The 40,806-nt window shown below is 68.8% G+C and carries 37 protein-coding genes and 1 pseudogene; 16 read left to right on the top strand and 22 right to left on the bottom strand.

The features are described from left to right. The 3 genes from FV242_RS18245 to FV242_RS18235 all read left to right on the top strand — a co-directional run. Positions 1–164: sugar transferase (locus FV242_RS18245; protein WP_147939906.1), on the top strand; the 164-nt coding region annotated here is incomplete at its 5' end. A 105-nt stretch (positions 165–269) separates the two neighbouring features. Further along, a complete protein-coding gene (locus tag FV242_RS18240; RefSeq protein ID WP_147939905.1) occupies positions 270–503 on the top strand; it encodes a hypothetical protein in 234 nt (77 codons plus the stop codon). A gap of 128 nt (positions 504–631) precedes the next feature. Next, the gene (locus tag FV242_RS18235; protein ID WP_147939904.1) at positions 632–1,327 is read left to right on the top strand and encodes a hypothetical protein; all 696 of its coding nucleotides are present in this window, start codon (positions 632–634) and stop codon (positions 1,325–1,327) included. Between the two features lie 112 nt (positions 1,328–1,439). On the opposite strand, the gene FV242_RS18230 is transcribed toward FV242_RS18235, so the two are convergent. Together FV242_RS18230 and FV242_RS34650 are read right to left on the bottom strand one after the other, a co-directional pair. Next, a complete protein-coding gene (locus FV242_RS18230; protein WP_147939903.1) occupies positions 1,440–1,694 on the bottom strand; it encodes a hypothetical protein in 255 nt (84 codons plus the stop codon). 342 nt (positions 1,695–2,036) lie between these two features. After that, positions 2,037–2,291: a hypothetical protein gene (locus FV242_RS34650; RefSeq protein WP_187278474.1), complete on the bottom strand. Its 255-nt coding sequence runs from the start codon at positions 2,289–2,291 to the stop codon at positions 2,037–2,039. Between FV242_RS34650 and FV242_RS18225 the strand changes: the two genes are divergently transcribed. The 3 genes and pseudogenes from FV242_RS18225 to FV242_RS18215 all read left to right on the top strand — a co-directional run bounded on the left by FV242_RS18225 (position 2,281) and on the right by FV242_RS18215 (position 5,044). Then, positions 2,281–2,991, top strand: coding sequence for a hypothetical protein (locus FV242_RS18225; protein WP_246692767.1), 711 nt, complete (start codon positions 2,281–2,283; stop codon positions 2,989–2,991). The genes FV242_RS34650 and FV242_RS18225 overlap by 11 nt on opposite strands. Positions 2,992–3,247: 256 nt before the next feature. Beyond that, complete coding sequence (locus FV242_RS18220; RefSeq protein WP_147939902.1) at positions 3,248–3,613, top strand: DUF1622 domain-containing protein; 366 nt, start codon at positions 3,248–3,250, stop codon at positions 3,611–3,613. 127 nt (positions 3,614–3,740) lie between these two features. Beyond that, positions 3,741–5,044, top strand: a pseudogene (locus tag FV242_RS18215) (IS66 family transposase). A 298-nt stretch (positions 5,045–5,342) separates the two neighbouring features. Here FV242_RS18215 and FV242_RS18210 read toward each other — a convergent pair. The 5 genes from FV242_RS18210 to FV242_RS18195 all read right to left on the bottom strand — a co-directional run bounded on the left by FV242_RS18210 (position 5,343) and on the right by FV242_RS18195 (position 9,462). Continuing rightward, positions 5,343–6,257 carry a ferritin-like domain-containing protein gene (locus FV242_RS18210; protein ID WP_147939901.1) on the bottom strand — a complete coding sequence of 305 codons (915 nt, stop codon included), beginning with the start codon at positions 6,255–6,257 and terminating at the stop codon, positions 5,343–5,345. 195 nt (positions 6,258–6,452) lie between these two features. Next, a complete protein-coding gene (locus FV242_RS18205) occupies positions 6,453–6,872 on the bottom strand; it encodes a tetratricopeptide repeat protein (RefSeq protein ID WP_210248941.1) in 420 nt (139 codons plus the stop codon). Between the two features lie 363 nt (positions 6,873–7,235). Then, positions 7,236–7,610, bottom strand: a complete 375-nt coding sequence (locus FV242_RS18200) for a hypothetical protein (RefSeq protein ID WP_147939899.1) — start codon at positions 7,608–7,610, stop codon at positions 7,236–7,238. Between the two features lie 6 nt (positions 7,611–7,616). Then, a complete protein-coding gene (locus FV242_RS34645) occupies positions 7,617–7,757 on the bottom strand; it encodes a hypothetical protein (RefSeq protein ID WP_187278472.1) in 141 nt (46 codons plus the stop codon). Positions 7,758–8,157: 400 nt separating this feature from the next. Then, complete coding sequence (locus tag FV242_RS18195; protein ID WP_147939898.1) at positions 8,158–9,462, bottom strand: class I SAM-dependent methyltransferase; 1,305 nt, start codon at positions 9,460–9,462, stop codon at positions 8,158–8,160. A 769-nt stretch (positions 9,463–10,231) separates the two neighbouring features. Between FV242_RS18195 and FV242_RS18190 the strand changes: the two genes are divergently transcribed. Together FV242_RS18190 and mqo are read left to right on the top strand one after the other, a co-directional pair. Next, positions 10,232–10,753, top strand: a complete 522-nt coding sequence (locus tag FV242_RS18190; RefSeq protein ID WP_147905803.1) for a lipocalin-like domain-containing protein — start codon at positions 10,232–10,234, stop codon at positions 10,751–10,753. Positions 10,754–11,228: 475 nt separating this feature from the next. Beyond that, complete coding sequence (mqo, locus tag FV242_RS18185) at positions 11,229–12,950, top strand: malate dehydrogenase (quinone) (RefSeq protein WP_147939897.1); 1,722 nt, start codon at positions 11,229–11,231, stop codon at positions 12,948–12,950. Between the two features lie 92 nt (positions 12,951–13,042). Here mqo and FV242_RS18180 read toward each other — a convergent pair whose 3' ends face one another. Then, positions 13,043–13,300, bottom strand: coding sequence for a hypothetical protein (locus FV242_RS18180; RefSeq protein WP_147905805.1), 258 nt, complete (start codon positions 13,298–13,300; stop codon positions 13,043–13,045). Positions 13,301–13,554: 254 nt separating this feature from the next. After that, positions 13,555–13,767 carry a hypothetical protein gene (locus tag FV242_RS18175; protein WP_147905806.1) on the bottom strand — a complete coding sequence of 71 codons (213 nt, stop codon included), beginning with the start codon at positions 13,765–13,767 and terminating at the stop codon, positions 13,555–13,557. Between the two features lie 395 nt (positions 13,768–14,162). Between FV242_RS18175 and FV242_RS34640 the strand changes: the two genes are divergently transcribed. Further along, a complete protein-coding gene (locus FV242_RS34640) occupies positions 14,163–14,327 on the top strand; it encodes a hypothetical protein (protein WP_187193582.1) in 165 nt (54 codons plus the stop codon). 232 nt (positions 14,328–14,559) lie between these two features. Here FV242_RS34640 and murI read toward each other — a convergent pair whose 3' ends face one another. Beyond that, the gene (gene murI, locus FV242_RS18170; protein WP_147905807.1) at positions 14,560–15,435 is read right to left on the bottom strand and encodes a glutamate racemase; all 876 of its coding nucleotides are present in this window, start codon (positions 15,433–15,435) and stop codon (positions 14,560–14,562) included. A 261-nt stretch (positions 15,436–15,696) separates the two neighbouring features. Between murI and egtB the strand changes: the two genes are divergently transcribed. From egtB to FV242_RS18155, 3 genes are all read left to right on the top strand, one after another. Then, positions 15,697–16,965, top strand: coding sequence for an ergothioneine biosynthesis protein EgtB (gene egtB, locus FV242_RS18165; RefSeq protein WP_147939896.1), 1,269 nt, complete (start codon positions 15,697–15,699; stop codon positions 16,963–16,965). A gap of 107 nt (positions 16,966–17,072) precedes the next feature. Beyond that, positions 17,073–18,047, top strand: a complete 975-nt coding sequence (gene egtD, locus FV242_RS18160) for an L-histidine N(alpha)-methyltransferase (protein ID WP_147939895.1) — start codon at positions 17,073–17,075, stop codon at positions 18,045–18,047. 43 nt (positions 18,048–18,090) lie between these two features. Continuing rightward, positions 18,091–19,107 (top strand): adenylate/guanylate cyclase domain-containing protein, encoded by a 1,017-nt coding sequence (locus FV242_RS18155; RefSeq protein ID WP_147939894.1) that lies wholly within the window; start codon positions 18,091–18,093, stop codon positions 19,105–19,107. A gap of 101 nt (positions 19,108–19,208) precedes the next feature. Here the strand turns inward: FV242_RS18155 and FV242_RS18150 are convergent, their stop codons facing one another. The 4 genes from FV242_RS18150 to clpS form a co-directional block, all read right to left on the bottom strand. Continuing rightward, on the bottom strand, positions 19,209–20,507 hold the full coding sequence (locus FV242_RS18150; protein WP_147939893.1) for an NAD(P)/FAD-dependent oxidoreductase: 1,299 nt from the start codon (positions 20,505–20,507) through the stop codon (positions 19,209–19,211). A 260-nt stretch (positions 20,508–20,767) separates the two neighbouring features. Continuing rightward, complete coding sequence (locus FV242_RS18145) at positions 20,768–21,049, bottom strand: hypothetical protein (protein ID WP_147909963.1); 282 nt, start codon at positions 21,047–21,049, stop codon at positions 20,768–20,770. A 91-nt stretch (positions 21,050–21,140) separates the two neighbouring features. Continuing rightward, positions 21,141–23,639: an ATP-dependent Clp protease ATP-binding subunit ClpA gene (clpA, locus tag FV242_RS18140; RefSeq protein ID WP_147909962.1), complete on the bottom strand. Its 2,499-nt coding sequence runs from the start codon at positions 23,637–23,639 to the stop codon at positions 21,141–21,143. 37 nt (positions 23,640–23,676) lie between these two features. Next, entirely contained in the window at positions 23,677–24,078 is a 402-nt protein-coding gene (gene clpS, locus FV242_RS18135; RefSeq protein ID WP_187278473.1) for an ATP-dependent Clp protease adapter ClpS, read from the bottom strand. A 604-nt stretch (positions 24,079–24,682) separates the two neighbouring features. Here clpS and FV242_RS18130 point away from each other — a divergent pair. After that, positions 24,683–26,164, top strand: a complete 1,482-nt coding sequence (locus FV242_RS18130) for a D-alanyl-D-alanine carboxypeptidase (RefSeq protein ID WP_147939892.1) — start codon at positions 24,683–24,685, stop codon at positions 26,162–26,164. 212 nt (positions 26,165–26,376) lie between these two features. Here the strand turns inward: FV242_RS18130 and FV242_RS18125 are convergent, their stop codons facing one another. From FV242_RS18125 to FV242_RS18115, 3 genes are read right to left on the bottom strand one after another with little or no spacing between them, the layout of a single operon-like run. Next, positions 26,377–27,123: a molecular chaperone DnaJ gene (locus FV242_RS18125; protein ID WP_147939891.1), complete on the bottom strand. Its 747-nt coding sequence runs from the start codon at positions 27,121–27,123 to the stop codon at positions 26,377–26,379. A 15-nt stretch (positions 27,124–27,138) separates the two neighbouring features. Then, positions 27,139–27,390 (bottom strand): hypothetical protein, encoded by a 252-nt coding sequence (locus FV242_RS18120; RefSeq protein WP_147909959.1) that lies wholly within the window; start codon positions 27,388–27,390, stop codon positions 27,139–27,141. After that, a complete protein-coding gene (locus FV242_RS18115) occupies positions 27,387–28,517 on the bottom strand; it encodes a S1C family serine protease (protein WP_147939890.1) in 1,131 nt (376 codons plus the stop codon). Before FV242_RS18115 ends, FV242_RS18120 begins: the two co-directional genes overlap by 4 nt. Before the next feature lie 443 nt (positions 28,518–28,960). Between FV242_RS18115 and FV242_RS18110 the strand changes: the two genes are divergently transcribed. Then, positions 28,961–29,176, top strand: coding sequence for a hypothetical protein (locus tag FV242_RS18110; protein ID WP_147909957.1), 216 nt, complete (start codon positions 28,961–28,963; stop codon positions 29,174–29,176). 319 nt (positions 29,177–29,495) lie between these two features. Further along, positions 29,496–29,768 (top strand): DUF1640 domain-containing protein, encoded by a 273-nt coding sequence (locus FV242_RS18105; protein WP_147939889.1) that lies wholly within the window; start codon positions 29,496–29,498, stop codon positions 29,766–29,768. Positions 29,769–29,832: 64 nt separating this feature from the next. Here FV242_RS18105 and FV242_RS18100 read toward each other — a convergent pair whose 3' ends face one another. Continuing rightward, the gene (locus FV242_RS18100; protein ID WP_147939907.1) at positions 29,833–33,270 is read right to left on the bottom strand and encodes an SbcC/MukB-like Walker B domain-containing protein; all 3,438 of its coding nucleotides are present in this window, start codon (positions 33,268–33,270) and stop codon (positions 29,833–29,835) included. 172 nt (positions 33,271–33,442) lie between these two features. Here FV242_RS18100 and FV242_RS18095 point away from each other — a divergent pair, with 172 nt between their 5' ends. After that, positions 33,443–35,119 carry a methyl-accepting chemotaxis protein gene (locus FV242_RS18095; RefSeq protein WP_147939888.1) on the top strand — a complete coding sequence of 559 codons (1,677 nt, stop codon included), beginning with the start codon at positions 33,443–33,445 and terminating at the stop codon, positions 35,117–35,119. A 171-nt stretch (positions 35,120–35,290) separates the two neighbouring features. On the opposite strand, the gene FV242_RS18090 is transcribed toward FV242_RS18095, so the two are convergent. The 4 genes from FV242_RS18090 to FV242_RS18075 form a co-directional block, all read right to left on the bottom strand. Further along, the gene (locus tag FV242_RS18090) at positions 35,291–35,917 is read right to left on the bottom strand and encodes a DUF4194 domain-containing protein (RefSeq protein WP_147909955.1); all 627 of its coding nucleotides are present in this window, start codon (positions 35,915–35,917) and stop codon (positions 35,291–35,293) included. Further along, positions 35,910–37,280 carry a Wadjet anti-phage system protein JetA family protein gene (locus FV242_RS18085; RefSeq protein WP_147909954.1) on the bottom strand — a complete coding sequence of 457 codons (1,371 nt, stop codon included), beginning with the start codon at positions 37,278–37,280 and terminating at the stop codon, positions 35,910–35,912. The genes FV242_RS18090 and FV242_RS18085 overlap by 8 nt, the downstream gene beginning before the upstream one ends. A 34-nt stretch (positions 37,281–37,314) precedes the next feature. Then, positions 37,315–37,731 carry an FKBP-type peptidyl-prolyl cis-trans isomerase gene (locus FV242_RS18080; RefSeq protein WP_007569323.1) on the bottom strand — a complete coding sequence of 139 codons (417 nt, stop codon included), beginning with the start codon at positions 37,729–37,731 and terminating at the stop codon, positions 37,315–37,317. 183 nt (positions 37,732–37,914) lie between these two features. Beyond that, a complete protein-coding gene (locus FV242_RS18075; RefSeq protein WP_246692766.1) occupies positions 37,915–40,398 on the bottom strand; it encodes a methyl-accepting chemotaxis protein in 2,484 nt (827 codons plus the stop codon). Positions 40,399–40,806 lie beyond the last annotated feature (408 nt).

Below are 40,806 nucleotides of genomic sequence, written 5' to 3'. Positions count from 1 at the left end.
CGGGGGTGACCGGCCTGTGGCAGGTCTCGGGCCGCTCCGACACCAGCTACGCCGAGCGCGTGGCGCTGGACCTGGACTACGCCAGCCGCTGGAGCCTGCGTCGGGACATCGCGATCATGCTGCGCACCATCCCGGCCGTGCTCGCTCAGCGCGGCAGCAAGTAACACTCGTGGCTGGGGCGCCTACCTGCAACTCCAGCACCGATGGCATAGGGCCTCGGATGAGCCTACCACCTCGACTCGGCCCACGCGGGTGCGAAGCGGGGTGCGATGACGGGACTTCTGCTGAATGCGCTGCTCGGGCTCGGGCTCGGTCGTTTTGCTTCGGTATGGGGGCTACTGACGTTCCTGCCGGTCGTGGCCATCGAGCTCACCTATGATGCTTGCGTTCACCACCTCGGCATGAGTGGGGGCATACGGCGCGCCGCGGCGCTGCTGGTGTGCGGTCAACTCACCTTCCTGCTCGGCGCCTTGATGCGCCCAATGCGCGGCGAGACGTCGTGAGAGCTCGGACGCCGCCGGCTTCAACCAACCTGATAATCGGGTGCGCAGCGATCCTGGCAATTAAAAAACTGAACTTGGATCGCTGAACTTCGCGTCATTAGAGCGATTGAACAGTCATGGAGGTGGCCATGTCAGCACTTCGCGCGCCAACTGTCGGGTTGGTACTTTATATGCTGTCCATAGGACTGGTGTCCGCGCAACCGGACACCAGCGGCACGGGAGGCGGCTCACCTTCGACCGAGCGGGTGCCCAACATACCCGATGTTGGACACACCAAGCCGTCGAGCCGCGACGCCAGCCCGACGTCGGTCAAGGCCATTGAACGCCCGACCTCACGTCAGGCCGTTGACGACGCGATCAGTGCCAAAGTTTGCCGTGGATGCGGGGTTGATCCCAACACCACAGGCTCCATCCCCGTGACAGCCTCGACCGCTGGCGCGCCGGAGAGGCGCGACATCCAGCTCGATGAGCTTCGGACCGCGACCGAGCCCAGACAACAATCGGGACTCGACACGTTCGCCTTGGCATCCGCGCATCGCGAGCAAGCGAAATCGGCGGCTGAGAAGACAGATGGCCTCTGGCAGTCGTGGGTCGTGTCGGTGTGCAAAGGCTGCGGGGATCAGAAGCCGGCCAAGGCCTTCAAGCTGGAGGATTGGCCGAACAGAGATGTTCCAATGATCACTGGCTCGGTCGACCGCAATCTGCCGCTCGGAAAGGCACGTTCCATTGAGGCCAAACGAGCCGAGATTCCGCGTCGGGGCAGTCTTGAGGCGGACCTCTCGCCGGGGAACCTCGCGTCGATTAAGGGCATGCCACGGGAGTGACGAGGCCAACTCTTCTCTCATTCGCCACTGCCGGCGCCATCGGTCGGCCCGGTTTCATACCACGTCCCTGAACAGAATGCGGAGCGAGGCGCGCCCCCAATCGCTCACCAACTCAAGTCCGTGAGAAGGGGCCGTCGATGGGCTCGACGGTCTCTCGATCACCCAGAACTCGACGGCCCGAGGCGATGATCTGGATCGCCTCCCGGCTGCCGCATTCGCGGCGGGCCAGAGCTTCCAAGTCACGCAGGTAGGCGATCACCGGCTCCCGGGCGCGCTGTTTTTGCCGCAAAGCCGGCTCGACCTTGGCGGTGACGTGCTCGGCGACCGTGTCCCAGAAGTCCGGCGGCCGTGCTGAGCTTGTCGGCATCCGTGCGGCTCCACCGGGAAAAAGCGGTCCCGTCGACATTGAATCGGGGGGGATGATCGCAGGCGACAGGACCGGCCGGAATACTTCCGCCTCCGCATCATACCTGCGAACAGCGGCGTCTGGAACCGCATGTTTGAAGGCCACGACATCATCGGCATCGCGCTCGGCGGATCGCACGGTGAGGATGGCACACGGTCCAGCTGGAGGATGCGATGGGGTACGTCGCCATGCCGGTGTTTGTTTGCTGTTGCTGGCGGTAATCGGCGGCACCTTTGCCGCGAAGCTGTTTTCCTTCGCGAGAGCCTTTGCGGCTACGCACCTTTGGCCCGGCGCGGATCGCGCTCAGTCCCGGTCGTCTTCGGGCACGGTGTCGCTGAACGGCACCGTGAGCACGAGCTGGCCCGCCTCATCCATGATCTCGAACGCGCAGTCCATCCAATCGCGGATGAACGTATGGCGCTCCCACGCAATCATCACCCGCGCCTGCGACAGAACATCCTCACGCGCGGCGTTCAGGTCAGCTATCAAGGTCTTCGGCGTCGAGGGCGAGAAGCTCTCTGGACACGATGCCCCGACCCAGGACTTCGTGTTTGCCACCGGGCCGGTCTTCCCGAACCCGGATGCCAAGGGTTTCCTCGGCAGCATGAAGCAGTTGGAGGCCGGCACGAGCGCACCGGAGGCCGTCAAAGCCGCGGTCTCGGGGGCGGCCCGGGCCCTCGACAGCGTGGTCAAGGCGGTGAAGGGCGAGAGTTCGCCGTTGCTCGACTTCTTCGGGCACCAGCCGCTGCATCCGCTCGCCGAGCCGTACTATTCTCAAGCCGCCCTCCGATATGGCGAGCACATCGCCAAGATCGCGGCCTTCCCGGCTTCTCCGGCACAGTCCGCCCTGGCCGGTGAGGAGCTCCATCCCGGCGAGGACCCGGATGCGTTCCGGCATGCCGTCCTCGCTTACCTGAAGGGCGAGGCGGCGGTGTTCGAGATCAGGGTGCAGCTCTGCCTCGACCTCAACGAGATGCCTGTCGAGGATGCCTCGAAGCGCTGGGACGAGGAGGCGAGCCCCTACCGCACCGTCGCGCGGCTCGTCCTTCCGCCGCAGGACGGGAACTCGGAGGCGCGCCGCAAGTACGCCGACGACGTGCTCTCCTTCCGTCCGGCCCATAGCTTGGCCGCACATCGTCCCATGGGGTCGCTGATGCGCGCGCGGCTGAAGACGTACCAGGCTCTGTCGCGCTTCCGGCACGAGCGCAACCACGTGTCAGAGGTAGAGCCTATCTCCATCGACCAGGTCCCGGCCTGACATCTCTATCCACGACCCGATGGAATTTCTCGAAGCCTGGCCGACGCATCGAGATGCGCGCGTCATCCTCTTGAAGAACAGGCAGGACGATTCGATGGCATCTGATCCAAAGCCGATGAGGCTCTGGGACCGCGACAGGTGAAAGGCGGTCGAGGACCAGCAGGAGATCGACAAGGCAGGGGAGCGGTCGCGCCAGATCCCTGGCTTAGCCCGGACGAAGGGCGGCCATATCCAAGAACTCACGGAGGCATGAGCGATGCCTTTGCTCTACGAGTGGATACGTGCCATCGCCGCGCTCATCGAGATCGGGGGTAGCCTCCTCGTCGTGTTCCGTTGCGGTCGGGGCTTGCACGAACTCGCGCCAGGGCGCGGTAGCCATCACAGCATCGTCGCGGGGCGTCTCGCTGTCGCCGAGGGCATCGTGGCCCCGCTCGGCATCAAGATGGCAGCGACGCTGCTGAAGACCATCGAGCCCCGAAGCTGGAACGCCATCCAGATGTTCGCAGCGGTGTTCGTCCTGCGTACCTTCGTCAAGCAGGCGCTCGCCTATGAGGAGGAGTGCCTTAAGGGTGTATACGAGCTGAAGGATAGCTCCGATATCGTAGTGCAACGACACCCGTAGACTTACGTATGTTATTTTAATCCCAACTTAAGATCAAATTTTTATTACTCGCGCTGGGCGTCCCCTCAACCCCGGGTAAATTACCCAGGCCCTTGCGCGGGTCGGGTTTCGCTGATTCTTTCGTAGGATAGGGCGCAGCGATCTTGAGCGGTTGAGCCGCGAGGAACTGATCGATCCTTCGACAAGCTCAGGATGAGGTGGTGCTGCGTCTGCAGCGTCCGGACAAGACCTCTCGCACGTCCTCGAAGCCGCCCGCTACAGACCGCAAAGAGTGGCGCGAGCAATCCAAACCTGGCGGGGCCAAGCCCGGCCACGAGGGCCATAGCCGTGTGATGAGCGACGATCCCGACGCGGTCGTCGATCATCGGCCCGACCGCTGCGCGTGCTGCGGCGGCGGCCTGCACGGAGATCTTCCTGTCGAACTCGTGAGCGCGTCCGAGCGGATCGAGTTGCCGGAGGTGACACCGGTCGTGACGCAGCATCGACGGTTGGCCGTGCACTGCCCGACCTGCGGGGTGCGGGTCGTCGCGCCGGTGCCGGAGGCGGCGCAGGGCACGCCGTTCGGCCCACGGCTGCATGCGGTGGCGACGTATCTCAAGACCTTCCAGGCGCTGCCCTACGAGCGACTGCAGGCAGCCTTGTCGGACCTGTTCGGTCTGACGCTCAGCCAGGGCGGGCTGATGAACCTGCTCCAGCGCGTGCAGAGGCACTTCCGCTCCGGTCGCGAGGAGGCCGTCTCGACGCTACGCCGGGCCGCTGTGATCGCCTCGGACGAGACCGGAGTCCGGATCGAGGGCAGCAACGCTTATCATTGGGTGTTCCACGCGGCCGACGCCGTGGTGCACACCGCCTCGCCGACGCGGGGCGCCATCGTGATACGGGAGATGATGGACGGCCACCGGCCCGCGGTGTGGATCTCGGACCGCTACACCGCCCGAGCCTGGTCATGCCGCCGCGCACCAGACCTGCCTCGCCCATCTCGCCCGCGACGTCGCTTACGTCGTCGAGGTCAGCGACGATCCCGTGCCCTGGCGATTGCAGCTCTAATTGCGATCCGTATTCGCCCTGGCCGAGCGCGTCATCGATCTGGCCGCCTCGACGCTCGCTGCCAAGCGCCGGACCTTGGATCGACAGCTCGGCGCCATCCTCGCCACACCGAGCCGCTGCGACCTGACCCGCGACCTGCAGGCCAAGATCGGACGGGCGCGTGATCAGCTCCTCGTCTTCCTCGCCCATCCCGGCGCGGTCGAACCGACCAACAACGGCTCAGAGCGACTGCTGCGCCCAGCGGTCGTCCAGCGGAAGGTGACCAACGGCTACCGCGCCATGTGGGCCGCCGAGGGCGAGGCCGCCATCCGCACCGTCGTCGATACCGCACGCCTCGCAGGCCACAGCCCATTCGGCATCATCCTCAAGACCGTCGGTGCCTGATCCCAGCCGTCACAGGCCTGGGTAATTACGCCATGGCAGCCTGCGGGAGTTGCGCGCGTTCCCGGTGCCACACTGGAGAAGCGCATCGCCCAGCCTGGACATGCCGATGTCCCTTTGTCTTGCCCCGCCTCGCCCGGGTTGGACTGATTGAAGTCCTGGCGACGCTACCTATTGCCGAACCGGAGCCAAGACGGGCATGAGGACATTGCCCTGAACAAGAAAGCGCGGAACCCCGTCCTCATCGCGAACGGTGAGGGCGGTCGGCGACTGTACAAGCGCCGACCGCCCCTTCATGCCTTCATCGCAGGTTGCCGTTGAGGCCGTTCGGGAAGAAACCCGTCCGGTTCCCGTTCGGGTTCAGGTATACAATGTTGAGCACCTGCTGCGGCGTACGTGCGAACACGAGGCCACGTTGATCCACCGGCGAGAGGTTCGAGGATCCGGCTGAACCGATACCCTGGTCATCATCACTTGAACCGTCGAGCGAATCGCGCGCGTCAGAGATCGCCTGTGCCTGAGTGTACAGGCCACGGCTGTACAGCAGCGTGCGGATGATGCCGGCGTGATAGGCTTCGACCGCGAGGATACTGGCAGCGCCCGCGAGGTTGGCCGGATCTTTGATCAGCGGAGCGGCGCCGTTGTAGGCAGTGACCCCGACATCCTCGAAGATGAAGGCGGCGAGCAGGAAGTTCGTGTCGTTTGCGAAGGCGTCGAAGGTGTCGTTTGGCCCGGCCAAGCCGGCAGCGCGAGCCGCGATAGTGAATGAGAGGTTCAGGTCGATGGTCGGGCGCGCTACCGCGTTGCTCCCCAACGCCTGCCGCAGCGTGTTGACGTGAGCGCGCTCGTTGCGGGCGATCTCGTTGGCGTAGTTGGCGATGGCTTGCGTCTGAAACTGGACGGCGCGACCGCCTGAGACGGCGCCGACGGTGCCCGCTCCTGAGACCTCGGCATCGGACAAGCCCTGTCCGACCGAGGCCCGCAGGTAGAACTCAGCCTCGAGATATTCGAGGTTGAGCGCGAAATTGAAGATGTCGGCATCCGTGATGGACTGAGCGAGAGCCGGCTTCACGCTACCTGGACTGAACAACGCGGCGCCGACGACGCCGAGACCGACCGCGCCGAGAAACGCGCGACGCCCTGCCTCAAGATCAATTTTGCGCGGTGCCTCGGCGGATTCAGCGCGCTTTGTTCTCACAGCGGTTTCCTCGATCATTTTGATCTCCGTCGATTGGTTCAGGCACCCAGCTTGGCGCCATCGCGCTTACGAGCGACGCACCATCGAAGTTTCACAGGTTTAAAGAATTTTTAAGTTTTTTCGGCTTTTCGAACCGAGCGTCTCTCCGCCGCCGTGTTTTACGACCTGGCGGCTCGGCATCCCCTCACCGATCTCGCCCGAGCTTGGCCGCGATTAGATCGGCACGTCGCGCGTCGGCCGTTCACCGGAGCGTAGAAGGTGCAGATTGTTTTGGACCACGGGATTGCTCGGGTCGAGGGACAGAGCGCGCTCAAACTGCTTAAAGGCTCGGCGTTTGTCGCCGCGCAGGAGATACGAGTAACCACGATTGTTGATGATCTCAAAAGTCTCGCCCTGGATCTCGACAGCCTCTCGGTAGGCGCGGTCGGCGAGGTCGAAGCGACTAAGATTGTCGTAGGCAGCGGCGAGCCCAATCCACGACGCGACATCGGTCCTGTTCTTTTCGACAGCGGTGCGAAAATGGCGCTCGGCATTGCCGTAGTTGCCTGCGGCGAGATCGGCGCGGCCGAACCTGTTGGCCTCGTTCGAGGTCAGGATGCCGGTGGAGAAGGCAGGGGGATCGGCCGCTGCCACCGGATCGCCCGCCGGCGTTTGGCAAGCGGCCGCGGCAAATGTCAGACAGCTGCTGGCGAGGGCACGGCCAAGCCTTGCCAAACAGCGCGTTAAAGGCTCACCGGATTTTAGAAGACGCAATACGCCGTCCGCTCATGATCACGACTGGGTTGCCGCCTTCGCCCGTATCTACCACAAGGCTGGGCGCAAGCGACCATTCAAACGGATCTGCGCACATTTTCATCGAGCGGCTCCGACGAATTGGGCTATCGCGAGGTTACGGGTGCGAGGGGGGTGAACCGCGCCGGGGTCCCCGCGGCCATGCACACGACTGTCGCTGGTCGCGAGCGGTATGGTCTCGGGGCCGCCGAACCGGGAACCCGGTCAAATCTTTCTGCTGGGCGCCACGAACGAATTGGTCTCGGTAGAAGACAAGTTCTTCATGTAGCAGTTCTCAAGTCGTTCCAGTCCTGCTACGCTCTTATCCAGCGCCACTTGGATGGTCGAGCCCTCGCCCTTCACGGCGAGGCTATCGGCCAGCTTCAGCGATTTGTGTAACCGGTCGTCCTGGATTGGCACCGACACACCGTTGCCCGAGGCGGCGACGTCAGCTGAAAGGACCGAGGTGCCAGCCGTTAGCTCGACTGGATAGCTCCTGTTGCGCCCGAGCTTCCACTTCGGCGAACTCATGCTCAGGTCGAGGCCCTCGGAATCGCGCGTGAAGCGCGCATTCACACCTTCCTCGGTCTCGCGGCGCATCACGCATCACTCGATTTTTGGGTTTTTGTAGGCGGCCTCGACCTGCCAGGGGCCGATAGCGACCGCCTCGCCCTTGGATCGCGCGGCGGCGAGGGCAGCGGGCGTTAGGAGCGCAAAAGCGAGCGAAGTCATGAGGGCCAGATGCATGAATCTTCTAAGTTCGGGTCGGCAGTACAGATTTTGAAAAAGCGCGCCGGCGGTTTCACGGTTCCCATCGGCCGTATATCGAAGAACTTACCGACCGTCGTTGCGCGACGTCGGAACGGGGTGAACACAGCGACCCGCTCGCTCGCGAACATTGCCTTGCTGGTCTGAACCGTCGCGATAGCCGAGACAGCGGACAAGGCTTCCCGCTCAGCCACGCCGCGCACCAGCCAAGACTCGTGGGGGGGGGGCAGGTTGCCGACCCTCAATCTGAGCGCGTTTATGTCGGTACAGTATGAAGACTTGGCAGGGCTGAACACTATGCGGATCCGAAGCGGGTTGCTCCGCACCAGAAGCGAGTCATAAGCAAATTGTCTATTATATGCGCTGGACGACCTACAGCTTAAAATAGCACGACCTTCCTGAAGCTCAGCGTCGTGCCGTCGAGGGCATGCGTACCCTGCACCTTCAACGTCGCGCGCACCAAACCATTATATGCAGGAAGGCCTTCAAGCATGAAAAAAGTATAGGCTTGGTCGATCAAGGTCCACTCGGTCCGGCCCGGAAGCGGCGCCGTCCATGTGGCGATCAGGCCCTCGCTGCCGTCGAGAGCGTGAAGCGTCACCTGTATGGTCGCTGGGTAATGAAGATTCTCTAAATTGATCAATGCACTCAAATTAGCTTGCTCATTAAAGTCTAGCTCGAAGCTATGCTCCGAAATCTGGCCCGACAGATCGAAACTAGCGCAAAAATCGATGAATTGAAGCGAACGATCTGTTTTCGGCACAAACACATAGGTGTCGTGAATACCCATGAGACCATAGCGCGGTCGTTGGAGGCGAACGTCGAAGGGTGAAAATATATGCGCGAACATATTCTGCGTTAGGACATTTCCGGACGCGTTCGAGCCTGCAGAATTCTCTAAACAAATGAACGCCTCTTGGTCGATAAGGGTGGTGCGCACCCGTCCTCCCGCCGCAGAGGTCGGCGCAGCGCCTGCCAGGACCTGCGGGAACATCGTGGGTCCGTGACCTGTCATCACGGCGATGCCGCCAGGCACGAGCAGACGATAGAGTTCCTGCATCCAGCGGTAGTGCTCCTCAAACGTTAGGTGCGTCAGGACGGAGATCCCATAAATCAGATCGAAGGACCCGTCCGCATAGGCGAGAGGTGGGTCGAAAGGCGAGACGGCGAACTGGCCAAACGGCAAGCTCGCGGCACACCAGTCGACGAGTTCGGGATTGATATCGCAGCCATGCAGGCGAACGCTGTCGGCCTCGCTGGCCCAATGGCGTGCCAAGCGGCCGCAACCGCATCCCCAGTCCAGCACTCTTAGGTCCGGCTTCGATAGGACTAATCCTGCTTCCTCGACCGCCCGCCGGACGGCGCGTAGGTCCGCCTCGCCCGCTGCCTGGAAACGGGCAGGATCACGACCGTTTGTGACAAGAAACATCAGGTCGCTAGGCGGGATGGGAAGACCGTCGTTGCCGATCAGAAGCTCGGTATCCTCGAACGGCGGGGCGCGACGGATTGCACGGCCTTCCTTGTGTCCAAAGTATCGGAAATGGTCCGCGCCAGACCCGAGATCGCCAGCGGCAACTGCCGCCCGAACATCCGGATGTGCCTCTAGATATGCAGCCTCGTCGAACCCCTCTGGCAGCGTTGACACGTCAGCCGATTCCAAGTCTGCAGCGTGCTCAGATCCCATGAGTTCCGACTCCCAAGCCCACCCGGCGAAGCGCCGGTGACCGTGGCTTGATAAGGCTTTGACTGCCGATGGGGCAATCCGGGGACCCTGAACTTCCTGATACGTCCATCACTGCGGCGCTACGAGCACACGCTCAACATTCGAACATGTCGCTGCTGTATAGCTGCGCTTGATCCGGGATATGACACGCCTCTTTTGTGCACGGCTACCAACTTGGAAGAAATGGAGGAAAAGCCAGATTTAATGCGCAGGCGTGGGGTGCCCCACCTCGATTTAGGAAGACCGTTGCCCGCGTGCGAACAGGATGCGGGCGGCATCCGACAATGAGCCACCATCATCCGTCGATAGGAACTTGGGCGAGCGAAGCTGCATTATCGGCAGAATGGTCTTTTCACTGGTACGGAGGGGTGGTACAAACCACGCTCAATACGGAAGTGTAAGCGTTTGATTTTGCAGCATTTCGTTTGGAAAGTGTACAATCCTTTCCTGGGCACCATCAGCCGCCTAAAGCGCTGATCCGCACAACACTCTCTCCCCAGACCATGACACGGGACCGGCCATCGCTGCCGGTCGGTGCCGCTTCGGATCCCTGTCGATCGAAGCCGTGCGCCATCATCCGAACCCAGCCCCGCGCGACCGACACCTGTCACGACAGGGCCGCACGCCGTATCCCGGTGTCGCCCGATTCGCGCGGACTGCATGGCCACCCGTCGGAACGGCTCCGGTTCCCGGGGCTGCAGGCGAAGCGGGCCGGAAGGAGAATCACCGGATGACGAAGTTCTCCGCGACGCTCGCGGCCGCGTTGCTCATGGCCGCGTCGCCCGGCCAGGCCGCCGACGCCCAGCCGCAGATCCAGGCGGACGAGGGCGATCTCGCCGAGAAGATCGTCGGAACCTGGGAACTCGTCTCCTACCAGGTCGAGGACAAGGCGACCGGGTCGCTCATCGACGCGATGGGCAGCGCGCCGCGGGGCCGGGTGATCTTTACCCCGGATGGCTGGGTCGCGTTCAACCTCGAGGGCACCGACCGCAAGCCGGCCGAGACCGATGCCGATCGCGCGGCGCTGATGAAGACGCTGGTCGCCTATATCGGCCGCTACCGGATCGAGGGCGACCAATGGATCACGACGGTCCAGACCGCCTGGGCGCCGGAATGGGTCAACACCGAGCAGCGGCGGACGATCAAGATCCATGGCGACGAGGCCGACGTGACGACGCCCTGGCGGATCATGCCCAACTGGGATGCCGGCCGACTCTCGCGCAGCATCATCCGATTCCGGCGCAGCCGATAAGGGCGGCTCCCGCCATGCCGCCCGCGCGCACCCCGCATGTTCCGCACAGGACAGGCGGAGGCGTTTGTCCTACACCACAGATTGTCCTTTCAGACCTCATCCTCTAAGACGCGGTGAACACGCCGCCGCGCCAGATCGGCCGGCGTCTTTTCACCGTCGAGACTCGCCGATCACCGCGCGACCTCCGGATCGGGTCTTGGCTCTATTCGGCGCTGCCACGTCGAACCCGGCCATCGACTGGGAAAAGACGCTTCTATCCGGCCCTGCACTTCCGGAAGCTGTCTTCGGAAGCATCGACGGCGCACAAGACAAGAAACGATCGCACACGATCGATCACGCGCTGCGTGCCGCATCATCCGCGGGGGAACGTTCCGGAAGGCTGGATGCGCGGGGCTCCCGTCGCATCGATCCGACGCCTTCTGTGCCGGGACGTGCCAGCCGTGCATGCCCGGCCCTCAACCGATGAGATGTGGCGATGCGTGCCGACGACACCAACAAGCCCCGATCCCCGCGCGACACGCTCGCCGTCAGCCGGCGGCAGCTCCTCGGGACGGCGGCCACCGGGCTCGCCGCGGCCTCGCTGCCGAGCGCCCTCGCGTTCGCCGACAGCGCCGACACCAAGGTCGACGTGCTGCTGATCGGCGGCGGCATCATGAGCGCGACGCTCGGCGTGTGGCTGAACCAGCTCGAGCCCACGTGGTCGATCCAGATGGTCGAGCGCCTGGATCAGGTCGCCCTCGAGAGCTCGAACGGCTGGAACAACGCCGGCACCGGGCACTCGGCGCTGGCGGAGCTGAACTACACCCCGGAGAAGAAGAACGGCCAGGTCGAGATCGCCAAAGCGGTAGAGATCAACGAGGCGTTCCAGGTCACGCGCCAGTTCATGGCCTCGCTGGTCAAGGCCGGGGTGCTGAAGAACCCCCAAGCCTTCATCAACTACACCCCGCACATGAGCTTCGTCTGGGGGGACGACAACATCGCCTACCTGCGGAAGCGCTGGGAGGCCCTGAAGGCCAGCCCGCTGTTTGCCGGCATGGAATTCTCGACCGATCCGGAGCAGCTCAAGACATGGGTGCCCCTGATGATGGAGGGGCGCGACCCGGCCCAGAAGGTGGCCGCCACCTGGTCGCCGCTCGGCACCGATGTCGAGTGGGGCGAGGTCACCCGCCAGTACGTCGCCCACCTGCAGGGCCAGCCGACTTTCAAGCTGAGCCTCTCCACCGAGGTCGAGGGCATCGCCAAGAACGCCGACGGCTCCTGGCGGGTGGCGTCGCGCAACGTGAAGGATGGGTCGCGGCGCAGCGTCGACGCCAAGTTCGTGTTCATCGGCGCCGGCGGCGGCGCCCTGCACCTGCTGCAGAAATCGGGCATCCCGGAGGGCGAGGATTACGCCGGCTTCCCGGTCGGCGGCTCGTTCCTGATCAATGAGAACCCGGACGTCGCGACGCTGCACCTCGCCAAGGCCTACGGCAAGGCGTCGGTCGGCTCGCCCCCGATGTCGGTGCCGCACCTGGACACGCGGGTGCTCGGCGGCAAGCGCGTGATCCTGTTCGGACCGTTCGCGACCTTCTCGACCAAGTTCCTGAAGGAGGGCTCGTATCTCGACCTCCTCAGCTCGACCACGACCAGCAACATCTGGCCGATGGTCCGGGTCGGCCTGGACGAGTATCCGCTGGTCGAGTACCTGGCCGGCCAGCTCATGCTGTCGGACGACGACCGGATCGCGGCCCTGCGCGAATACTTCCCGAAGGCCAAGAAGGGGGAGTGGCGCCTGTGGCAGGCGGGTCAGCGCGTGCAGATCATCAAGCGCGACCCGAACAAGGGCGGCGTGCTGAAGCTCGGCACCGAAATCGTCAACGCCAAGGACGGCAGCATCGCCGCCCTGCTGGGTGCCTCGCCGGGTGCTTCGACGGCGGCGCCGATCATGCTGCAGGTGCTGGAGAAGGTGTTCGCCAAGAACGTCGCCACGCCCGAGTGGCAGGCGAAGATCCGGCAGATCGTCCCGAGCTACGGCACGACGCTCAACGACGACCCCGCCCGGGTCGCCCAGGAATGGGCCTACACCAGCGAGCAGCTGCAGCTGCCGGCGCCGCCCCGGATCGACACGGCAGCGCTCAAGCCCGTGCCGGCGAGCAGCACCGTGCTGAACAGCAGCGACACGCCGGTCCCGGCGCCGGTCCACGACCTCGCGCCCTGAGCGCGGTCTCTCCCGGGCCTCGTGCGGACGCACGGGGCCCGGGGCCGGCGGCGTTTCGCAGTCCCTCCGGAATCGGTTTCGGACAGGGGGCTCTACCGGGTGGCGCCGTGCGCGATGTGAAGCCAGCCGAAATCCACCGGATAACCGAGGCCGTGCAGCATCTTGACCCGCTTCCACGAGGCCGAGCGGGCCGAGCCGGCGTCCTGTCCGGCCTCGATCTCCGCGGATTCCATCTCCTGAAGCTCCCGGGTCAACGCCTCGCGCAGCCCCGTCGCCTTCATGGCCCCGAGGGCCGCGGTGAAGGCCTGCTCGGTCACCCGCACCTGATCGCAGATTTGACGCACGCTCATCAGTCTTGAGCCCTTTGCACTGCCGTTGGACCGCTATTGCGCAGTCATCGGATCTTAGCATCCGCGGCAGCAACGTCAGATGTACGTCTTTGGTGCAGACAGGTTTAGTATCCAGCTTGGTAAAGCCGGCCTTCTGGGGCGCTCGCGGCCGGGATCGATACCGGTTCGGGGAAAGCAAGCGCGTCGGATCGAGGACCGAGGGCGGTTCCGGACGGGGCCGAGGCGTTCGGGAAAAGGCGATGCGGCCCAGGCGTCTAGCGCAGCGGCAGCCAGCCGAGGCGGCGCGTCACCCGGGACGGACGGCGCCAGCGCCGCTTGCGTCCGAACGTCCTGCGCGAGTCGAGGATGCCGGATCCGACCTCATCCTTCTGGATGATCCGGGGCTGCACCGCCGCACCGATGGCCACCAGAGCGGCCGATCCGACCAGCGCCATGATCGCGGCACCCCAGAAAAGACTCTCGAACATCTGGTCCTTCCCGCCGGCATTTCCTTTTATAGGCCTGAAGTCTGATCGAAATTGCGGCAGAAGCTAGACTGCGCAGATTATTTTGCACACTTATCAGTATCGCCGCGGGTGGCTTTGCGGTGTGCAACCCTTGCGGCGGGCCATTTCCGCTGCGGCGATCCCCGCGAGCCTGGCCAAGGCCGGAGCGCGCGGCAGCGCCCGATACCCCCGATCCCCACCCCAACGCCGCGCTCCACCCGCTTCGGCGACCGTGGTTGCAAATTTTACGAAGCGTTCATCCTGCGGGTGTCCACTTTACGCCACCAAGGCCAGGCAAGCCTTCGGTGGACCACGCCACCCGCGACGGGCCAGGGACCGGCCCACAGGACAGATCACACAACAGGGATCCGAGACCGATGCCGCGCAAGACCGACACGACACCGCAAGAGCCGATCATGGAGCTGTGGCGGATCCTGGCGCTGGCGCTGATCGTCGCCGCCGGGATGCTCTTCGTCCATCTGGTCGTCCCCGCCGAGGCCGAAGCCCTCGACAGACCCGCAAGCACCGCAGCGCTGCGCTGACGCACCCGTCCCAGTCGCCGTCTCTCTCGTTCGGCACGGCTGGACGGCGGACCGGCGGCCTCGTCGGCGGGGCGAAGGCCGCGGGCTCCGTCCGAGGCGGATCCGCGGCAGGCCCGGACGCGGCGGCCCAGGGCCGGACCTGGAGTATCATTTCGCAGGAGGGCCGCCGGCTTCCGGAAGGAGCCGGCGGGAGAAGCCGCGGCCCGTCGGGGCCCGGCTGGGTCGGCGCCGCCTACTGCATCGCCAGCGGCATCGCCTCGACGGCGACCTCGCCGATCCCGCGGGCGGCGAGGGAGGCGCGCAATGGGCCGGTCAGGCAGGTGCCGGCCGTAAAGGCGCCATGGACGGCCCCGTCATGGTCGGCATCCCGCCGGGCCGGGCCGATCAGCTGGATCACGCGCCGGGCGATGGCGGGCGCCGGATCGATCCAGGTCACCGGCCAGGGCGCCAGCGCTTCGAGGCGCGGCAGCAGCAGCGGGTAGTGGGTGCAGGCGAGGCAGACCACGTCGGTGCGCCGTCCGTCAGCCTCGGCGACGAAGCAGGGCGCGATCTCGGCCGCCAGGGCGGCATCGTCGATCGGTGCGCCGGCCAGTTCGGCCTCGGCGAAGCCCGCGAGGTTCGGCGAGCCGACCAGCGTCACCGCGCAGGATCCGGCATAGGTCGCGATCAGGTCGTGCGTGTAGGAGCGTGCCACCGTGCCGGGCGTGGCCAGCAGCGTGATGAGGCCCGAGCGCGTCGCCGCGGCGGCCGGCTTGATCGGCGGCACCACGCCGACGAACGGCGTCGCGAAGCGCTGGCGCAGGGCCGGCAGGACCAGGGTCGAGGCGGTGTTGCAGGCGATGACCACCAGGTCCGGCCGGTGCGTCGCGACGAGCTGCTCCATCACCGCGAGCACCCGGGCCACGAGGGTCGCCTCGCCGAGCCGCCCGTACGGGAAGGCGGCATCGTCGCCGGCATAGACGTAGCGGCCGTCCGGCCGGGCGCGGCGCACCGCATCGAGGACCGTCAGGCCGCCCAGGCCGGAATCGAACACCAGGATGGTCGGCTCCGGTGACGGGCGGAACGCCGCGGGGGACAAGCTCGCCCCGGCCATCAGATCGATCCGCATGGAAATTCTGGACTCCGCACTCAGCGCCTCGAATCTCGGTGTCGAGGGTTAAGGCCTCCTCACTGCGGCGCAAGAAAGACCCGCGATTTCAAATTCTCCCCGTTAACCCCCGCGTCCCCGGCGGCGAATGAGGCGAACGACCCGGGCGCAGGCGGAATCACGAGCGGAGGTTGTCTGACCACCGCGGGGACATATCTTCTGCGACCAAGCTGAGCGTCGATAAGACGATCCCAGCAGAGACGCGAATAAGGGAAGATCCGCATGGCAGCCACGGCGGCACTCCGCTCCGGCGACACGCGCGCGCAACCGGCTGCGGCTTTCCCGCCCCCGGCCGTGACCGCCCGGCCGATCGACCGCGCCGCCTGGATCGCCGCATTCCGTTTCGTGCGCAGCGAGACCGAGCGCCGCGCCGCGCCGCTCTCGGCGGAGGACCAGCAGGTCCAGTCGATGGCCGATGCCAGCCCGACCAAGTGGCACCGGGCGCACGTGTCGTGGTTCTTCGAGCAGTTCCTGCTGCGGGAGCACCTGCCGGGCTACGCCATCTTCGACGAGCGCCTGCACTACCTGTTCAACTCGTACTACGTGGCGGCCGGCCCGCGACAGCCGCGCATCCAGCGGGGCATGATCACCCGGCCGACCATGGACGAGGTCACGGCCTATCGGGCGCATATCGACCGCGCGGTGGAGTCGCTGCTCGGCCAGGCCTCGGAAAGCGCCCTGGAGGCCGTGCTGCCGATCCTCGAGATCGGGCTGTACCACGAGCAGCAGCATCAGGAGCTTCTGCTCACCGACATTCTGCACGCCTTCGCGCAGAACCCCCTCGGGCCGGCCTACGATGCCGGCTGGCGCTTCCCGGCCGCCTCCGGGCAGACGGGTCAGGCCCCGCTCGCCCGCGGCATCGCCTGGATCGGGCATACCGGAGACGGGTTTTCGTTCGACAACGAATCGCCCCGCCACGAGGCGCTGATCCTGCCCGGCCGGATCGACAGGGCGCTGGTCACCAACCGCGAATGGCTCGCCTTCATGGAGGCGGGGGGCTACGCCAAGCCCGAACTGTGGCTCTCCGACGGCTGGTACGCCGGCCAGGCCGAGGGCTGGGAGGCGCCGGGCTACTGGCGCCGAGACGGTGACGGCTGGGCGACCATGACGCTCGGCGGCGTGCGGCCGGTGGATCTCGACGCGCCGGTCACCCATCTCAGCTACTACGAAGCCGACGCCTATGCCCGGTGGGCCGGCCGCAGCCTGCCGACCGAGTTCGAATGGGAGGTGGCGGCACGGGACGGCGCCCTGCCGGACGCGTTCGGCCTCGTCTGGCAATGGACCCGCAGCGCCTACACCGCCTATCCGGGCTACCGGCCGTTGCCGGGGGCCCTGGGCGAATACAACGGCAAGTTCATGGTCAGCCAGTTCGTGCTGCGCGGCTCGTCGGTGGCGACGCCGGAGGGCCACGCCCGGCTGCCGTACCGCAACTTCTTCTATCCGCATCAGCGTTGGCAGTTCACCGGCCTGCGCCTCACCGACGCCGCCTAGGGCCGTTCCCGATCGCGAACGGCCTCAATCCTCGATTCGAAACGCTCGCCGACGCCGAACCGGTATCCCCGTCGGCCGCGAGCGCTCCAAGCGCCCCGGAGTCGCCCTTGACCGTCAAGCCCAGCTTCCCCGACGCGGCCCCGGTCGCCCTGGACACGCCCGAACTGGCCTTCCTGGCCGATGTGCGGGACGGCCTGTCCCGCCCGCAGAAGGCGCTCGCGCCGAAGTACTTCTACGACACCGCCGGCTCGGACCTGTTCGAGGCGATCACGCGGTTGCCGGAATACTACCCGACCCGCACGGAGGTCGGGATCCTCGACCGCAGCGGCTCCGAGATGGCCGCGCTGCTGCCGGCCAAGGCCGCGCTCGTCGAGTTCGGCAGCGGCTCGACCATCAAGCTGCGCCGCCTGCTGCGCCACCTCGACAAGCTCGCGGCCTACGTGCCGGTGGACGTCTCGGCCGAGTTCCTGCGGGCGCAGGCGGACGTGCTGAGCGGCGACTTCCCGCATCTGCGGGTCGAGCCGGTGGCGGCCGACTTCACCCGCGACTTCGACCTGCCCGCGAGCCTCGCGGGCATGCCCCGGGCCGGCTTCTTCCCGGGCTCGACCATCGGCAACTTCGAGCCCGCCGAGGCCGAGGACCTGCTGCGGCGGTTCGGGCGCATCCTGGGGAAGGGCGCCCACATGATCGTGGGCGTCGACCTCGTGAAGGATACCGCGATCCTGGAGAACGCCTACGCGGATGCAGCAGGCGTAACGGCTGCGTTCAACCTCAACCTCCTGACCCGGATCAACCGGGAGCTCGCCGGCCGCTTCGATCTCGGCGCCTTCTCGCACCGGGCGGTGTTCAACCCGGGGCCCTCACGGATCGAGATGCATCTGGTCTCGCAGCGCGCGCAGGATGTCGGGATCGGCTCCGAGACCTTCGCGTTCGCGGCCGGCGAGACGATCCACACCGAAAGCAGCTACAAGTACACGGTCGAGACCTTCCGAGCCCTGGTGGAGCGGGCCGGCTGGACCTGGATCCAGGTCTGGACCGATCCGGAGGGGCTGTTCTCGGTCCACGCCCTCCGGCAGGATTGAACCCCGGCGCGTCAAGCCGGCACGTGGGGTGAAGGACGGCCGGATGCGTTTCAGCCCGCGCTGGTTCTACCTCGTGGCGCCGGGGCTCGGCGCCCTGGCCGGCCTGCTCTACGGATCGCTGTTCGCGGTCGGCCCGCTGCTGGGCTCGGCCATCCGGGGCGCGATCATTGGGGCACCGATCCTGCTTTACGAGCGCGGGCTGCTGTGGCGGCAGATGCGGGAGCGCGTGCGCCAGCTGGCGACGCCGCTGTTCCTGCTTTCCACCGTGGCGCTCTACATCGCCCTGATCGTGGCCGGCAACGCGGTCGCCAGTACGGTGCTGAACCGCCTGTTCCGCTTCATGTACAGCGAGCGGAACGCGATGCTGATGACCGAATCCGGCTTGCTCTACGGGCTCGCGATTTCGGTCCTCGTGGTGTTCGTGTTCCGGGTGCGCGACCTGATCGGTCCCGGCGTCTTCGCCAACCTGCTGATCGGCCGCTACCACCGGCCGATCAGCGAGGAGCGCATCTTCCTGTTCCTCGATGTCACCGGCTCGACCCGCTTCGCCGACCGCCACGGCGACCGCGCGGCGCAGGCCTATCTGGGGCAGGTGTTCAACGCCCTGGCGCCGCCGGTCTCGCGCTTCCGGGGCTCGATCGACGATTACATCGGCGACATGGCCCTGGTCACCTGGACGATCGAGCGGGGCACGCGCGACGCGGCCTGCCTGCGCTGCGTCTTCGCCTTCGCCGAGCAGCTCGCCGCCGAGGCCGACGCCTGGACGAAGCGGTTCGGGCAGGTCCCGGAATTCCGCGCCGCCCTGCATTGCGGCTCGGTGGTCACCGCCGAGATCGGGCTCGAGCGCCACAAGATCGCGTATTTCGGCGACGTCGTGAACACCACAGCCCGGCTGGAGAGCCTGTCCAAGAGCCTCGGCGTGCACGTGCTGGTCTCGGCCGACCTGCTCGACCGGATCGGCCCGCTGCCGCCCGACCTCGTGGCGGAGGATCTTGGCACGCACGCCCTGCGCGGCCGAGAACAGCCGCTGGCCGTGGCGGCGATCCGGAAGCCGGCTTAAGGCATCGTCAGGACCATCGGCTGCCGGCTCAGATACTCTGCGCGCCGCGCTCGCGCATCGTCGCCTTCCGAAAGCCGGCAGCCACCTCTCGGGGCGATGCTCTAGGCGCCCAGGACCTTCAGCACTTCCTGGGCCGCGCGCTCACCGTCGAGGGTGGCGCCGCCGACCGTCATGGCGCCGCCGCCGGCGAGCGCTTCGCCGGCGAAGAACACCCGCCCGCCGACCGGATCGCGCAAGCGCTCGCGAGCCTCCGCGTGTCCGGGCTCGACGATGGAATACGAGCCGCGGGCGTGCGGGTCGGTCCACCACCCGGCGAGGCGGCCGGCCAGGACGGCGCCCTGCGCCTTCGCGCCCAGGGTCGCGCCGAGGCGCTCGGTGGCCAGGGCGATCGCGGCCGGTTCGCCCGCGCGGCACAGGTCCCGGGCGAGGTCGCCGCCGAGATTGGCCACCGCGATGGCGCGGCCGAACGGGCCCATCTCGAAATACACCGTTGGGCCGCCGGTGATCACCGACACCGCGTCGCCCAGAGCCGCCGGATCGACCTTCGCAGGGTCGAGCCGCAGGCCGATCTTGGTGTAGGCGCCCATGTGCAGACCATCCAGGGCCGCCGCAGTGCCATCGGGCAGGCCCGGGGTGAACCGGATCGCCCCTTCTTTCAGCACGCCGACCGGCACCGTCACGATTGCCGCCGCCACCGCGAGCGTGCCGCAGGCCGTGTCGATCCGGACGGTCTTGCCGGACCAGTCGATCGCCCGCACCGGACAGCTCAGCCGGACCGGGAGGTCGGCGAAGCGCCGCGCCACGAGGTCGCCGTAGCCATCGACCCAGAGGTCGGTCCCGGACCACAAGCGATCGTAATCCACCGCCGAGACCCGCTCGGGATCCTCGCCGAGCGAGAGCCGGCTCAGGCCGGCCGCCGCACCCTCGGCGTTCGGGCCCCCAGCGTGGGCGGCCTCGGCCAGCGAGGTGTCACCCCCCTTGGGGGCCAGCAGCGCGTCGAGCCCGGAGAAGCCCGCACGGCGGCTCGCATTCTCCGCGTCGGTCGCCGGCCGGCCGTCGATCATGAGCGTCCGGGCCCAGCCGCTCTCCTGCGCGAAACGCACGCCCGATGCCCGGGCCACGGGGGCCCAGGGGTTGCGCTCGGCCCAGTGGATGTACTCGGCGCCGGCATCGAAGCGGCAATCGGGTCCGAGCGACCGATCGGTGAAAGCCCGGCCGCCGATCCGGTCCCGGGCCTCGACCAGCACCACGTCCTGCCCGGCCGCGCGCAGTGCCGACGCCGCCGCCAGGCCGGCCGCCCCGGCGCCGACGACCGCCACGGAGCCGCCCCGCGTCGCGGCGCGCACGGACGGGGCCGCCAGCACGGCAGCCGCCAAAATCGTTCGTCGGGTCGGACTCATGGCGTCAACGCTGGGGGGCCATTCTGAACCGGATCAGTCCGGCTTCATCCCGGATACCTGTACCGAGATCGCGGACCGGCAAGCGCGGCAGGGCCGCGGCATCTTCCCGAAGGAGGCGAGCCTGCGGCCGGCAAAGGGTCATGCCGTCTGGACGTCCCCGAGCATCATCCCGGAAACGGAGATGCCGCCTTGAATGCCACCGACGCCGCCAGGGGCAGGACCGCACGCAGGGCGTCGATCCTGTTGCCCGATCCGAGGCTCTAATGCGCGGCCGGGTTGGCGGACCGCTTCTCCATCATGGTCTTGACCTGCATCAGCTGGTCCCAGACCTGACCGGGCGAGGTGCCGAAGAAGTCGAAGCCGGCATTCACGCCGAGAAAGATCCCGACGCAGATCAGCGGCACCAGCACCCAGGCCAGCACCTCCTCGCCGCGGCGACGCCGCTGGCGGCGCCGGCGCCGCTCCTCGCGCCGGGTCAGCTTCGGGGCAGGCGCAGGATGCGTGACGGGGGAAAGAGGCCCCTCGTGCAGATCTTCGGTCATCAAGCGCCTCCTCGCCGCGGCGCGTTCGCGTCGCGGCGGTCATAGACCGGCAGGCCGTGGTCCGGAAGCCTGCCGGCCGGCGTGAGGGCTCTTATGCGCGGACCAGTGGCACCTTCGGCACGGTCCGGACGCCGCCGCCCGAGCCGCCGCTGCCACCACCGCCGCCCTTGTCGTCCTTCGGGGTCTTCTTGCGCGTGGCCGCGCGGGGCTTGGCCCGCTTGTGCCGCTTGGCCGCGTTGGTGACGTCCGCCTCCGGCTTCGGCGTGACCGGACCAGCCGGGAAGTCGAAGCCGAGGCTGTCCTTGGCGCCGGCCTTGGCCTCCTCGTCCTCCGGCTTGCGCACCACCACCCGGACGGCGCCGCCGTCCTTGAGCTTGCCGAACAGCACCTCGTCGGCCAGCGGCGTCTTGATGGTCGCCTGGATCAGACGCGCCATCGGGCGGGCGCCCATGGCGTCGTCGTAACCGTGCTCCACCAGCCACGCCCGCGCCTCGTCGGACAGCTCGATCGTCACGTTGCGGTCGGCGAGCTGCGCCTCGAGCTGGAGGACGAACTTGTCAACGACCTTGGCCACGACCTCCTTCGGCAGGTGGCCGAACGAAATGATCGCGTCGAGGCGGTTGCGGAATTCCGGCGCGAACAGCTTGTTGATCGCCTCCACGTCGTCACCCGTGCGCTTCGTCTGAGTGAAGCCGTAGGCCGACTTCGCCAGGTCCGAGGCGCCGGCATTGGTCGTCATGATGATGATGACGTTGCGGAAATCGACCTGCTTGCCGTTGTGATCGGTCAGCTTGCCGTGGTCCATCACCTGCAACAGAATGTTGAACAGGTCCGGGTGGGCCTTCTCGATCTCGTCGAGCAGCAGCACGCAATGCGGGTGCTGGTCGATCCCGTCGGTGAGCAGGCCGCCCTGGTCGAAGCCGACATAGCCGGGGGGCGCGCCGATCAGGCGGCTGACCGTGTGGCGCTCCATGTATTCCGACATGTCGAACCGCAGCATCTCGACGCCGAGCGAGGAAGCGAGCTGCTTGGCGGCCTCGGTCTTGCCGACGCCGGTCGGACCCGCGAACAGGTACGAGCCGATCGGCTTGTCCGGATCGCGCAGGCCCGCCCGGGCGAGCTTGATCGCCGAGGTCAGCGCCTCGATCGCGTTCGGCTGGCCGTAGACCACCCGCTTCAGGTTCTCGGTGAGGTGCTGCAGCACCACCGCGTCGTCCTTCGAGACGGTCTTTGGCGGGATGCGGGCCATCGTGGCGATGGTCGCCTCGATCTCCTTGATGCCGATGGTGCGCTTGCGACGCGCCTCCGGCACCAGCATCTGCGACGCGCCGGTCTCGTCGATCACGTCGATCGCCTTATCGGGCAGCTTGCGGTCGTTGATGTAGCGGGCCGACAGCTCGACCGCCGCCTTCACGGCCTCGGTCGTGTACTTGAGCTTGTGGAACTCCTCGAAGTACGGGCGCAGGCCCTTCACGATCTCGATCGTGTCCGGGATCGACGGCTCGTTGACGTCGATCTTCTGGAACCGGCGCACCAGGGCGCGGTCCTTCTCGAAGTACTGGCGGTACTCCTTGTAGGTGGTCGAGCCGATGCAGCGCAGCGTGCCCGAGGCGAGCGCCGGCTTGAGCAGGTTCGACGCGTCCATGGCGCCGCCCGAGGTCGCACCGGCACCGATCACCGTGTGGATCTCGTCGATGAACATGATCGCGTTCGGGTGCGCCTCGATCTCCTTCATCACCTGCTTGAGGCGCTCCTCGAAGTCGCCCCGGTAGCGGGTGCCGGCCAGCAGCGTGCCCATGTCGAGGGAAAACACGGTCGCGTCGGCCAGGACCTCCGGCACCTCGTGCTGGATGATCTTGCGGGCCAGGCCTTCGGCGATCGCGGTCTTGCCGACGCCGGGGTCGCCCACCAGCAGCGGGTTGTTCTTCTGCCGGCGGCAGAGCACCTGGATCGTGCGCTCGACCTCGGAGTGGCGGCCGATCAGCGGGTCGATCTTGCCGTCCCGGGCCTTCTTGTTGAGGTTGACGCAGTAGGCGTCGAGCGCGTCGCCCTTCTTCTTCGCGCCGCCGCGGGGATCGCCCTCGTCGCTCGGGCGCTCGGGGGCACCTTCCTCTTCCGCGCCGCGCACGGGCTTGGCCTCGGACGCGCCGGGGCGCTTGGCGATGCCGTGGCTGATGTAGTTGACCGCGTCGTAGCGGGTCATGTCCTGCTCCTGCAGGAAGTAGGCGGCGTGGCTCTCGCGCTCGGCGAAGATCGCCACCAGCACGTTGGCCCCGGTCACCTCCTCACGGCCCGAGGACTGGACGTGGATCACCGCCCGCTGGATCACCCGCTGGAACCCGGCGGTGGGCTTGGCGTCCTGGCGCCCGTCCCCGGTCAGGTTCGAGAGCTCGGTGTCCACGTAATCGACCAGGCTGCGCTTCAGCGTGTCGATCTCGACGTTGCAGGCGCGCATGACCGCGGCCGCGTCCTGGTCGTCGACAAGGGCGAGCAGGAGATGCTCCAGCGTCGCGTATTCGTGCCGTCGCTCGCCGGCGAGCGCCAGGGCTCGGTGGAGGGCTTGTTCTAGGCTGCGTGAGAAGCTTGGCAAAGCTGGCCTCTGTGTGGGTGCCTACCGCGAACGGCGCCTATTTCTTTTCCATAACGCACTGGAGAGGATGTTGGTGTTTGCGCGCGAAGTCCATGACCTGCGTCACCTTGGTCTCCGCCACCTCGTAGGTGAAGACCCCACACTCGCCGACCCCGTTCTGATGCACGTGCATCATGATGTGGTAGGCGTCCTCGTGACTCTTGTTGAAGAAGCGTTCGACGACCAGCACGACGAATTCCATCGGCGTATAATCGTCGTTCAGAAGGAGTACCCGGTACAGGCTTGGCTTCTTGGTCTTCGGCTTGGTGCGGGTGATGATCGCGGTGTTGGACCGGTCGTCGCCGCCCGGGGCGCGCGAACCGGAGGCCGTGATCGCCAAACGCGTCGGCCCGTGAAGCGTCGTCGATATCGCGGTGCCCTGAAGGGGGACCTGTGTCATGTGCGTCGAACCGATCCCTCGATTGGAGCGGGCGTCGCCGGCCCCCAATACCGATCCCGTCATGACCCTGCCGGGAGCGGCGTCCGGGTCGGCGGACATTAATCTACAGACCGTGAAGCGACTTCGCCAGACGCCTGCGCGCACTTGTCCGCCCCGCAAAGCTTGCGCCCGGCGCGACGCCTGCGACCCGCTCATGCCGACCTGCCGAGGTCGGCACGCGGAACGCGCCCGGCAGGCGGGGCCAGGGTCGGCACGCAGCGCCCGGATCGAACCGCGCGAAACCCGATTCCCGACCGGGGAATGCCGGAAGACGCGGGGAGGGCGGGGGATCGTTGCATGGCCGGCCTCCTCGGCGCCGCCGGGCCGGCTCGCCGCGCGCCGACACCGATGACGAAACCGGATCTCACCCAAGAGTGTGGGTCGCATACGCCATCGTCAAGACATGGCCGGACCGGCGCGATTCGGAACGCGAGTGGTTCGCATTAACGGGCCTGTAACTGCACCCGCCTAATTCTCAACCGATGCAGCGGGGCCACGCGATCAACGCAGGCCAGCACCAGAGATACGACCGGCGCATGCCGGTCTCGCGAGGCAATCAGGCGTGATGCGTAGCGTTGTAGGCCGCCCCCGGACGATCCCCGCGCTGCCGGCCGCCTTGGCCGCCGCCGCGGTCCTGACCGCCCTGGCCGCCCCGGCCGAAGCCCGCCGCGGGCGGCACCATCACCATGCGTCAGGGGGCGGCTACAACCCGCCCTACGCCGCCATGGTGGTGGACGTGAAGAGCGGGAAGACGCTGCACGCGGTCAACGAGGACGCGCTGCGCCATCCGGCCTCGATCACCAAGGTCATGACGCTCTACATGCTGTTCGAGCAGATGGAGCGCGGCAAGTTCGCCCTCGATTCCGAGCTGACCATGTCGGCCCACGCCGCCGCCCAGGCGCCCTCGAAGCTCGGCCTGCGCCCGGGCCAGACCATCAAGGTCGAGGACGCGATCAAGGCGATCGTCACCAAGTCGGCCAACGACGTGGCCTGCGCGATCGGCGAGAACATCGCCGGCTCCGAGGAGCGCTTCGCCCAGATGATGACCGCCAAGGCGCACGCGCTCGGCATGAGCCGGACCCGCTACGCCAACGCCTCCGGCCTGCCGGACCCCGACCAGCTCACCACCGCCCGGGACCTCACCGTCCTGGCCCGCGCCATCCAGGATCGGTTCCCGCACTATTACCGCTACTTCCAGACCCGCGCCTTCGCGTTCCGCGGCCGGGTGATCGGCAACCACAACCACCTGCTCGGCAACGTCCAGGGCGTGGACGGCATCAAGACCGGCTACACCCGCGACTCCGGCTTCAACCTGATGACCGCGGCCAAGTCCGAGGGCCGCCAGATCGTGGCGATCGTGCTCGGCGGCAAGTCGGGCGGCAGCCGCGACCGGATCATGGCCGACCTCGTCCGCGCCAACCTGCCCCGGGCCTATGCCGGCGTCCGCCAGTCGGCGCCGGTCACCGAGGTGGCCGAGCGGGCCCGCCCGGCCGTGGTGGCGGACGCCGTCTCGCGCACCCGCACCCAGGTCGCCTCGGCCGACGACGAGGATGTCGAGACCACCGGCACCACCGGCGAGCCCCTGGACATCATGCCCTCGCGCTCGACCACGACGCCGGGCGGCACCTGGAAGCCCGGTCCGCAGGGCGTGTCGCAGGCCCTCCCGAAAGCCGCGCAGGCCTATGCCGGCGCGAGCGGCGCCCAGGCACCGTTCCCGGGCGCATCCAAGACCGCGGCCCGGATGGCCTCCGCGGAACGCGACGAACCGCCCAAGGCCGTCGCCGGGACCCGCGTCGTCCCCACCGCCTGGGTGATCCAGCTCGGCGCCATGGACGACGAGTCCAAGGCCCGCACGATGCTCTCCGAGGCCCGCGCCAAGGCCGGCGGCAGCCTGTCCAAGGCGGCGCCCTACACGGTCAAGGTCGAGCATGGCGGGACCACGCTGTACCGCGCCCGCTTCTCCGGCTTCGCCGAACAGGATTCCGCGCAGGATGCCTGCTCGGCCCTGAAGCGCAGCGGCTTCAGCTGCTTCGCGACCCGCAGCTGAACGACCTTGAGCATCATCCCGAAAGGTGGATTCCGGCTTTCGGACCAAGATGATGCGGAGACAGAGGCCTCGAGCGTCGTCCCGGCCCTGATTTCCGGGACGACGCTCTAGACGATCGACGGCGCGCCCCTCCGGCGCGCCGGCACGGCGGAGCCGCGGCTGTGTTTGCCCGCGGCTGCGAACCAGTCAGCATCTGACAACGCGCGTGGAGTTCAGCGATGTCGGTTCAAAAGCCTGTCCCGGGCCGCGTTGACCCGCGCCGCCCTGTCGGCACTTCCGCCCTGGTCGGGGTGGGTGAGCTTCATCAGAGACCTGTGGGCCGTCCGGACCTGCTCAGCGGTCGCCCCGCGCTGAAGCCCCAGGATCTGGTGCGCCTCCTCCTGCGTCATCGACCCTGGATACGCCGGGCGTCCCGGCCGCGGGTCTCGATCGCGCTCAGCGTCTACACGCCAGCCGGGCGCCCGGCGGTCGAGATACGGCTCTAGCAGCGCCGCGCCCTCGGCATCGCGTGCGCGGCAGACCTGCAGCAGCGCGATCAGGATTTCGGCCGGCAGGGCGTCGAGCCGGGCCCCGGCACCGGGCCCGGCGATCACCCGGCCGTCGCGGATGGAGCCGTCCGGACGCAGGCGGACATCGAGCAGGGACGTGCGGTACCGGAGCCCGGGGCCGAACCGGGACGTGACGAGGCGGGCGAGGCGCTCGGTCATGGCGGCCTGCCCCTCGATCATCCAGATGCCGCTGAGGCCGAGCAGGGCCGCCAGGATGAGGTTCCCGTGCAGGAGCAGGAACCCGGCCGCCGCGAGCGCGAAGGCGCCGCCGAGCTTCTGCGGCTGGACCGCGCCGGTCACCGCGCCGACGCCCTTGCCGAAGGCACGCCCGAGCCGGCGGCCGAGGCCGTCCCCGTTCTTCGAGAGCCACCAGAGCGTGGCGCAGGCCAGTAGGACCGCAAACAGCACCATCGCGAACCGCCGCCGTTATCGCCGCGCGCCGAATTCGGCGCCGACGCGGCCACCGATCCGCACCGTGGTGCCGTCACCCAGATCGTAGAACCCGCGCGGGGCCGTCGTCGGGGCGTGGGCCGGAACGTCGCAGCCGGGCGGCGGCGGCAGGCGGACACCCTCCGGCAGGTCCTCCGGGCAGAGGCGGGACCGCACCCGCGTCTCGGCAGCCTGCGCGATGCCGGCGGAGACCAGGACGAGCAGCACGAGGCCGGGCAGCCGCCTCACCGGCGGTTCTCCGCGACATCCGCGGTGGTGATGCGGACCTCCCGGATCCGGCCGCCGCGCGCGACCTTCAGGTTGATGGCCGCGCCGAGGCCGGCCTCCTCGATCGCCGCGGTGAGGTCGGCCAGCCGGCGGATCGGCCGGTCCTCGGCCGCCACGATCACGTCGCCGAGATCGCCGGATTGCGGGTCGACGCCGCGCAGGCCGGCCTGGGCCGCGGGCGACCCGGGCAGGACCCGCAGCACCACCACGCCGTCGATCCCCAGCCGGGCGGCGGCGGCCTCCTGGGCGGCGATGATGCCGATGCCGGGGTTGCGCACCCGCCCCACCCGGATCAGCTCCGGGACGACCCGGTTGACCACGTCCACCGGGATCGCGAACCCGATGCCGGCGCTGGCCCCCGAGGGCGAGACGATGGCGGTGTTGACCCCGATCAGCCGGCCGGCGGAATCGAGCAGGGGGCCGCCGGAATTGCCGGGGTTGATCGCCGCGTCGGTCTGGATGACGCCGGATAGCTCACGCCCGGCGCTGGTCGGCATCCGCCGGCGCACGGCGCTGATCACGCCGGTGGTCAGGGTGTGGTCAAGGCCGAACGGGTTGCCGATCGCGAAGGTCGACTGGCCGACCTTCAGGTCCGCCGAGGTCCCGATCGCCAGGGGCGGCGGCATCTTGGCCACCCGCCCGAGCCGCAGGACCGCGAGGTCGTAGGACGGCGCCAGCCCCACCAGGGTCGCGGAGACCACCTCTCCGTCGCTCATCCGTACCGAAACCGAGCCGCCGGATTGCGCCGCGTTCTGCACGACATGCGTATTGGTGACGACGTGGCCGGCCCCGTCCCAGACGAAGCCGGTGCCGGTCTGCGTGCCGCCCTGCTCGCCACCCTCGTCGTCCGCGTCGAGCAGGTCGCGCCCGGTCGCGGCGCTCCGCGCGAAGACGTGAACGACCGAGGGGCTCGCCCGCTCGAACAGCGCGATCGTGGCGGATTCGGACTGGGCCAGATCGCCGCGTGCGGTCACCGCCCGCGGCGTCTCGGCCGCGTAGAGCAGCGCCTGCACGTAGGGTTGGGCGACGTAGAGCGCCAGCAGGACCAGGACCGCGGCGAGCACGATGCGCACGGTACGATCCGGCACGGGGGCGGTCTCCAGGTCAGGACGAGGCAGCGAAGGGGCGGCGGCGGGGCAGCGGCGCAGGACGCGCGGGGAAAGCCTTAAGTGCGCGTTCAGGATCGGGGCGTCAACACAGGGGAAGCACGGTCTCCGCCGGGGCCCTGACGTGTTCTGGCGCACCTCGGAGACTGGCGCGCATTGGCTAACGGAATGGTCATCAATCGGTGGCCACAATTCTCGCAAGTTCACGGCGGATCAGGCATGGCCGGTTTGGGCATGGAACAAGGCACCGCACCTTATCCTACGTAGTAGGACTAGATACTGGTGCCTGAAATGCCCAAATTGATCGCAAAGCTGCCGCAGAGATGCTTGCATTGACGCTCAGCCTCTCGGATCCCGCGGCACACCGGCTCGACCGGGCGGCGGGGATCTGAACGGTCCAAAACGGTTCGGAAGGACACGACATCATGGAAACCGAAGCTCTCGAACGCCCGGCCGATCTCACGATCTGGCGCACGGCCCCGGCGAGCGCCCCGCTGGCCCAGCCCGAGCGGTACGGCACCCTGCGCGAGGCGATCGCCGCCGCCGCGGGCGCCCTGACCGATCCGGCCAAGCAGCCCTGGATCATCACCGAGGAGGGCGAGATCCTCTCCCCGAACTGGATCCGCACCTATCTGAACTGACCGGTTCCAGCGGATCCAAAGTGGCTTTGCGCGAAGAGGATCGACCTGCTGGGGTCCTCGCAGCGCAGAGCCCCGCCGATCGGCGGCGCCGTGACGAATTGCCGACCGGTCGTGCCGCGCCCGCCGGATGACGGCGAGGCGGTCGATCGATCCTGCCAAGGTCACGTCGCCCGTGCGCCAGCTACGTTCGTATGCTGGACGAACGGAGCCTGAAGCGGCACTTCAGGCCAGCCTCTTCTCGAGAGTGCGAGCCGCGTCCGCGACCGCCGTTGCTTTCGACACCCTGCGGTTCGTCCGCACGCTCCGCGACAAGGCCAAAATGTCCTCGGAGCAGGCTGAAGGTCTGGCCGACGCCATCGCCGAGGCGATCCAGAACGATCTGGCGACCAAGACCGACATCGCCGCGGTCCGGACGGATATCGAGGCGCTGCGGCTCTCGACCAAGTCCGAGATCGAGGCGCTGCGGCTCGCCAACAAGGCCGACCTCGCCGAGATGAAGGCCGAGATCGTCACATGGATGCTCGGCGCGATCGGGTTCCAGGCGCTGGTGATCGTCCGCGGCAGCGTGGCCCTGGCACGGGGCCTGCACTGAGCGAACCAGGGCGCGGCTTAGGAACAGCGGGGATATCGGGGATCGCAATCGGTACCCCGCCGGCTCACTCCGCCGCGTCCGAGTGGCGGAAGCCCTCGACCCCGACCTGCTCCGGGTTGATCGCGTGCAGCGCCCGGCGCGCCGCCTCCAACGGGTGCTCGGCCTCGATCCGCACCGACGTCAGATCCGGGCTCTTGTAGACGGTGACGATGGTGTCCATCACCTCGGTCAGCGTCGTGCGCTTGTCCTCGGGGGCGGCGATCAGCAGTTGCAATCCCCAGGCGCGGTAGAGATCGACCAGCGCCTGGCTGTTGCGCACGTCGAGCTTGGAGAACGCCTCGTCGAGGAGGCAGAGGCCCAGGCCCGGATTCTCGTCGCCGGGCCGGTCGCCCGGATAGTAGGCGCTCGCCAGCGAGGCCGCGATCGCCACGTAGAACGGCGCCTGCGCCTCGCCGCCGGACCCGCGCAGCGCCCGCGCCGACATCGTCGTGCGGTTGCCGGCTGCGTCCTTCATGCCGATCTCGTACACGAAGTAGTTGCGGTAATCGGCGAGCCGGGCCGCATCCTCCTGGCCGGCGATCAGCGCGGTGATCTCTTCCAGCGCCGCCGCCATCGGCCCCTCGGTTTCGCCGGCCAGCAGCGCCTGCGCGGCCTCGGGGGAGCGGGCGGTCTCGGTGGCCAGGGCGTGGACGGCGGCGTAGCGCCGGTCCACCGCCGCCTCGAACGCGTAGGTCTGGCCGGTGAAGCTGCGCGCCGAGAGCCGCTCGTTCAGGGCGGCGAGCCGGGCATGGACCCGCTCGAACCGGTCGGCCAGGCGGGTCAGAAGATCCTCGGTCATGAGCCGGCGCATCTCGACCTCGGCCCGCTCGGCCTGGGCGCGGTAGCGGCGCAGCTCGTGGCCCTCGACGGCCTCGTATTCCTTGGAGACCCAGGCGTAGCCGTCGATCGCCGGGGCGTCGCCGGCGTTCAGCGGATTCTCGACCCGCCAGGCCGAGCAGGCCTCGGTCAGCTCGCGCTCGGCGACGCGCCCGTGCGAGCGGGCCGCCTCGGCGGCCTCCCGGGCGAGCCCGCGCTCCGTGGCGGCCCGTGTGCCCGCGGCCTTTGCGTCGAGGCCCGCGAGCGCGCCCCGCGCCTGCGCGATCACGCCGACGCCGAACGTCTCGGAGCGGGCGAGGCGCACCCGCGCCGCGTCGCCGCCCATCGCCTGCCGCAGGGCTGAGCGCCGGGCCGCCAGCGCCGCGCGGGCGGCCTCGCGCACGGTCCCGAGGCGCCCCCGCAGCGCCGCCTCGTCGGCGAGCAGGCGGTCGAGCTTCGGTTCCAGATCGTCGGACAATTCCCGCAGGTAGCCGATCCGCTCGGTGGTCAGCGCGGCGATCTCAGCGGTGAGGCCGGCATTGTCGCGCTTCTCGATGCCCTCGCGCTCGGTCTGGAGCGTGCGCCGCCGCCCCTCCAGCCCGTCCAGCTCGCTCCGCAGGGTATCGACGTCGTCGAGGCCGCGCGCGATGCGGGCCCGGACCGCCGCGGCGGTGCGGGCGGCCTCGCGCAGGACCGCCGCCTCGCCGCGCAGCCGCCGGGCCTCCGCAACCGCGGCCTCGTGCGCCCTGCGGCTGTCCACCGTGGGCCCGCGATGGCCGCGGGTCATCAGCAGATCGACGCTGCGGGTCACCGAATAGGCCATGCCGGCCGTGGTCCGGCCGCTCGGCGCGACGGCGCGGGACAGGCGGGCGAGCTCGGCATCGTCCCGGGCGAGGTCGTAGCCGCCGAGCCGCACCCCGAGGAACGCCTCCGCGTGCGGATCGCTGGTCTCGATCACGGTGAGCGGGCCGTCGTCGTAGCGGCGCGCCCGCTGCTTGGCGGTGTCGGTGGTCTTGACCAGGATGCAGCGGTGGAACCGGTCGCGGCCCGATTGCAGGACGCCCAGCGCCTCGCTCAGCCGGTCGGGCGCCACCACCAGGGCCTCGCGGGCGCGCCCGAGCAGGCCCTCCAGCGCGGGCCCCCAGGTCGGGTCGACGATCTCGGCCAGCTCGCAGATCGGCAGCGCGTCGATGTCGCGCCGGGCCAGCTCCCCCCGAAACGCGACCGTATCGGAGGACAGGCGCGCCGCCGGGCCGGCGCCGGTGCGCGGCGCGGTGCGCTCGGCCTCGCTCTCCTGCGCGCGGGCCTTCAGGGCGGCATCCTCGGCCGCCCGCTCCAGGGCCTCGTCGAATTCCGGCAGGCGCCGCAGCCCGTCGATCAGGTCCGCCAGGGGCCCGTCCGGGCGCAGGATCTCGTCGGGCGAGGATTCCCGGCGCAGGCCGGCCCGGGCGCAGGATTCCGCGAGGCGGGCCGCCGGCGGGCAGGACTGTCGCAGGATCGGGGCGACCGGCTGAAGCTTGCCCATCTGGCCGACCAGGCCGACGAGGTCGGCGATCCGGGCGGAGAGGTCCTTCCGGTCCCGCTCCAGCATCGACAGGCCCAGCGTCGAGGCGGCGAGCCGGCCCTCCGCGGCGCTGCCGGCGAGCAGGGCCTTCTTCTCGGCGATCTCGCCGTCGATCTCCCGGACGTGGCCGCGGCTCGCCGCGACCCGCTCCCGGGCGATCCGCAACGTGTCGGCACCCTCGCGCAGGCGCAGGCGGACCGCGACGAGGTCGAGGCTGCGGCGGCGCAGCTCGGCGCAGGCCGCCGCGAACTCGTGGGTGGCAGCGGCCAGCACCGCATCGCCCCAGGCCTCGTAGCGGTCGCGCAGGCGCCGCAGCCGGGCGAGACGGCTCTCCAGTTCGCCGATCGTCTCGAGCAGGCGGCGCCAGTTGGCGATGGAGAGCCGCACCCGCTCGACGTCCAGGGGCTCCGGGTCGAGCACGAAGGCGCGCACGAAGGCGCTGGTGTCGAAGATCGGCTTGAACGCCACGGCGTTGGAGAAGCTGCGCAGGAAGTGCCGCGGCTCGGGGGAGGGCGCGCCCTCCCGCAGGGTCGCCAGGATGTCGGCGGTGAAGCGCTCGCCGGAGGTCCGGTACTCGGTGAAGCTCGCCGCCCGGGCGCGCAGATCCGCGGCGATCTCGCTCCACGGCGCCGTGAAGCTGCCGCCCGGTGCGGTGCGGGTATAGTCGGCGACCTCGAATCGGTGCCCGACCGCGATGAAGCGGGACAGCACGGTCTCACGCGGCTCCACCGCCCGGGCCGCCAGCGCCAGCCCGACCGTGACGGTGCGGCCCGAGGCGGGGTTCTCGAACACCAGGGCCAGCACGGTCTCGCAGGATTCCCGCGTCGGCCGTCCGCCCTCCGCCGGATCGCTGATCCAGCCCAGGCAATAGTCGCGCACCGTGCGGGCGCTGCGTCCGGAGGCCGAGGCGTTCAGCGCAAGCCGGCTGGCGTTGTTGCCGGCGAGCACCGTGCCGACCGCGTCGAAGATCGTGGACTTGCCGGCCCCCGTCGGCCCGACCAGGGCGGCGGCGCCCCGGAGGCGGATCTGCTCGCGCCGGATCAGGTACCAGTTCGAGATGGCGATGTCGGTGAGGACGTACACGATGTCGGGAGGCCGGGCCGCTGTCGGAAGGATGTGCGGACCAGTTGGCCGGGTTCGGCCGCGCATGCAAGCTTCGGCGTTCCCGGCGCCGAGCTGTCACCTCAACCGGGATTCGCAACTTGTCAGACAATTTCGCGCCTGTATCGTCCCGCCGGGGGGATCCATGAAAACCATGCGCACCAGTCTAAAGTTTACCTTGAGCGGCCTCTTCGCCCTGCTCCTCCTGGCCGCCACGCTTCAGGGCGGGTTCGCGATCCATCGGATGATCGCACTCGACCGCCAGCTCGCGACGCTGCTCGATCACGCGGTCCTGTCGATGAACGAGGCGCAGGCCATCGAGGCGCTGGTGATCCGGTCGCGGCTCACGCAGTTCCGCTTCATCACCGCGATGGCCGAGACCGAGCGGCAGCTCACCGTCAAGGAGGTCGAGGGGCTGACCCGGGAGCGGAACGCCAAGGTCGAGGCCTATCGGACGCTGATCGCCTCGCCCGACGAGAAGGCCCGGTTCGACGACCTGCTCGCCAAGCTCAAGGTGCAGCACTACGACTGGGAGCGCCTGCGCGGCTTCACGCTCGAGCAGCGCGACCCGGCGATGTCGTATTTCCGCGGAGCGATGAACGGCCATTACGTCGCCGCCGCCGGAGCCGCGCACGCGCTGGCCGAGATGAACATCCAGGCCGGCGACGCGGCCGGGCGCAGCGCCCGCGGGAGCCAGGCTGAGGCGGTCCGCTCGACCGTGATCATGCTGGGCGTCACGCTGCTGATCGCCCTGGGGGCGACGCTCTACAGCTTCGTCGGCGTCTCGCGCCCGATCACCGTCATGACCCAGGCCATGCGCCGGCTGGCGGACGGCGACGTGCAGGCGGAGATCCCCTACGCGGCCCGCCGGGACGAGATCGGCGCCATGTCGGCCACCGTGGCGGTGTTCCGGCGGAACCTGCTGCATACCCGCACCCTCGAGGGCGAGGCGGCACGAGCCCGCGCCGAGTCCGAGACCCAGCGCCGGGAGGCGACGCGGACGCTGGCCGACCGGTTCGAGGGCGCCGTCGGCGGCATCCTCAGCTCGGTGACCGCGGCGGCGACTCGGTTGCAGGCCACCGCCCAGGGCCTGAACGCGACCGCGTCGCAGACCGCCGGCCGGTCGACCGGCACGGCGGCGGCGGCCGAGCAGGCCTCCACCAACGTGACCACGGTGGCGGTGGCGGCCGAGCAACTGGGCTCGACGGTGGACGAGATCGGGCGCCAGGTCGGCGCATCGGCCGATCTGGCCCAGGCCGCCGTCCACGAGGCGGCCGCGACCGCGCAGCTGGTCCAGGCCCTGAGCACGGGGGCGCAGCGGGTCGGGGAAGTCGTGACGCTGATCTCCTCGATCGCCGACCAGACCAACCTGCTGGCCCTGAACGCCACCATCGAGGCCGCGCGGGCCGGGGAGGCGGGGCGCGGCTTCGCGGTCGTCGCCACCGAGGTGAAGGCGCTCGCGGCCCAGACCGCCCGGGCCACCGCCGAGATCGCGGCGCAGATCGGCCGGATCCAGGGCTCGACCGGCGAGGCGGTGCGGGCGATCGACGGCATCGCGGCCCGCATCCGCGACATCAGCGGGATGGCGACCGCGATCGCCGCCGCCGTGGAGGAGCAGGGCGCCGCGACCCAGGAGATCGTCCGCAACGTCACCCAGGCCGCCACCGGAACCGAGGCGGTGACCGCCAACGTCACCGGCGTGGCCGGCGCCGCAGCGGCGACCGGGCAAGCGGCCGGGCAGGTGCTCGATTCGGCCTCCGAGATGGCCCGCCAGGCGGCGCAGCTCGGCGAGGAGGTAGAGCATTTTCTGGCGACGGTGCGCGCGGCTTGAGACGCCGGGTTACCGTTTGCGCCGAGCCCCTTTCCCGGGCGCAGGCAGCGTGAGCGGCCGGCGATCCAGCGGGACGCGACGCGTCCGCGCGCAGCGACATGGCACCCCCTGACGGTCCAGGCGTCCGGGAACCGGGCGCGGTTCATCCGCCAGCGGTGCCGAGGGCCGCCCTCAGAGCTCCCCGGCTTCCGACCACGCCCGCAGGCGCTCCAGCCAGGCGTCGGAGGCCAGCACCGCGAGGCCCGGCAGCAGCGACAGCGGCGTGACCCGCTCGACCCGGTCGCGCTCGCCCATCCGCAGGCCCCCGCGCCGGGCGTAGAGGCGCAGGATGTCGGCGAGCCGGCCCTCTTCCGGGGGCTCGTTGCGGGCGACGGCCCGGATCTTCTCCACGATCTCGTCGGTGGTGCACGCGACGATCCCGTCCGTGCCGGCGCGGTTGTCGCGCAGGCCCTCCTCGTAGAGCAGCCGCAGCGCCAGCAGCACCAGGGTCTCGTCCTTGCGCAGGCGCTCGGAGGCGATGTCGTGCCGGGGTGCGTCGGCGGCGGGGCTCAGCGACACCATCTGGTCGCGGTGCGAGACCGTGAGCGCGTAGCCCAGGCAGGCGAAGTAATCGGTGAAGAACGGCGCGTAGTGCCGGGCCAGCTCGTAGGAGCGGCCGATGCCGGGCGTGTCGGCGTAGATCACCTGACCCTTGAGCATCACCTGGAGGGCGCGGCACAGCTCCTCGGCGTCCGGAGCGCGGGCACCCGGCGGCGGCGGCTCGTCGCCGTCGATGATCGCGCGAAATCCCTCAAGCACCGGCACGCCGCTCCAGCAGGAAATCGGGACAGTCCAGCCAGCCGTTGGCCAGCCGCTCGGGCAGCCGGACCACCGCGTAGCGGTCGCGCAGCCGCGCGTCGAACAGCACCTCGATCTCGCGCAGGCGCTGGAACACCACGAAGTCGTCGACCCCCTCGATCGCGATCTGCGAGCCGCGCAGCGATACGGCCTTGCCGAGCCGCGCCTCGACGAAGGCCGTCATGGTCTCCGGCGTGACGGTGGTGCGGCGGCGGAACTCGGCCTTGGCGGCCGCGAAGGCATCCACCGCAGGGTCGTAGTCGATATCCGGCAGCGGCTCGACGTCGATGGCGCTGCGGCGGGCGCGCGGCGTCTGCAGGTGACCCTGGCCGATCGGCGGCCGGAGCAGCGACACCACCGGCGGCACCTCCGGCGCGACCTCGGCGGCGCCGACGGCGCGCAGCATCCCGGCGACCCGCTCGATCCCCGAAGGGTCCGGCCGGTCCATGGCATGGAGCGCGGCGCCGATCCGCCGTTCCAGGCGCGCCACCACGGCATCGACCGCGTCGAGATGGTTGTCGAGCCCCTCGAACACCGAGAGGATCTGGGCGAGATCGGCCCGGACCGCGCGCTGCGCGGTGTCGAGGTCGGGGCTGCGGCCCTCGCGGATCTGCCCCTCGGCCAGTGCCCGCACCGTGAGGGCGTCGCGCAGCGCCCGCCCGGCCTCGCGGACCACGCTGGCGCGGAACCGGAACGGATTGAACCGGGTGTGCAGCGTCCGGTAGTCGCTGATCAGGTGGCGTTCGACGAAATCCTCGAAGAACAGCCGGAAGGTCTTGGCCCGGTCGGGCTCGCGCAGGATACGCTCCTCGACCTTGCGCATGCCGGCGGCGAGTCCGCGGACATGGGCCAGGAACGCGGCGGACGCCCGGGCGGCGTTGGACAGGGCCTCGGAGCGGTTGGCCGGATCGGAGACGGCGCTCTCCAGGCCGCCCAGCACCTCCAGCACCGCGCCGCCATACGAGCGGGTCTCGCCCCGCTCCAGGCGCGACAGCTCCTCGAGCAGGAGGCGTGCCTCCGGGTCGAACTCGGCCACCGGGACGTAGCGCTCGCGGCGCTCGAGCAGCCAGCCGGTCTCCAGGAGGCGCCGGTAGAGGGCGTTGCGGCGTTCGGCCGGATCCGCGGAGATCGGCTCGTCGCCCAGGATCTCGGGGTCGCTCCAGCCGGCGGCGAAATCGCCGATCTCGGCGAGCAGCTCGGCCTTGCGCACCGGCTCCGCCCCGAGGACGCGCCGGTGCAGGTGCAGCAGCAGGGCCGCGTTGAAGCCCCGGCTCGGCGAGGCCAGCGGCTTGAACAGCTCGTCGGGCAGCTGCGCGAACAGCATTGTCTCGGAGTCTCGCGCTCGCGCAGCGGTCAGACTACTTCGCGCCGAGGAGTTCGACGTCGAAGATCAGCGTGGCGTTCGGCGGGATCACGCCGCCGGCGCCCCGGGCGCCGTAGCCCAGCTCCGGCGGGATGATCAGGGTGCGCTTGCCCCCGGTCTTCATGGTGGCGACGCCGAGATCCCAGCCCTTGATCACCTGGCCGGCGCCCAGCGGGAAGCTGAAGGGCTGGTTGCGGTCGCGGGAGGAATCGAACTTCTTGCCCTTCTTGCCACCCTCGTCGAGCCAGCCCGTGTACTGCACGGTGACCTGCTGGCCGGCCTTCGGCTCGGGCCCGGTGCCCACCACTTCATCCTGGTACTTCAGGCCCGAGGGCAGGGTGACGATCTCGGCATTCGCGGCTGCTGTCATGGCGATGAACGCGGCTCCGGCAATGAGGGACAGGCGAGGCATGGTATCTCCCTGGAGCCGGCGCCGTCCGCGCCGGCCGTCGGGGGGCCTTCTATCGACTCGAGCCGGTCCAGGCCAGGGAGGCGCGCGATCCGACGGATCGGGGTTCGGACGTGCGACGGGCGCGCCGTCCTGCGGCGGGTCGTCGGAGCGAAACCCGACAGCTTGGCTCCGCCCGGTGTCGGGTCAGGCGGCGATGTCGGCGGACGCGGTTTTCATGAGATCCACGATGAGGTTGTAGGTTTCGGTCCAAGCGTCCCGAACCTCCGGCGTGAAGGCCGGGCCGAGCCCCTGCTCCAAGGTCCAGAGCAGGGCGGCGCCGACCGGCGCGAAATGGTCGTTCCTCGTGCCGTAACCCACGTGACGCTGGCCGAGTTCCTGGACCCTGGCCGTCAGAGTCGCCGGCTGATCCAGATTGGCGACCGCGAGCCCGAGCATCGTCATCAGCTTCTTCTTCTGCGGGGCCATGTCGTCCGGAAACATGGAGCGGACCTGCGGGGCGATCTCGAACAGGCGTCCGTAGAACAGGTCGGCCGCCGTACCGGCGATCGGCCGGACCTTCTCGAAGCTGTCCCGCACGAGCTGGATCTGACGCGGCGCCATCGCGTAGACCGTACGCACGTTCATCAGGAAGCGGGTCACTTCCGCGGTGAGCTGCTCGGACTGGCGCGACAGGACCGAGGCCGACCCCAGGACCTGGTTCGCCGCCCGCCCGGCCTGCTCCACCGCCCCCGCCACGCCGACGATGTTGCTGGTCACCGCACCGGTGCCGGTCGCCGCCTGCCCGACATTGCGGACGATCTCCTGGGTGGCGGCGCCCTGCTCCTCAACCGCGGCGGCGATACTGGTCGACACGGCGCTGATTTCCTGGATCCGTCCGGTGATCGCGCCGATCGCCGAGACCGCCTGGCCCGTCGAGGTCTGGACGCGTGCGATCTGCCCGGAGATCTCCTCGGTGGCCTTGGCGGTCTGCTCGGCCAGCGCCTTCACTTCGGCGGCGACGACCGCGAAGCCGCGCCCGGCCTCACCCGCGCGCGCCGCCTCGATCGTCGCATTGAGCGCCAGCAGGTTCGTCTGGGCGGCGATGGACGAGATCAGCCCGACCACGTCGCCGATCCGCGCCACGGCGCTGCTCAACTCTTGTACCAGCGCCCCGGTCCGATCGGTCTCGCCCACCGCGCCCTGCGCGAGCTTGGCCGATCCATCGACCTGCCGGCCGATCTCCTCGACCGAGGTTCCCAGTTCCTCGGCGGCGGCCGCCACCGTGTTGACGTTGCTGGCGGCCTCCTCGGCTGCGGAGGCGACTGTGACGGCCTGGCCAGCCGTCCGATCGACCGTTGCGGTCAGGGTTTGTGCGGTGGCTTGCAGGTCCGTGGCGGAGACCGACACCTGTTTGATGATGCCGCCGACCGCGGTCTCGAACGACTCGGCCAAAGCCCGCATGCCGTCACGACGCTGCACCTCGGCGGACAACCGTTCCCGCACGGTCTCGGCCTCAAGCGCGCGGGTGCGGATCAGGTTGTCCTTGAACACCTGCACCGTCCGCGCCATCGCGCCCACCTCGGTGTTGCGGTCGCGCAGCGGCACCTCGACCGACGCGTCGCCGTCGGCCAGGGCCTGCATGGTCCCGGTCATCGTCCGGATCGGACGCAGCACCAAGCGGAACAGGGCGACCAGGCCGAGGGCGACGAGCAGCCCGGAGACCAGCAGCGCCGCCACGTTGCGCACCAGGACGCTGCGTGCATCCTGGGCCAGGGTCTCGGCGCGCGCGATCATCTCGTCGAGGGCGGCGTAGGCGAGGTCCACGAAGGTGGCCTGTTCCGGGGTGTCGAGCTTGCGCGCCTGCTGGAGCGTGATCCCCGGCGGCTGAGCTTGCGCCAAAGCTGTCGAGACCGCCATGCGCCGGTCGAGGGGCGCGCCCTCGAAATTGTTGGTGCGGGCCTTGTCGAAGGCCGCCCGGACGGTGCCCGAGAGGGTCGCCGACGTCTCCGCGGCGAGCTTCCACGTGGCGTCGAGCCGCCCCCGCTCCTCGGCGGCGGCGACAGTCTCGGCGGGCGACCAGGGCGTCCCGGCCGACAGGGATGTCTGGATCCGCAGCGCGATGGCGCCGAGCGCCATGCGGGTCGCCCAGGCCGAGCGCTTGAGGGCGAGATCGCGCTCCAGGACGGTATCGGAGCGCGGGATCGCGGCATCGACCGCATCCGTCGTCGCCGTCAGGGTGTCGAGCATGGCGAGGAAGGCCGTCTGCGCCTCCGCGGTGACGGAGGCGTCACGCTGGGCCTTCGACACCTTCAGGGCGTCATCCACCCGGGGGCGGAGGCGCTCGACACGCTCGCGGGACGCCTGAAGCTGACCGAGCGTCGCCCGGACGGAGGGCAGATCCAGGTCGCCCACCAGTGTCGTCGCGGCGGCGATGCCGGCGACCGCCCGCTGCCGCTCCGTGTAGAGCCCGGACAGGGTCTCGGCATCCATCGGCTGGCCGGCGGCCAGGAACTGCAGGGTGGCGCCCCGCTCCAGCCGCGTCGCGTACAGGGTCTGGAGCAGCGCGCGGCTCGCCCGCACGAGCGAGATACCCGCCTCGGCCTGGACAGCAGAAGCACGGGCTCCGATCAGCGCGGACGTTGCATAGGTGAAGATAATCAGACCCAAGACGAAGAGCACCACGCTCATCGTCATTCGGATCGAAATATTTTGCAGGCGGATCATCGCACAACTCCCGAAGCCCGGCGGTTGCGAGGTCATGTCTTACACCGCATCATTTGTCGAATGTTATGACAACGAGTCTGTTTGACCTCTCTCCAACCGATGTCGCGGGCTGACAATCGATACTCGAACTCATTCGTATCGGAACTGCATCCGTCGGAAAATTTTGGCGCCTTCGTTTCAATTGAAAGCTGTTTAACGGTGTATTTACGCTCGCAATCGCGCGGGTCACTGGTCATCGCGCCGGGGTGGGGCGTTTCGACCACGGCTCCGGGCCGGGCGCGATGACGGCGCGCGGCACGCCCCCCCCCCAGAGCCGCGCGGGCGACGAAGTCCGCGCAGGGCGTGCCGAGGGCTCACTCCCTCGTGTGGGGG

It is taken from the genome of Methylobacterium sp. WL64 (genome assembly GCF_008039945.1).
In the GTDB taxonomy this organism is placed as follows: Bacteria; Pseudomonadota; Alphaproteobacteria; order Rhizobiales; family Beijerinckiaceae; genus Methylobacterium.
The sequence above is the reverse complement of the archived record's forward strand: the minus strand, read 5'-3'. Positions and strand labels throughout refer to the sequence as shown.

Excerpts from the sequence above, each read along its gene's own strand:
- FV242_RS18130 (WP_147939892.1), top strand. The coding sequence starts at position 24,683 with ATGCGTAGCGTTGTAGGCCGCCCCCGGACGATCCCCGCGCTGCCGGCC.
- FV242_RS18190 (WP_147905803.1), top strand. The coding sequence starts at position 10,232 with ATGACGAAGTTCTCCGCGACGCTCGCGGCCGCGTTGCTCATGGCCGCG.
- FV242_RS18075 (WP_246692766.1), bottom strand. The coding sequence starts at position 40,398 with ATGAGCGTGGTGCTCTTCGTCTTGGGTCTGATTATCTTCACCTATGCA.
- murI (WP_147905807.1), bottom strand. The coding sequence starts at position 15,435 with ATGCGGATCGATCTGATGGCCGGGGCGAGCTTGTCCCCCGCGGCGTTC.
- egtB (WP_147939896.1), top strand. The coding sequence starts at position 15,697 with ATGGCAGCCACGGCGGCACTCCGCTCCGGCGACACGCGCGCGCAACCG.
- FV242_RS18125 (WP_147939891.1), bottom strand. The coding sequence starts at position 27,123 with ATGGTGCTGTTTGCGGTCCTACTGGCCTGCGCCACGCTCTGGTGGCTC.
- FV242_RS18085 (WP_147909954.1), bottom strand. The coding sequence starts at position 37,280 with ATGCTGTTCGCGCAGCTGCCCGACGAGCTGTTCAAGCCGCTGGCCTCG.
- FV242_RS34645 (WP_187278472.1), bottom strand. The coding sequence starts at position 7,757 with ATGCATCTGGCCCTCATGACTTCGCTCGCTTTTGCGCTCCTAACGCCC.
- FV242_RS18150 (WP_147939893.1), bottom strand. The coding sequence starts at position 20,507 with ATGAGTCCGACCCGACGAACGATTTTGGCGGCTGCCGTGCTGGCGGCC.
- FV242_RS34640 (WP_187193582.1), top strand. The coding sequence starts at position 14,163 with ATGCCGCGCAAGACCGACACGACACCGCAAGAGCCGATCATGGAGCTG.
- FV242_RS18105 (WP_147939889.1), top strand. The coding sequence starts at position 29,496 with ATGTCCTCGGAGCAGGCTGAAGGTCTGGCCGACGCCATCGCCGAGGCG.
- FV242_RS18230 (WP_147939903.1), bottom strand. The coding sequence starts at position 1,694 with ATGCCGACAAGCTCAGCACGGCCGCCGGACTTCTGGGACACGGTCGCC.
- FV242_RS18180 (WP_147905805.1), bottom strand. The coding sequence starts at position 13,300 with ATGAGCGTGCGTCAAATCTGCGATCAGGTGCGGGTGACCGAGCAGGCC.
- FV242_RS18080 (WP_007569323.1), bottom strand. The coding sequence starts at position 37,731 with ATGCCTCGCCTGTCCCTCATTGCCGGAGCCGCGTTCATCGCCATGACA.
- FV242_RS18220 (WP_147939902.1), top strand. The coding sequence starts at position 3,248 with ATGCCTTTGCTCTACGAGTGGATACGTGCCATCGCCGCGCTCATCGAG.
- FV242_RS18200 (WP_147939899.1), bottom strand. The coding sequence starts at position 7,610 with ATGCGCCGCGAGACCGAGGAAGGTGTGAATGCGCGCTTCACGCGCGAT.
- mqo (WP_147939897.1), top strand. The coding sequence starts at position 11,229 with ATGCGTGCCGACGACACCAACAAGCCCCGATCCCCGCGCGACACGCTC.
- FV242_RS18110 (WP_147909957.1), top strand. The coding sequence starts at position 28,961 with ATGGAAACCGAAGCTCTCGAACGCCCGGCCGATCTCACGATCTGGCGC.
- clpS (WP_187278473.1), bottom strand. The coding sequence starts at position 24,078 with ATGACACAGGTCCCCCTTCAGGGCACCGCGATATCGACGACGCTTCAC.
- FV242_RS18145 (WP_147909963.1), bottom strand. The coding sequence starts at position 21,049 with ATGACCGAAGATCTGCACGAGGGGCCTCTTTCCCCCGTCACGCATCCT.
- FV242_RS18240 (WP_147939905.1), top strand. The coding sequence starts at position 270 with ATGACGGGACTTCTGCTGAATGCGCTGCTCGGGCTCGGGCTCGGTCGT.
- FV242_RS18235 (WP_147939904.1), top strand. The coding sequence starts at position 632 with ATGTCAGCACTTCGCGCGCCAACTGTCGGGTTGGTACTTTATATGCTG.
- FV242_RS18175 (WP_147905806.1), bottom strand. The coding sequence starts at position 13,767 with ATGTTCGAGAGTCTTTTCTGGGGTGCCGCGATCATGGCGCTGGTCGGA.
- FV242_RS18095 (WP_147939888.1), top strand. The coding sequence starts at position 33,443 with ATGCGCACCAGTCTAAAGTTTACCTTGAGCGGCCTCTTCGCCCTGCTC.
- FV242_RS18155 (WP_147939894.1), top strand. The coding sequence starts at position 18,091 with ATGCGTTTCAGCCCGCGCTGGTTCTACCTCGTGGCGCCGGGGCTCGGC.
- FV242_RS18210 (WP_147939901.1), bottom strand. The coding sequence starts at position 6,257 with ATGATCGAGGAAACCGCTGTGAGAACAAAGCGCGCTGAATCCGCCGAG.
- FV242_RS18195 (WP_147939898.1), bottom strand. The coding sequence starts at position 9,462 with ATGGGATCTGAGCACGCTGCAGACTTGGAATCGGCTGACGTGTCAACG.